Origin of the sequence: Streptomyces sp. NPDC094034, assembly GCF_040303865.1 — a bacterium.
Classification (GTDB): Bacteria; Actinomycetota; Actinomycetes; order Streptomycetales; family Streptomycetaceae; genus Streptomyces.
This window is the reverse complement of record NZ_JBEOUD010000024.1, coordinates 57672-115342: the sequence shown is the minus strand read 5'-3', so window position 1 is coordinate 115342 and position 57671 is coordinate 57672. Positions and strand designations below refer to the sequence as shown.

Genomic DNA, 57671 nt, shown 5'->3' with positions numbered 1-57671 from the left:
CGCGGGCGACGCCTTCGCCGACCGCCTGGCGTCCATGACCGTCCACCCGACCACCTTCGACGTCTGGGCCAACCGCACCGCCGCGTCGTATCCGGCGGAGCCCGCGGCGATCCGGGCCGGTCTCGCCGCGCAGATCGGCGCGCCCGTCCGGTTCACCGAACAGATCGAGGCCATGTACGCGGCGGGCGCCCGGGTCTTCGCCGAGGTGGGTCCCGGCCGCGTACTGAGCGGGCTGGTCTCGGCGGTCCTCGGCGATCGCCCGCACCGTACGGTCCCGCTCGACGGCGGCCGGGGCGCCGGACTGACCGGCTTGCTCACCGCCCTGGCCCAGCTCGCCGTCGCCGGAGCCGATGTCCGCACCGGCAGGCTCTTCCAGGGCCGCGACGCGGTCGACCCGGAGACCGCGGTGCCCGAGCGCACCGCCGGCTGGACGGTGGACGGCCAGCTCGTCCGTCTCGCCGACGGCAGCATTCCCCCCAACGCCCTGCACCCCGCCCGACCCGTTACGGAGCTGATCGTGCCGGAGAACCACGCCCCCCACGGCGCCGCGGCGTCCGGACCCGACGCACTCGTCGCCGAATTCCTGCGCACCAGCAGGGACTTGGTGGCGGCGCAACGGGACGTCATGCTGAGCTATCTCGGCGGCCCCGCGGCCGTCCCGGCGGAGCGGCCGGCCGGCTACGCCGCCGCACCCCAGCTGTCCGCCCCCGTCGCCCTGCCCGCCGCGCCCGTCCCGGCGACCGCTCCCCTCGCGCCGGCCGCCCTGGCTCCCGCGGCTTCGGCCGCTGGTCCGGTGCTGGATCGTGCGGCGGTGTTGGACGCGGTGTTGGCGGTGGTGGCGGAGCGTACGGGTTATCCGGTGGACATGATCGAGCCGGATCTTGATCTGGAAGCGGATCTGAGTGTGGACTCGATCAAGCGGACGGAGATCGCTGGTGAGTTGGCGGTCCGGCTGGGTCTGCCGGTGGATGGTGGTGCGGAGTTGGACGGCTTGAGCGCGGCCCGTACGGCGGCCGGTATCGCCGGACTCCTCGCCACGAAGGTCGCCGAACTGCCCACGCCGGCCTCCGCTGTCGACACTCCACCGGCTTCGGTCGCTGGTCCGGTGCTGGATCGTGCGGCGGTGTTGGACGCGGTGTTGGCGGTGGTGGCGGAGCGTACGGGTTATCCGGTGGACATGATCGAGCCGGATCTTGATCTGGAAGCGGATCTGAGTGTGGACTCGATCAAGCGGACGGAGATCGCTGGTGAGTTGGCGGTCCGGCTGGGTCTGCCGGTCGATGGCGGTGCGGAGTTGGACGGCTTGAGCGCGGCCCGCACGGCCGCCGGTATCGCCGGACTCCTCGCCACCCGGCTCGGTGGAGGGGAGAGCGCCGGGACGACCGCCGCCCAGGCGGGTCCCGCCGGGACCACGACACCCGCCTCGCCCGCCGGGCCCGCGGCCGAGATCGTGCCCCCGCAACGGCTGGAGTTCACCGAGGCCGAACTGCCCGCGGTGACGGGGAGCGTGGAGAGCGGAAGCACGGTGCTGATCCTGGGCGGCGGTGAGCTGGCCCCGGTCGTGGCGGACCGGCTGCGCGCGGCCGGCGCCGTGCCCCGGCTCATACCCGGCGGAGAACTGCCCGAGGGCGGCGCCGACGCCGTGCTCTATCTGGACGCCCTCGACGCGGCCGAGGCACCGCTGCCCGAGGCATTCCCGCTCTTCCAGAGTGTGCTGGCCGGCGCACCGCGCCGACTGCTCGCCGTCGAGCGCAGGACCGAGGGCGCGGCCAGCGGGCTGCGCGGCTTCTTCCGCAGCGTCGCCCGTGAGTACCCGGACCTCGCCGCGACCCTGGTGGAGGTGGCGCCCGGCGCGGCACCGGACGCGGTCGCCGACGCACTGGTCACCGAACTCGCCGCCACGGAACGCGAGCCGGTCGTGCTGGCCGACGGCGGTATCCGGCGCGCCCTGCGGCTGACCCTCACCGATCTGGGCGCGCTGGCCGCCACCGGCGCGGGCCCGGCCGGTGACGGGGTCGCGGAGGCCGAGGCGGCGGGGCTCGACCGGGACGCGGTCGTCCTGCTGGTCGGCGGAGCACGCGGGATCACCGCGCGGTTCGCCCGTACGATCGCCTCCGTCGGCCGGTGCCGTATCGAACTGATGGGCCGCACACCGGTCCCCGCCGACACCGAGGACCCGGCGACCGCCGGAGCCGGGGACCGCGCCGGACTGCGGGCCGCCTTCCTCGCCTCGGGGCCGACCTCGCCCGCCGAGGTCGAGCGCCGGGTGTCCGCCACCCTCGCCGCGCGCGAGGTGCGGGACACGATCGCCGGACTGCGGGCGCTCGGCAGCCAGGTCCGCTACCACTGCGTCGATGTGCTCGACGCGGAGGCGGTACGGGCCACGGTCAAGGACATCCACGCCGAGCACGGCAGGCTCGACGGTGTCGTCTACGCCGCCGGGGTCATCGAGGACAAGCTGATCGCCGAGAAGCCGGTCGAGTCGTTCCGCCGGGTGTTCTCCACCAAGGTGGGCGGGGCGCGCGCGGTGCTCGACGCGGTCGACTCACTGCCCACCGGGCCACGCTTCGCCGTACTGTTCGGCAGCATCGCCGCCGCGCTCGGCAACCGGGGCCAGTCCGACTACGCCGCGGCCAACGACGCGCTGGAGGAGCTGGGACGGCGCTGGTCCACCGCCGACCGGCGCGGGCTGACCGTCCACTGGGGACCCTGGGCCGCGGCCGAGACGAACGGCGGCATGGTCACCCCGGAGCTGATGCGCTCATACGCGGCGCGCGGGATCAAGCTCATCGACCCCGAAGAGGGTCCGCTGAGCCTGCTGCGTGAACTCGCCTGGGGCGCCCCCTCGGTGCACGCCGCGGTCTACACCGCCTCCGGCTGGTGACCGGGATGCAGCCACGGACGTCCGCGGGCTCCGGGACACCGGTGGCCATCGTCGGGATGGCCGCGTTCTTCCCCGGCGCGCGGGACCTGGACAGCTACTGGCACAACATCGTCAACGGGGTCGACGCGATCGGCGACGTACCGGCCGACCGCTGGGACAGGGAGTTCTACGCGCCCGACGGGCCCAGGCGAAGCGACCGGGTGTACTGTCGGCGCGGCGGATTCGTCGACCAGGAAGCCGAGTTCGATGTCACCCGGTTCGGCATCATGCCCACCTCCGTGGCGGGCACCGAACCCGACCAGCTGATCGCGCTCGATGTCGCCCACCGCTCCATCGAGGACGCCGGCGGGGACCCCGTACTCCCCGCCGACCGGCAGCGCGCCGGGATCGTCCTCGGCCGCGGCGGCTATCTGACGCCCGGTCTGGTCCGGCTCGACCAGCGGGTGCGTACGGCCGGCCAGCTCGTCCGTACGCTCCGTGAGCTGGCGCCCGAGCTCGGCGAGGACAGGATCGAGGAGGTACGGGCCGCCTTCTCCGCCCAACTCGGCCCCGAGCAGCCGGAGTCGGCCATCGGGCTGGTGCCCAATCTGGCCGCCTCGCGCGTCGCCAACCGGCTCGATCTGCGCGGCCCCGCCTACACCGTGGACGCCGCCTGCGCCTCCTCGCTGGTGGCGGTCGACCACGCGGTCCGTGAACTGGCGGCCGGGCGTTGTGATGTCATGCTGGCCGGCGGTGTGCACCACTGCCACGACATCACCCTCTGGAGTGTGTTCAGCCAACTCGGCGCGCTCTCGCCGAGCGAGCGGATCCGTCCGCTGCACGCCGGCGCCGACGGGGTGCTCATCGGTGAGGGCACCGGTGTCGTGGTGCTCAAGCGGCTCGCGGACGCCGAGCGGGACGGCGACCGTGTCTATGCCGTGGTGTCCGGGACGGGAGTGGCCGGCGACGGCCGCTCCGCCAGCCTCTTCAACCCCGACCCCGGCGGCCAGATCCGCGCGGTACGCCAGGCGTGGGACGCGGCGGGCCTCGACCCGCGCGCGGCCGACGCCCTCGGGCTGCTGGAGGCACACGGCACCGCCACCGTCGCCGGTGACCGCGCCGAACTGACCACGCTCGCCGAGGTGTTCGGCCCGGCCCTGGGCGAGCGGGCGGCCATCGGCTCGGTGAAGTCCATGATCGGGCACACCATGCCGGCGGCGGGGATCGCCGGGCTGATCAAGGCGGCGCTCGCGATCCACCACGGGGTGCTGCCCCCGACCCTGCACTGCGACGAGCCGAATCCGGCACTGGACGGCACCCGGTTCGCCCCGCTCGCGACAGCCAGGCCCTGGGCGGAGCCCGCGACCGGCGCCCCGCGCCGGGCGGGCGTCAACGCCTTCGGCTTCGGCGGTATCAACGCCCATGTGGTGCTTGAGCAGCCGGCCACCGCCCCGGCCGCGCGAAAGGCCCGTACGACGGTGACCGAGCCCGAGCGGGTGCTGCGGCTCGCCGCGGCGAGCACCGCGGAGCTGGCCGGAGTGCTGGCCGCCGACGACTCCACCGTCCTCGCGGCCGGGCTCGACGAGCGGGCTGCGGCGGCCGGGTCCGTACGGCTCGGTATCGTCGACCCGACCGCCCGTCGGCTGAAGCTGGCACGCAAGGCCGTCACCAAGGGCACCGCCTGGCGTGGCCGCAGCGATGTGTGGTTCAGTCCGCGCCCACTGCTCGGTCCGGCCGGCGGTGGACGGACCGCGTTCGTCTTCCCGGGCCTCGAAGCGGAGTTCGAGCCCCAAGTGGCCGAACTGGCCGAGCGGTTCGGTCTCTCATGGTCGGCCGGCGAGAACGCCAGGGTCGGTGATGTGGGACGCCACGGGGCCGCGGTGTTCCAGCTCGGGCGTGTCCTCGACACCGCGCTGCGCAGGCTCGCCGTCGTGCCCGACGCGGTCGCCGGGCACAGCGTGGGGGAGTGGACCGCCATGGCCTGCGGCGGCATCCACGCCGCCGACGAGGTGGACACCTTCCTCGCGGGCTTCGACCCGGACGCGCTGCGCGTCCCCGGCGCGGCCTTCGCCGTGCTCGGCATGCCCGCCGACAAGGTGCTCGCCGAGCTGGGCGGACGTAGCGACGTGGTGCTCTCGCACGACAACGCGCCGAACCAGTCGATGATCTGCGGCCCCGAGGAGGCCGTCGGCGAACTGGTGCTGCGCTTCCGGGGCCAGGGCGTCATCGGGCAGGTGCTGCCGTTCCGGTCCGGCTTCCACACCCCGATGCTCGCGCCGTACCTCGATCCGATCCGGCGCGCGGCGGAGACGTACACCCTCCACCCTCAGACCACCCCGGTCTGGTCCGCGACCACTGCCGCGCCCTACCCGGCCCAACCGGCCGCCGTACGGGAGCTGTTCGTCCGGCATCTGCTCGAACCGGTGCGGTTCCGGCTCATGATCGCCGCGATGCACGAGGCGGGGTACCGCGCGTTCATCCAGCTGGGCGCGGGGCAGCTCGGCTCGCTGATCGACGACACCCTGGCGGGCGAGGACCGGCTCGTCGTCTCCGCCCACTCCACGGCCAGGGACAGTCTGGCGCAGCTGCGCCGGGTGGTCACCGCTCTCTGGGTGGACGGCGCCGCTCCCGATGTCGCGCCCCTGCTGGGGCCCGTGACCGCGACGGCGGTCCGTACGGCGACCGCGACCACGCGGCCCGCCCGGCCAGGAGTACGTCTCGATCTCGGCGGGGCGCTCGTCTCGCTGCCCGAGGAGACCAGGAAGGCACTGACCGGGAGCCTTTCCAGGCCCGTCACGCCCGCGGCCTCGCCCGCGCTCGCCGTCGCCGACGGCGGGGCGCTGGAACTGCTCGGCCGGGCCGGCGCGCGGTTCCCCGTGGCCGCCGAACTCTCCGCGCTGCTGCACGACACCGCGGCCGTCGCGAACGAACTCATCGGCGCGGGCGGCACGCCACGGCGCCCCGCACCGGCCCGCCGGGGACCCTCGACGGGCACGCCCCCGCCGGGCCCGGCCCCCGCCCCGGCCCTGGCGCCGGTCCCCGAGGTACTGCGGGTGGACGTCGCCACGATGCCGTATCTGCTCGACCACTGCTTCTTCCGGCAGCGCCCGGGATGGCCCGACGAGGCCGACCGCTGGCCGATCGTGCCCGCCACCACCGTCATCGGCCATCTCATGGAGATCGCCGAACGCGCCGTGCCCGGCACGCGGGCCGTCGCCGTGCACGAGGTACGGCTGCTGAAATGGATCGAGGCCATGCCGTCCGTCGACGTACCCGTGGTGGTACGGCGGCAGGCGCCGGACCGGGTCGAGGTGAGCCTGACCGGCTACTCCCGGGCAGTGGTCGAAGTGGCCCCGCGCTATCCGGCGGCGCCCGCGCCGTGGCCGGTGGACCCGGCCGCCGAACGCGCCCCCGGCCTGCGGGCCGAACAGCTCTACAGCGAACGGTGGATGTTCCACGGGCCGCGCTTCCAGGGCGTCAGCGAACTGACCGCCCTCGGCGATCTGTCGGTACGGGGCGTCATCACCGCGCCGGACGCCCCCGGCGCCCTCCTCGACAACGTCGGACAGCTCCTCGGCTACTGGATCATGGCGACGCTCACCGAGCGCACCACGGTCTTCCCGATCGGGATGGACCGGATCCGGTTCCACGGGCCGGAACCCAAGCCGGGCGAGCGGCTGGACTGTCTGATCCGGATCACCGAGGTCACCGACCTCACCCTCACCGCGGACATGCAGCTGGTCCACGAGGGCCGGGTCTGGGCGGAGTTCACCGGGTGGCAGGACCGGAGGTTCGACACCGACCCCAACATCCGTGCGGTGGACCGCTTCCCCGGCGAGAACACGCTCTCCACGGCCGAGCCCGAGGGCTGGACGACGGTGCACGAGCGCTGGCCCGATCTGGCCACCCGCGAGCTGATCATGCGCAATATGCTCGGTGGCGCCGAACGCGCCGGCTATGACGCACTGCCCCCTGTCCGCCGTCGTCAGTGGCTGCTCGGCAGGGTCGCCGCCAAGGACGCGGTCCGCGGGCTCCTGTGGCGGGAGGGCGCGGACGAGATCTATCCGGCCGAGATCGCCGTACGCAACGACGACACGGGGCGGCCCCTCGCCCAGGGGGTGCACGGACGCGCGCTGGGCGAGCTGACCGTGTCGATCGCCCACTGCCGCGAGACCGGAGTGGCCATCGCCCGGCGCGGATCGTGCGGGATCGACATCGAGGAGATCACCGAACGGCCGGGATCCGCCGCCGAGATGGCCTGCGACAGCGGCGAACTGGCCCTGCTGGAGCAGCTGGTGGCAACGGACCCGGACAGCGGGCCCGGCTGGTTCACCCGGTTCTGGACGGCCAAGGAGGCCGTGGCCAAAGCACGCGGTACCGGTCTGCGCGGCAGACCCCGTGACTACCGCGTGGTGGCGGCGGACGCGGAGAGGCTGCGCGTGGTGACCGAGGGCCGCGCGTACGAGGTGAGTGTGCGGCAGGTGGCCAATCCACCGGGACTGCCCGAGCGGCGGTACATCGTCGCCTGGACGACCGATGACAACGAGACAGGAGAGTCTGATGAGCACTGAGGCGATCGAGATCATGACCACGGCGCCGCTGGAGACCGATGATGCCGCTGTGCTGGCGGACATCACCCGGATGCTGCGCGAACTGCTGGCGGAGGACGGTCTCGACGACGCCGAGATCAGCCGGGAGACCACCTTCCACGACGATCTCGAACTGGAGAGCATCGATCTGGTGACGCTCGCCGGCATCCTGCGCGAGCACTACGGGGACCGGGTCAACCTCGCCCTGTTCATCGCCGATCTCGAACTCGACGAGATCATCGCCCTCACCGTCGGTGAGCTGGCCGACTATGTCGCGGCGTCGCTGCGCTCCACCGCCACCGGACAGGGCTGAACCGATGACGAAGATCCGTACCGGCGAGATCACCACACATGTGCAGCGGCTCCCCGCCGCCACCCGGCCCGCGGACGGCGGTGAGACGCCCGTCGTCGTGTTCGTGCACGGTCTGCTCACCGACAGCCTGGCCAGCTACTACTTCACCCTGGGCCCGGCCTTCGCCGCCGCGGGCTTCGACGTGATCATGTACGACCTGCGTGGCCACGGCCGCAGCGACCGGCCGGCCACCGGCTACCGTCTGGAGTCCTTCGTCGCCGACCTCGCAGGACTGCTCGACGCGCTCGGCGAGACCCGCCGGGTACATGTCGTCGGCAACTCCTTCGGCGGTACGGTGGCCGCCGCGCTCGCCGCGTGGCACCCCGACCGGGTCGCCACGGTCACCATGATCGAGTCCGAGCCGCCGGTCGCGGAGTGGACCCGGCACATGGCCGACGGGCTCGCGGACGCCAAGAGCCAGCTCGCCCGCGAGGATGTCATCGGCTGGATCTCCGCCCATCACGGCGCGCACACCGCCCGGCTGTCCCGGGGCGCCGGCCGTATCCTGCGGGTCACCACCCTCGCCGAGGACATCCCCGCCGGACGCGTCATCGACGACGATCTCTCCGCGCTCGACTGCCCGGTCCTGGCCATCTTCGGCGACGAGTCCGGCCTCAGCGCCCAAGTGGACTCCCTGGAAGCCAAGTTGGCCAACTGCCGCACCGTGGTCCTGGCCGAGCAGGGCCACTCCGTACTCGTGGAGCGCACCGAGGAGACCCGGGACCTGATCCTGGAGTGGGTACGGGAACACACCCTCGCCGGGGCGGTGCGGTGACCCGCTTCCTGCTCGTCGTCCCACCCCTGGTCGGACATGTCAACCCGCTGGTCGGGGTGGCCGGTGAACTCGCCAGGCGGGGGCACCCGGTGGCGTGGGCGGGCCAGGCCGACCAGATCCGCCGGCTCGCCGGCCGGGACGCCACGGCGCTCGACTGCCCCATGCCCGAGAACGGACTGGTCAGGCCGCCGGAGCTGACCGGACCCGCCGCCTTCAGATTCCTGTGGGAGGAGTTCTTCGTCCCGCTGGCCGACCTGATGGCGCCCGGAATCGAGGACGCCATCGACGCGTTCCGGCCGGATGTCGTCCTCGGCGACCAGCACGCCGTGGCGGGCGCGCTGATCGCGGAGCGCAGGGGCATCCCCTACGTCACCTCCGCGACCACCTCGGCCGAACTCATCGACCCGCTGGCGGGGTTGCCCAAGGTGGCCGCCTGGCTCGATGAGCTGCTCGGCGCGCTGCGCGCGCGCATCGGCGACCCCGCGAGCACGGCCGACCCCCGGTTCTCCCCGTACGGTGTCATCGCCTTCACCGGGCGCGAACTGCTCGGTGACGCGCCGCTGCCCTGGGAGCGGACACATCTGGTCGGACCGGCCATCGCGCCGCGCGCCGACCGCTCGGACTTCCCGTGGGAGGAACTGGATCCGGGGCGCCCCACCGTGCTCGTCTCGCTCGGTACGGCCAACGCGGACGCCGGCGGCCGGTTCCTGGCGGAGGCCGTCACCGCCCTCGACGGGCTGGGGGACGCGGTACAGGGTGTCGTGGTCGACCCCGGCCGTACGCTCTCCACGGTGCCACCTGGCATCCTCGTACGCGCCCACGTACCCCAACTCGATCTGCTGGCACGGGCCGACGCCGTCGTCTGCCACGCCGGACACAACACCGTGTGCGAGTCGCTGTGGCACGGGCTGCCGCTCGTCCTCGCCCCCATCCGCGACGACCAGCCCATCGTCGCGCAACAGGTGGTCGACGCGGGCGCGGGGGTGCGGGTCCGCTTCAACCGGGTGAACGCCGCCCGGCTGGCGACGGCCGTCGAGACCGTACTGGACAGCGCCTCCGGCCATCGCGCGGCCGCCGAGGCGATCGGCCGGTCCTTCCGCGCGGCGGGCGGCCATGTCACCGCCGCCGACCACTTGGAGCGGATCGCGGCGCACCACGCACCCGTCCCCGCGACCCACTGAACACCCCACTCCCCACCCCCACTCCCCGCCCCATCTCCCCACCGGCGACCCCCCTCCCGACCAGCGAACCCGGACCCCCCATGACAACGGTTTCCGCTCCTCCCACGACTGCCGGGACCCCTCGGCCACCCGCGCAGGCCCAGCCCCCCGAGCCGCCCGCGACGCCTCCGCTGCGCGTACTGCTGCGCTACGCCCGCCCGCACCGGACGGTGCTGCTCGCCACATTGCTCCTCGTGCTGGCCGCCAGCGCCGCCGGACTCGTCCAGCCGCTGGTGGCCCAGCACGTGCTGGACGGACTGAGCGACGGGCGCGGGGTGCTCGGCCCCGTGCTGCTGCTGGCCGCGCTCGTCGTCCTGGGCGCCGGGCTCACCGGACTCCAGTCCTGGTGGCAGCAGCGAACCTCGGAGCGGGTGGTCCGGCAGATCCGCCGCGACCTGGTGTTCCGGCTGATACGGCTGCGCGTTCCCGAGCTGGACCGGCGTCCTCCGGGCGACCTCATCTCCCGCGTCACCTCCGACAGCGCCCTCGTCCAGAACGCCGCCACCGAGGGGCTGGTGATGGTCTCCAACGGAGTGCTCAGCATTCTCGGCGCGGTGGCACTGATGGGCGTGGTGCATCTGGGACTGCTCGGGGTCACCGCCGGCGTGCTGATCGCCGTCGCGCTGGTGATGGTGCTCGTCCTGCCCCGGATCCGTGAAGCGGTCGCCCGCGCGCAGGAGTCGGTCGGCGCGGTGGGCGCCGCACTGGACCGTACGCTCGGCGCCGCCAGGACCGTCAAGGCCAACGGCGCCGAGGGCAGGGAGACCGAACGCGCCGCGGCGGCCATCGAGGGCGCCTACCGCGCCGGACTGTCGGGCGCACGCCATGTCGCGCTGGTGAAGGTGCTCTCCGGGGTGTCCATCCAGGCGGCGTTCCTCGCGGTGCTCGGCGTGGGCGGCGCGCTGGTGGCCTCCGGCGACCTCGAAGCCTCCGCCCTGATCGCCTTCCTGCTGTACGTGTTCTATCTGGCGAGCCCTGTCGGCTCCCTGGTCGCCGGGCTGAGCATGCTGCAACAGGGGCTCGGCGCCGTCGGCCGTATCGAGCAGGTCAAGCACATGCCGGTCGAGGACGATGTGGACGACCCGCACACCGCCGCCGTGGCCGCGCCCGGCGCGCCGCCGGTCGAGTTCCGGGACGTACGGTTCGCCTACCCGGGCCGCGCGCCCGCCCTGCGCGGTATCTCGTACACCGTCGCCGGCGGCACCCAGACCGCGCTGGTCGGACTCTCCGGTGCGGGCAAGACCACGATGTTCGCCCTGCTCCAGCGCTTCCACGAACCGGCCGCGGGACAGATCCTGATCGACGGCGTCGACATCGCCACCCTGCCCCGGTCGGAGGTGCGCAGGCGCATCGCCTATGTGGAGCAGGAATCGCCGGTGATGGCCGGCACCATCGAGGACAATCTGCGCTATGCCGCGACCGGCGCGTCGGACGAGGACATCGCGGAGGTCCTGCGGCTCACCCGGCTCGACTCCCTGATCGACCGGCTGCCCGAGGGACTGCGCACCGAGGTCGGCAACCGCGGTGTGACACTGTCGGGCGGTGAGCGGCAGCGGCTGGCCATCGCGCGTGCGCTGCTGCGCCGGCCGGAGGTGCTGCTCCTGGACGAGGCCACCGCCCAGCTCGACGCGAGCAACGAACAGGCGCTGCGGGAGGCGGTGGACCAGGCGGCCAGACGCTGCACCGTGATCCTGATCGCACACCGGCTGTCCACCGTGACCGGGGCCGACCAGATCGTGGTCCTCGAACACGGTCTGGTGCGCGCCGCGGGAACCCACGCGGAGCTGGTCGAGGCCGATGTCCTCTACCGCGAACTCGCCTCCTCCCAGATGCTGGTGAGCGAAGGCGATGTGGGCGTCGACGCGTGGGCGGCCGACGCGCCGCGCTGACCAGAGGGAAACGGCGCGGGACAGGGCACAGGGGATACGGCAGTGGGGGCGTTCCGCGGAAGAAAGCGGAACGCCCCCACTTATGTGATCGACAGGCCGGTCGGCCGGTCGCTCCGTCAGCCGGTGAGGGCGTTCAGAGCGGCCAGATAACCGTCGCGGTGGCCCGCGGTGTTCGGGTGGTAGGACTCGTTAATCTTGTCCCATTCCAGGCTGGTGACCCAGGTGGAACTGGACGAGCAGATCGTGTGCGGGTCGAATACCGGTCGGGCGTCCAGGAATTCAAAACCGGCGGCCGCCGCACGGGCGGACATGACGGAGGCCAGGGTGTCGGCCGCTGAGTTCAGCGCGGTACGTTCGGTGTCACTCAGTCCGAAAATGCCGCAGGAACCCCCGATGGTGTAGAGCCGGGGATATCCGATGACGATGACTCTCGCGTTGGGCGCGGCGGCGCGCACCGCGCTGTAGGTCCTCGCGAGCGCCGGGGACAGAGCCGACTCCGCCGCCTGCTTCGCCAGCGCGACGCCGTTGAGGCAGTCCCGGTCGTCGATGGTGAGGATGCAGTTGGTCAGTACGTCGACAAAGCCGACATCGTTGCCGCCGACCTGCAACGTCACCAGTGTCGTGTCCGCGGTGAGCTGCGGGATCTGGGAGCTGATCACCTCGGCCGTGGTCGCACCAGAACACGACGCCTCGACGAACGCCACCGAGCTGTGCTGAGCCGCCCACAGCCGCGGGTAGGCCAGCGGGCCCCGGCGGCACGCGTGGTTGGGGTCGTCGTAGGTACGGGTGCCGGGAGCGACCGCGTACGAGTCACCCATCGCCACGTACTTACCGTTGGCCGCGTATGCGGACGGCGAGATCGTGACCGCGGCGACGATGGCCAGAAAGACGGCGAACAGTGCCTTTATTGAACGCACGGAGATGCTTCTCCAGGGGTGGGGGGACAAGGACCCCACTTGGATAGCAGTTCACGGCGGCGAGTGACGATGGATTCAATGAAAAACTGATGACGTTTCATGTGTCACATGGATCGCGGTGGCCACCAGGCCCCGTTCCGCGATCCAACGGCCCTGGAATTCACCGATATGACGGTCGTTCACGAAGGGGCCCGGTACCAGAAGCCTTGCCTGAAAGGTCCGTTCGACCGGATCGATGTCGATTTCCGCCTCGGAGAAGTCGAGTTCGCGTTCGGTGAGCGGATACCACACCTTGAAAACGCTTTCCTTGGCGCTGAAAATCAGCCGGTCATAGCTGACCCCGGGGTGACGTTCGGTGAGGGCCGCGATCAGGGTTCGCTCGGCCGGCAGCGTGATGACGTCCAGCACACCGTCGGGCAGCGGCGCGTCGGGCTCCGCGTCGATGCCGAGCGCCACCGTTTCCCCGGACCTGGCCACCACCGCGGCGCGGTAGCCGTCGCAGTGCGTCATGCTGCCGACGATGCCTTCCGGCCACTGGGGCGCCCCGCGCCGGTTGGGCAGCAGCGGTACGGGCCGCTGCCCGAGACGGCGCATCGCGCGCCGGGCCAGGAACCGTACGGTGGTGAACTCCCGCTGCCGTTTGGGAACCGCGTTCGCCACCAGCGCCTTCTCCTGCGGGAACAGTTCTTCGCCCGGCTCGTGCCCGTCGTCGTACGCGGCCTCGGCGGCGACCGCGGCGGGCAGCACCTCCCCGATCACCGGGCCACCTCTCCGGCCGGCTCGGGCAGGATCTGGCGCAGCGGCTCCCGGGGTGGGCGTTTGCGCCACTCGCGCGGATAGCCGATCGACACCTCCTCGAAGCGCACCCCGTCGTGCCAGGTGACCCGGGGGATGTGCAGATGTCCGTAGACCACGGCGGCGGAACGGAAGCGCACATGCCAGTCGGCGGTCAGTTCGGTACCGCACCACTGGGCGAACTCCGGGTAGTACAGGATGCGCGTGGGGTCGCGGACCAGCGGGAAGTGGTTGACCAGAACCGTACGCAGGGACGGATCGATCGCCGACAGCCGGCGCTCGGTCTCCTCGACGCGCGACCAGCACCAGGCGTCCCGGCCCGCGAACGGGTCGGGGTGCAGGAAGTACTCGTCGGAGCAGACCACGCCCGCCTCATGGGCCAGCCGCAGCGATTCCTCCGTGGTGGTCGCGCCGGGCGCCCTGAAGGAGTAGTCGTAGAGCACGAAGAGCGGGGCGATCGCCACCGGACCGCCGGCGCCCCGCCAGACGGGATAGGGGTCCTCCGGGGTGGCGATGCCCAGCCCCCGGCACAGCTCCACCAGATGGAGATAGCGCTTCTCGCCGCGCAGATCGCACGGATCCTGTGGATGGGTCCACAGCTCATGGTTTCCCGGCGCCCAGATCACCTTCGCGAATCGCTCGCCGAGCAGCCGCAGCGCCCACTCGACATCGGCGTACTTCTCGGCGACATCGCCCGCGACGATCAGCCAGTCGTCGTCCGATGCCGGGCGCAGTTCCTCGACCAGAGCGCGGTTCTCGTCGTACACGACATGCAGGTCGCTGACGGCGAAGAGTTTTCCGTCGGGCACAATACCGTCCTTATCGGTCGGGCTCGCACGCCGGTGATCGGACCGGCGCGCTGACCCTTCGAGATTACGCGGAAGCGCGCGACGACACGTCAGCCACCGGAAACCACACCGTCGGCGGCCGGCCGGGGGGAGCCATGGGCGCGGGCGGCGTGCAGACGCGCGTAGGCGCCCTGTTCCCGGATCAGTTCGTCATGGGTGCCGCGCTCCACGATCCGCCCCGACTCCATGACCACGATCACATCGGCGTCGCGGATGGTGGACAGCCGGTGCGCGATGACAAAGCTGGTCCTGCCCGCGCGCAGGGTGTTCATGGCGCGCTGGATCAGCACTTCGGTACGGGTGTCGACGGAGCTGGTGGCCTCGTCGAGGACCAGCACGGCGGGCTGGGCGAGAAACGCCCGGGCGACCGTGATCAGTTGCTTCTCGCCCGCGCTCACACCGGCCGACTCGTCGTCGAGCACGGTGTCGTAGCCGTCCGGCAGGGTGCGGATGAAGCGGTCGGCGCAGGTGGCGCGGGCCGCCGCGACGATCTCCGCACGGCTGGCCCCGGCGCGGCCGTACGCGATGTTGTCGGCGATCGTGCCGCCGAACAGCCAGGTGTCCTGGAGCACCAGACCGAACCGCGCGCGCAGATCGTCGCGGGTCATCGTCGCGATGTCCGTGCCGTCGAGCAGGATCCGGCCCTCGTCGACCTCGTAGAACCGCATGAGGAGATTGCCCAGCGTGGTCTTGCCGGCGCCGGTCGGGCCGACGATGGCCACCGTGCTGCCGGGCTCCACGGTCAGGGAGAGATCATCGATCAGCGGGGACTCGGGGGTGTAGCGGAAACCGACGCGGTCGAACTCCACCCGTCCGGTGATCCGTTCCGGCCGGACGGGATGGACCGGGTCGGGGCCCTGTTCCTCGGCGTCGAGCAGGGTGAAGACCCGTGCGGCGGAGGCGATCCCGGACTGTAGACGGCCCGCCACACTGGCGACCTGCACGATCGGCTGGCTGAACTGCCGGGAGTACAGGATGAACGCCTGTACGTCCCCGAGCGTCAGCGCGCCGCTCACCACCTTCCAGGCGCCCACCACCGCCACCACCACATAGCCGAGGTTGGCGATGAACATCATGGCGGGCTCGATGGTGCCCGAGGCGAACTGGGCCCTGGCGCCCGCCCGGTACAGCGCCTCGTTGTGCGCGTCGAACCGCCGCTCCGCCTGCTCGCGCCTGCCGAAGCCCTTGATCAGCGAGTGGCCCGTACAGACCTCCTCGACCTGGGCGTTCATCGAGCCGGTGGCCTCCCACTGCTCGGCGAACCGGGGCTGGGCGCGCTTGCTGATCCATGCCGCGAGCACCCCGGACACCGGCACGCTCGCCAGCATGATCAGCGCCAGGGACGGCGAGATCACCAGCATCAGGACGAGCATGGTGATGACGGAGAAGACCGAGGTGATCAGCTCGGCGAGGGTCTGCTGAAGAGTCCCCTGGAGATTGTCGACATCGTTGGTCGTACGGCTCAGCACCTCGCCCGCCGGATTGCGGTCGAAGTAGCGCAGCGGCAGCCGTCCCAGCTTCTCCTCCGCCTTCTCGCGCAGATCGAAGACCACGCGCTGCACGACGGCCGCGACCAGCCGGCCCTGCGCCAGCATGAACAGCGACGCCGCGACATACAGCACCAGCAGGAGCAGCAGCAGCCGCCCGACCGCGCCGAAGTCGACGCCCGCGGTGGTGACCGTGGGGGACGCGTCGCCGGATCCGGCCGGCAGACCGTCCACGATCAGGTCGGTGGCATTGCCGAGCAGGAGCGGACCGAACGCGTTGAGGACGATCCCGCCGATGCCCACCACAAGGGCGAAGGCGATCCGGGGCCGGTGCGGCCGGAGCAGGCCGAGGAGCCGGCGGCCGGGCCCTCGGGACTCAGTGGGACGGGGGCCGGCCGACGAGACCATGAACGGTCTCCTCCTCGGTGAGCTGGGAGAGGGCGATCTCACGGTAGGTGGCGCTGTCGCGCAGCAGTTCGTCATGGGTGCCGGTGCCGACCACGCGTCCGCCGTCCAGGACGACGACGCGGTCGGCGTACCGGACGGTGGCGACCCGCTGGGCGACGGTGATCACGGTCGACCGCGCGATCTCCGGCGCCAGCGCGGTGCGCAGCGCGGCGTCCGTGGCGTAGTCGAGCGCGGAGAAGCAGTCGTCGAAGAGATAGACGGCGGGCCTGCGCAGCAGGGTGCGCGCGATGGCGAGCCGCTGGCGCTGGCCGCCCGAGACATTCGTGCCGCCCTGGGAGATCCCGGCGTCGAGCCCGCCGGGCATGCCCGTGACGAACTCGGCGGCCTGGGCGATCCGCAGGGCGTGCCACAGCTCGTCGTCGGTGGCGTCCGGGTTCCCGAAGCGAAGGTTGGTCGCGACGGTCCCGGAGAACAGATACGGCTGCTGCGGTACGAAGCCGACGGTCCGGCTGAGGACATCGGGGTCCAGCCGCCGTACGTCGACGCCATTGACCCGTACCGCACCCTCCGTGACGTCGAACAGCCGCAGGACGAGGTTGAGCAGCGTCGTCTTGCCGCTGCCGGTGGAGCCGAGGATCGCCACGCTCTCCCCGGGGCCCGCGGTCAGATCGATCCCCTGGAGCACCGGCTTCTCCGCGCCCGGGTAGCGGAACTCCACCCCGCGCAGCTCCAGTTGGCCGATGTCCTCCGCCGCGGCCCGGGCCGGCTCGGACGGCGGGGAGAGACTCGTCGGCGTATCCAGGAGCTCCTGGATACGCGCCGCCGACACCTTCGCGCGCGGCACCGACAGGAACACGAACGCGACCATCACGACCGACATGAGGATCAGGGAGAGATAGCCGAGGAAGGCGCTGAGCGCGCCGATCCGTGTCGCCCCGCTGTCGATCCGGTGGGCGCCGACCCAGAGGACGGCGACCATGAACCCGTTCATGAGCAGCAGCACCACGGGCAGCATCGACGCGATGAGCCGGCCGACCCGCCGTGAGACCTCGTACAGCTCCGTGCTCGTACGGGTGAACCGCTCGCGTTCGTAGCCGTCCCGTACGAAGGAACGCACCACGCGTACGCCGGTGATCTGCTCGCGCAGCAGCCGACCGAGCCGGTCGAGATATGTCTGCATCCGCTCGTAGAGCACGCCCATCCGGGCCAGCAGCAGCCCGAACGCGACGGCGACAACCGCGACGAGGACCACCAGGATCAGCGCCAGCGGAACGTCCTGCCGAAGCGCGAGTACGACGCTCCCCAGACACATCAGGGGCGCGGCCACCACGATGCCGAAGCCCGACTGGGTCAGCGTCTGCACCTGCTGCACATCGTTGACCGTCCGGGTCAGCAGCGACGGCGTACCGAAGCGGCCCACCTCACGGGCGGAGAAGTCCAGCACCCGGCGGAAGACGACGCGGCGGAGGTCGCGCCCCATCGCCATCGCGGTACGGGAGGCCAGGGACACCGCGCCGATCGCCGCGGCGACCTGGACGAGCGCCAGGGCGACCATGACCGCGCCGAGCCGCGAGACATAGCCGCTGTCCCGCGCGACGACACCGTTGTCGATCAGGGCGGCGCCCAGCGTCGGCAGCAGCAGTGTGCCGAGGATCTGGATCAGTTGCAGGAGCACCAGCAGGGCCGCGGCTCGCCGGTACGGACGCACATGGGTACGCAGAAGTCCGAACAGCACGGAAAGACGCTCCGGTTGACAGTGCCGGCCCGAACGCCGACGCACACAGTGCACCGCATCACGGTCCCGAAAATTACTAGTGTTCCGTCTCTCCTGGCCTTCCTGACGGGGCTCCGACTCGGGAATTCCCTAGTAAGCACGGGATTTCTTGACACCGTGGTCGGCGGCTTGCGAGCGTGCCGATGTCTATCGTCCGGACAGAAGCGTATTCGATGCAAGGTCGTCGACCGAGCTCTGCGTTTGGGCGGTCTCTCCGTGGTCGAGAAGGGGTTGGTATGACCAAGCGTGCGCTGATCACCGGAATTACCGGGCAGGACGGTTCCTATCTGGCCGAGCATCTCCTGTCCCAGGGCTACCAGGTGTGGGGATTGATCCGAGGACAGGCAAACCCGCGAAAGTCCCGGGTCAGCCGTCTCGTCTCCGAACTCTCGTTCGTCGACGGTGATCTGATGGACCAGGGCAGTCTGGTCTCCGCCGTCGACACCGTGCAGCCGGACGAGGTCTACAACCTCGGCGCGATCTCGTTCGTGCCGATGTCCTGGCAGCAGGCGGAACTCGTCACCGAGGTCAACGGCATGGGCGTCCTGCGCGTCCTTGAGGCGATCCGGATGGTGAGCGGACTGAACGGCTCACGCACCGCGGGAGAGGGCCAGATCCGCTTCTACCAGGCGTCCTCCTCGGAGATGTTCGGCAAGGCCGCCGAGACTCCGCAGCGTGAGACGACCCTGTTCCATCCGCGCAGCCCGTACGGCGCCGCCAAGGCGTATGGCCACTTCATCACCCGCAACTACCGTGAGTCCTTCGGGATGTACGCCGTCTCCGGGATGCTCTTCAATCATGAATCGCCGCGCCGGGGCTCGGAGTTCGTGACCCGGAAGATCTCCCTCGCCGTCGCCCGGATCAAGCTCGGGCTCCAGGACAGGCTGCACCTCGGAAACCTCGACGCGGTCCGTGACTGGGGCTTCGCCGGCGACTATGTGCGCGCGATGCACCTCATGCTCCAGCCCGACGAGCCGGACGACTACGTGGTGGGCAGCGGCACCATGCACTCGGTACGCGACGCGGTGCGCATCGCCTTCGAACACGTCGGCCTGGACTGGCAGGACTATGTCGTCATCGACCCCGAGCTGGTCCGCCCCGCGGAGGTCGAGATCCTCTGCGCGGACAGCGAGCACGCCCGTACCAAGCTCGGCTGGAAGCCCAGCGTCGACTTCCCCGAACTGATGCACATGATGGTCGACGCCGATCTGAATCAGGTCTCCCGGGAACACGAATACGGGGACCTTCTGCTCGCCTCCAACTGGTAGCGGAACGAAGGCCGCGGAGGACTAGGGAATTCCCCTGGCGGTCCGTACGACACTCGCACATGGCTTCCCGCTAAAACGGCTGCGAAGCCATGTGGCTTTCTATTTTTCGCATTGCACGGCGAGCGCGAGATGCCCCGCGTGATTCATGTTCGGCCGCTGGCTGTCGAGATGGGTTGAGTTGAGATGGACAACGAACAGAAGCTCCGGGACTACCTCAAGCTGGCCACCGCCGATCTCCGACGGACGCGGCAGCGGGTCAATGAGCTGGAGAGCGCCGCCCAGGAGCCGATCGCCATCATCGGTATGACCTGCCGCTACCCCGGCGGTGTCCGCAGCCCGGAAGACCTCTGGCGGCTGGTCGAGGCCGGTGAGAACGGCATTACGGCGTTCCCCGCCGACCGCGGCTGGGACGTCGAGGCGCTCGCCTCGTCCACCACCTCGTCCGGCGGATTCCTGCATGACGCCCCCGACTTCGACGCGGACTTCTTCGGTATCTCGCCGCGCGAGGCCGTGGCGATGGACCCGCAGCAGCGTGTCGCGCTGGAGTCCGCCTGGGAGGCGCTCGAACGCGCGGGTATCGACCCGACCTCGGTCAAGGGCAGCCAGACCGGGGTGTTCATGGGCGCGATGGCCCAGGACTACCGGGTGGGCCCCGCCGACGGCGCCGAGGGGTTCCAGCTCACCGGCAACACCGGCAGCGTCCTGTCCGGACGTATCTCCTACACCCTCGGCACCGTCGGCCCCGCGGTCACCGTGGACACCGCCTGCTCCTCCTCGCTCGTGGCCGTCCATCTCGCCACCCAGGCGCTGCGCGCGGGGGAGTGCGCCCTCGCCCTGGCCGGTGGTGTCACCGTCATGTCGAGCCCCGGCACCTTCATCGAGATGGGCCGGCAGGGCGGCCTCTCCGCGGACGGCCGCTGCCGCTCCTTCGGGGACACCGCCGACGGCACCGGATGGGCCGAGGGCGTCGGTGTCCTCGTCCTGGAACGGCTCTCCGACGCCCGGCGCAACGGACACGGGATCCTTGCCGTGGTACGTGGCACGGCCGTCAACCAGGACGGCGCCTCGAACGGACTCACCGCCCCCAACGGCCCCTCCCAGCAGGAGGTCATCCAGCAGGCCCTGATCAACTCCCGGCTCTCCGCAGCCGAGGTCGACGCCGTCGAGGCGCACGGCACCGGCACCACGCTCGGCGACCCGGTCGAGGCAGGGGCCCTGCTCGCCACCTACGGGCAGGGCCGCGACGAGAACCGGCCCCTGCTGCTGGGCTCCGTGAAGTCGAACATCAGCCACACCCAGGCCGCCGCCGGAGTCGCCGGTGTGATCAAGATGGTCATGGCGATGCGCCATGGGGTGCTGCCGCGGACCCTGCTGGCCGACGAACCCTCCTCGCATGTCGACTGGTCGCGGGGCGCGGTCCGCGTCCTCACCGAGAACGCCCCCTGGCCCGAGACCGGCGCGCCCCGGCGCGCGGGCGTCTCCTCCTTCGGCATCAGCGGCACCAACGCGCACACCATCGTCGAACAGGCCCCGCCCGCCGACGGGACCGAGGAGGATTCCCCCGGGGACGGCGCGGGCATCGAGCCGGGCACCGTCCCCTTGCTGATCTCCGGACGGACCCGTCAGGCGCTGCGCGCCCAGGCCGCCGGGCTGCTGGCCGCGCTGGCGGCCGACCCCGCGGCGACCGTCCTCGACACCGCCTACTCACTGGCCACCACCCGGGCCGGCTTCGAGCACCGCGCCGTACTCATGGCCGCCGACCGCGACGGCGCGCTCGCCGCGCTGCGGGCGCTGGCCGAGGACGGGGAGACGGCGGGCCCGCCGCCGGGCGCGGTCCAGGGCGCCGCCCAGAGCGAGCGGAAGGTGGCGTTCCTCTTCACCGGCCAGGGCTCCCAGCGCCTCGGCGCCGGCCGTGAACTCCACGCCCGATTCCCGGTGTTCGCCCAGGCTCTGGACGCCGTCTGCGCCGCACTCGACCCGCTGCTGGACCGGCCGCTGCGCGAGGTGCTCTGGGGCGAGGACGCCGACGCGCTGAACCGTACCGAGTACGCGCAGCCCGCGCTGTTCGCCGTCGAGGTCGCGCTGTACCGGCTCGTCGAGTCCTGGGGCGTCAAGCCCGATTATCTGACCGGCCACTCGATCGGTGAGATCACCGCCGCCCATGTCGCCGGCGTGCTGTCGCTGACCGACGCGGCGACCCTCGTCGCCGCCCGCGGCCGGCTGATGCGGGCGCTGCCCGAGGGCGGCGCGATGATCGCCGTACAGGCCACCGAGGACGAGGTCACCCCGCTGCTGTCCGGCCACGAGGACACGGTGTCGATCGCCGCGGTCAACGGCCCCTCCGCCCTCGTCCTCGCGGGCGAGGAGAGCGCGGTCACCGAGATCGCCGGCCGCCTCGCGGACGGGGGTCGCAGGACCAAGCGGCTGACGGTCTCGCACGCCTTCCACTCGCCGCTCATGGAGCCGATGCTCGACGAGTTCCGCGCCGTGGTGGCCGGCCTGTCCCTCCAGGCCCCGCTGCTGCCGTTCGTCTCCAACCTCACCGGCGAGCCCGCCACCGTCGCGCAGGTGACCTCGGCCGACTACTGGGTGGACCATGTCCGGCGGGCCGTACGGTTCGCCGACGGCGTCGGCTGGCTCGCCGGCCACGGCGTCACCACCTTCCTCGAACTCGGCCCCGACAGCGTCCTGTCCGCGATGACCGAGGACTGCCTCGACGCGGCGGACACCGAGGACCACGCGGCCCTCCCCGCGCTGCGGGCAGGGCGCCCCGAGGCCGACACCCTCACCACCGCGCTGGCCGGACTGTACGTACGCGGCGTCACCGTCCGCTGGGCGGAGTACTTCGCGGGCACCGGCGCACACCGTCACGACCTGCCGACCTACGCCTTCCAGCGCCGCAGGTACTGGCCCAAGGGCGGCGCCCGCGACCAGTCGGCCGACCTGCGGGCCGCCGGGCTCGGCGCGGCGCATCACCCCTTGCTCTCCGCCGCCGTCTCCCTCGCCGACTCCGAGGGCGTCCTGCTCACCGGCCGTCTCTCGCTGCCGTCCCACCCGTGGCTCGCCGACCACGCGGTGCGCGGCACCACACTGCTGCCCGGCACCGCCTTCCTCGAACTCGCCCTGCGCGCGGGCGACGAGGTCGGCTGCGATCTGGTCGAGGAACTGACCCTGGCCGCGCCGCTGATCCTCCCGGAGCGGGGCGGCATCCAGGTCCAGCTGTGGATCGGCAACCCCGACGACTCCGGCCGCCGCACCGTCCATGTCCACTCCCGCCCCGAGGGAAGCGACGAGACGGCCTGGACGCGGCACGCCACCGGCGTACTGTCCGCCGACGGGCGGGCCGAGGAGCGGACCGCCGGGTTCGACGCGGCCGTCTGGCCCCCCGCCGGGGCCGAGCCCGTCGCCGTCGACGGTGTCTACGACCGGCTGGCCGACGACGGCTTCGTCTACGGTCCGGTCTTCCAGGGGCTGCGGGCGGCCTGGCGGCGCGACGGCGACGTGTACGCCGAGGTCGTCCTGCCCGAGGGCGCCGACGCCGACGCGGGCGCCTTCGGTCTGCACCCGGCGCTGCTCGACGCGGCGCTGCACGCGACGTCCTTCGTCGAACTCGGCGCACAGAGCCGCGGCGGACTGCCCTTCTCGTGGGAGGGCGTGTCGCTGCACGCGTCCGGCGCCACCGCGCTGCGGGTACGGCTCTCCCCGGTCGCCGAGGACGCGGTCTCCATCACCGTCGCGGACGGCTCGGGCGAGCCGGTCGTCTCCGTCGAGTCGCTGGTGCTGCGCGCGGTCGCGGCACAGCAGGCGGGCGCCGCCGCCACGGTCGCCCGCGACGCGCTGTTCGGCCTGGACTGGGTCCCCGTACGCGAGGGAACGCGGGCCCCCGAGTCCCTCGCCCTGGTCGGCCCCGACGCGTTCGGACTCGCCGGGCCCGAGGGGGCGGCGGGCACGCTCGCGGTCCATCCCGATCTGGCGGCGCTGGCAGCGGGCGAGGAACCGGTACCGGCCGTCGTACTCATGACGGTCGGTGGCACGTCAGGAGAGGACCAGGCCCGGTCGGCGTACACACGGACCGAAGAGGTCCTGGCGGCGGCGCGGGCCTGGCTCGCGGAGGCGAGGTTCACCGGATCCCGGCTGGTGTTCGTGACACGCGGCGCGGTGGGTGGCACCGATGTGGCATCGGCCGCGGTGTGGGGGCTGGTGCGCTCCGCCCAGTCGGAGCACCCCGGCAGCTTCGGCCTGGTCGACCTGGACCCGGCGGGGCCCGTCGCGCTCCCGCTCCTGGCGCTGGGTACGGACGAGCCGCAGCTGATCGTCCGGGACGGCGGGACCAGGGCCGGGCGGCTGGTGCGCAGGGCGCTCGGTGAGATCGGGGCGGGACCGGTCTGGGACGCCGACGGCAGCGTGCTGATCACCGGCGGCACGGGCGGGCTGGGCGCGGTGACGGCGCGGCATCTGGTGGCCGGGCATGGAGTGCGCCGGCTGCTGCTGGTGAGCCGCCGGGGCCCGGCCGCCGAGGGCGCCGAAGCGCTGACGGACGAGCTGACCCAGCTGGGCGCCGAGGTCGCGGTCGAGGCGTGCGACGTGGCCGACCGCGAGGCGCTGGAAGGGCTGCTGGCCCGCCACACCGTCTCCGCCGTGATCCACACGGCGGGTGTGCTGGACGACGGTCTCATCACCTCGCTCACGGCGGAGCGGCTGGACAAGGTCCTGCGGCCGAAGGCCGACGCGGCCTGGCACCTGCATGAGCTGACACGGGGTCAGCGGCTGGCCGCGTTCGTGGTCTTCTCGTCGGTCGCGGGAGTGATCGGCAGCGCCGGGCAGGGCAACTACGCGGCCGGGAACGCCTTCCTGGACGCGCTGATGGAGCACCGCCGGGCCGAGGGCCTGCCGGGTGTGTCCCTCGCCTGGGGCCCCTGGGACCGCACCGGCGGTATGACGGCCTCTCTCGCGGAGTCCGAGGCGGAGCGGCACGCACGTTCCGGGGTGCCCGCGCTCCCGGTCGAGCAGGGCGTGGCGCTCTTCGACGCGGCGCTGACCACGGGCGAGACCGCCCTCGTACCCGTACGGCTGGATCTGCCGGTGCTCCGCGCGCGGGGCGATGTCCCGCCGCTGCTGCGGTCGTTGATCCGTACCCGCGCCCGCCGGGCGTCGGTCGCCGGATCGAGCACGGCCGGCGGTCTCGTCCAGCGGTTGACCAGGCTGGCGGCGGCCGAGCGCGCCGAGCTGCTGCTCGATCTGGTACGCGGTCAGGTCGCCCTCGTCCTCGGCCACACCAGTGGCGCGGACATCGACGCCGGGCGTGCCTTCCGCGAGCTGGGCTTCGACTCGCTGACGGCGGTGGAACTGCGCAACCGGCTGGGCACCGCCACCGGGCTGCGGCTGCCCGCCACTCTGGTCTTCGACTACCCGACCGTGCGCGCCCTGGCCGCCTATCTCCTCGATGAACTGCTGGGCTCCGACGCGGCGGTGGCCGGGCCCGTCGCCAACCGGACCTCGGCGGTGGCCGACGATCCGATCGTGGTCGTCGGGATGAGCTGCCGTTACCCGGGCGGGGTGGCCTCGCCGGAGGATCTGTGGCGGCTGGTCACCGAGGGCGCCGACGCCATCTCCGGCTTCCCCGCCAACCGTGGCTGGGACATCGAATCGCTCTACCACCCGGACCCGGACCACGCCGGTACGGCGTACACCCGCTCGGGCGGATTCCTGCACGAGGCGGGCGAGTTCGACCCGGCGTTCTTCGGGATGTCGCCGCGTGAGGCGCTGGCGACCGACTCGCAGCAGCGGCTGCTGCTCGAAGCCTCCTGGGAGGCCGTGGAGCGGGCGGGCATGGACCCGACGACGCTGCGCGGCAGCGCGACCGGGGTGTTCGCCGGGGTGATGTACAGCGACTACGGAGCGGTGCTGGCCGGCCCGGAGTTCGAGGGCTTCCGGGGCAGCGGCAGTTCGGCGAGCCTGGCCTCGGGCCGGGTGTCGTACACGCTGGGTCTGGAGGGTCCGGCGGTGACGGTGGACACGGCGTGTTCGTCGTCGCTGGTGGCGATGCACTGGGCGATGCGGGCGCTGCGTGGCGGTGAGTGCTCGCTGGCGCTGGCCGGTGGTGTGACCGTGATGTCGACGCCGTCGGTGTTCGTGGACTTCGCGCGTCAGCGCGGACTGTCGCCCGACGGCCGGTGCAAGGCGTTCTCGGACGCCGCGGACGGTGTGGGCTGGTCCGAGGGTGTCGGCATGCTGGTGCTTGAGCGGCTGTCGGACGCGCGGCGCAATGGTCACGAGGTCCTGGCGGTGGTGCGTGGTTCGGCCGTCAACCAGGACGGGGCCTCGAACGGGTTGACCGCCCCGAACGGTCCCTCGCAGCAGCGGGTGATCCGTCAGGCACTGGCCGACGGGGGACTCGCTGCCGACGACATCGATGTGGTGGAAGCGCACGGTACGGGCACCACGCTCGGCGACCCGATCGAGGCAGGGGCCCTGCTCGCCGCGTACGGCAGGGACCGTGACCCGGAGCGTCCGCTGCTGCTCGGCTCGGTCAAGTCGAACATCGGGCACACCCAGGCCGCCGCCGGAGTCGCCGGTGTGATCAAGATGATCATGGCGATGCGCCATGGTGTGCTGCCGCGGACGTTGCACGTGGATGCTCCGTCGTCGCATGTGGACTGGTCCGAGGGCGCGGTGGAGCTGCTGACCGAGCAGAGGCCCTGGCCCGAGACCGGCCGCCCGCGCCGGGCCGGTGTCTCCTCGTTCGGCATCAGCGGTACCAACGTCCACACCCTCATCGAGCAGGCCCCGCGCACCCCGGCCCCGGCGCGCACCGCGCCGCGCCGCGAGCCCGCAGCCGTGCCCTGGCTGATCTCGGGCCGGACCAGGGACGCCCTGCGCGGCCAGGCCGCCCGGCTGCTCTCGTACGTTCAGGCGCGGCCCGAACTGGACCCGGTGGACGCGGCGTTCTCGCTCGCCACCACCCGCACCCGGTTCGACCAGCGCGCCGCCGTGGTGGCCGAGGACCGTACCGCGCTGCTGCGGTCCCTCACCGCGCTGGCCACCGACCGCCCCGACGCCGGACTGATCGAGGGCGAGGCGGCACGGCGGGGCAGGACCGCGATGCTCTTCACCGGCCAGGGCAGCCAGCGGCCCGCCATGGGACGCGAACTGTACGAGCGGTTCCCGGCGTTCGCCGACGCGCTCGACGCGGTGCTCGCCGAGCTGGATCCACTGCTCGACCGCCCGCTGCGCGAGCTGCTGTTCGCCGACGCGGGCACCGCCGAGGCCGCGCTGCTGGACGAGACCGGCTGGACCCAGCCCGCGCTGTTCGCGGTCGAGGTCGCGCTGTTCCGACTCGTACGGTCCTGGGGCGTCACGCCGGACTATGTGGCCGGCCACTCGATCGGCGAACTCGCGGCGGCCCATGTCGCGGGCGTGCTGACGCTCCCGGACGCCTGCGCCCTGGTCGCGGCCCGCGGCCGGCTGATGCAGGCGCTGGCCGAGGGCGGCGCGATGATCGCCGTACAGGCCACCGAGGACGAGGTCACCCCGCTGCTCGCAGGCCGCGAGGACTCCGTCTCGATCGCGGCGGTCAACGGCCCCGACTCGCTGGTCGTCTCCGGGGACGAGGACGCCGTCCTGGAGATCGCCGCCGCGTTCGACCAGCGCGGGCGCAGGACCAAGCGCCTGCGGGTGAGCCATGCCTTCCACTCGCCGCGCATGGCCCCGATGCTCGACGCGTTCCGCACCGTCGCGGAAGGACTCGCCTACAGCGCGCCGCGCATCCCGCTCGTCTCCAATCTGACCGGCGCCCTCGCCACCGCCGAGGAGGTGTGCTCGGCCCAGTACTGGGTCGCCCATGTCCGCGACGCGGTCCGCTTCGCCGACTGCGTACGCACACTGCGCGACGCCGGCACGACCACCTTCCTGGAACTGGGCCCCGACGCGCCGCTCTCCGCCATGGTCCAGGACACCCTGGGCGACACCGACGAAGCCGAACTCGTCCCGCTCTGCCGCGCCGACCGCGCCGAGGCGGCGGCCGTCACCACCGCGCTGGCCAGGCTCCAGGTCCAGGGCGTCACCGTCGACTGGCCGGCCTACTTCGCGGGCAGCGGCGCCCGCCGCGTCGATCTGCCGACCTACGCCTTCCAGCACACGTACTACTGGCCCGAGCTGCCACCGGCCTCGGGTCCGGCGACCGCCGACCCGGGGGACCAGCGGCTGTGGGCCGCCGTGGAGCGCGGCGACGCCGATGAGCTGGCCGCCCTCCTCGGCCTGGGCGAACAGGAACACGACTCCCTCGGCTCCCTGCTGCCCGCGCTGACCTCCTGGCGCCGCGGCAACCAGGAGAAGACCCTGCTGGACTCGCTGCGCTACCGCGTCGAGTGGACCCGTCTCGACAAGCCGGCCGCGCCGGTCCTGGACGGCAGCTGGCTGCTCGTCACCAGCGACGTCGAGGACACCGACGGGGACGGCGGCGATCTCGCCGAGCGACTGACGCGCGCGCTCAGCGCCCACGGCGCGCGGGTATGCCGCCTCGTCCTCGATCCCTCGTGCGCCGACCGGCGGACGCTGGCCGCGCGGCTCGAAGCCACCGAGGGCTTCGACAGCGCCGCCCAGGTGCTCTCCCTGCTCCCGCTGGACGAGCGCCCCAGCGACAGCCACGCCCCGCTCACCAACGGCCTCGCCCTGACGCTCGCGCTCGTCCAAACACTGGACGACACCGGATCCCGGGGACGGCTCTGGACGGTCACCCGTGGCGCCGTGTCCACCGGCCCCGCCGACCCGGTCACCCACCCCGCCCAGGCCGCCACCTGGGGACTGGGCAGGACCGTGGCCCTGGAGTACCCACGGCTCTGGGGCGGGCTGATCGATCTGCCCGGCACCCTCGACCAGCAAGCCGCCCAGCGGCTCGCGGGCGTGCTGGCCACGAAGGACGCCCGCGACGGCGAGGACCAGGTGGCGCTGCGCGCCGCCGGCGTCTGCGGCCGCCGACTCGTCCGGTACACCGTCGACGCGCTGCCCGCCGCCGGGGAGTTCACCGCCCGGGGCACCGTCCTGGTCACCGGTGGCACCGGTGGCCTCGGCGCCGAGGTCGGCCGCTGGCTGGCCCGCTCCGGCGCCGAGAACCTGGTCCTGACCTCCCGGCGTGGCCCCGACGCGCCCGGCGCGGCCGAACTCCGCGCCGAGCTGGAGGAGTTGGGCGCCCGCGTTGAGATCGTCCGCTGCGACGCCGCCGACCGCGAGGCGCTCGCCGCCGTACTCGCGGGCATTCCGGCCGAACTGCCGCTGACCGGTGTGGTGCACACCGCGGGCGTCGGCCAGTACGGCCCGCTGGCCGAGCTGACCCCCGCCGAGTTCGCCGAGCTGACCTCCGCGAAGCTGGCGGGCGCCGCCCATCTCGACGCCCTGCTCGGGGACCGCGAACTCGATCTGTTCGTCCTCTTCGGCTCCATCGCCGGTGTCTGGGGCAGCGGCGGCCAGAGCGCCTACGGCGCCGCCAACGCCTATCTCGACGCCCTCGCCGAGCACCGGCGCGCCCGGGGACTGACCGCCACCTCCATCGCCTGGGGTCCCTGGGCCGAAGCCGGTATGGCCGCCGACGAGACGGTCTCCGGCACCCTCAAGCGCCAGGGACTCGGCTTCCTGGAGCCCGGCCGGGCCATGACCGAACTGCGCCGCGCCGTCGTCCAGCGGGACACCACCGTCACGGTCGCCGATGTCGACTGGGAGCGCTACGCGCCGGTCTTCACCTCCGTACGTCCCAGCGCGCTGCTCGCCGCCCTGCCCGAGGTACAGGCGCTCGCGAGCGCGGCCGAACAGGACGGCGCGGGCAGCGCCCCCGAGTTCGTCTCGCGCGTACGCGCACTGGACGAGCCCGAGCGGGACCGGTTCCTCGCCGATCTCGTACGTAGCGAGGCCGCGGCGGTCCTCGGCCACGGCTCCGCCGACGGTGTACCGGAAGGACGCGCGTTCCGCGACATCGGCTTCGACTCGCTGACCGCCGTCGAACTGCGCAAGCGGCTCTCCGGCGTCACCGGCCTCACCCTGCCGAGCACCATGGTCTTCGACTATCCGACCCCGCTGGAGCTGGCGCGGTATCTGCGCGCCGAGATCCTCGGCTCCGTCCTGGAGACGGCGGGCCCGGTCGCCACCGGCGCGGCCGACGACGAGCCCATCGCCATCATCGCCATGAGCTGCCGCTTCCCCGGCGGCGCCGACTCCCCGGAACAGCTGTGGGACCTGGTCACCGACGGCACGGACGCGGTGACGGAATTCCCCGTCAACCGCGGCTGGGACGCCCAGGGGCTCTTCGACCCCGACCCCGACCGGCAGGGCAGGACCTACTCGACGCTCGGCGGATTCCTGCACGAGGCCGACGCGTTCGACCCCACGTTCTTCGGTATCTCCCCGCGCGAGGCGCTGGTGATGGACCCCCAGCAGCGGCTGCTGCTGGAGACCACCTGGGAGTCCTTCGAGCGCGCCGGGATCGACCCCGCCGAGGCCCGCTCCACTCTGACCGGCACCTTCATCGGCTCCAGCTACCAGGACTACGGACTCGGAGCGGGCGACGGCGCCGAGGGCCATATGGTCACCGGCAGCAGCCCCAGCGTCCTGTCCGGACGTATCGCGTATGTCTTCGGGCTCGAAGGCCCCGCCGTCACCGTCGACACCGCCTGCTCGTCCTCGCTGGTCGCACTGCATCTGGCCTGCCAGTCGCTGCGCAACGGCGAATCCACGCTGGCCGTCGCGGGCGGCGCCACCATCATGACCACGCCCGCGCCGTTCGTCGCGTTCAGCCGGCAGCGGGCCCTCGCGCGGGACGGCCGCTGCAAGGCGTTCTCCGACGAGGCGGACGGCATGACGCTCGCCGAGGGCGTCGGCATCCTGCTGGTCGAACGGCTCTCCGACGCCCAGCGCAACGGACACCCCGTCCTCGCGGTGATCCGTGGCTCGGCGATCAACCAGGACGGCGCGTCCAACGGACTCACCGCCCCCAACGGCCCCTCGCAGCAGCGTGTGATGCGGCAGGCGCTGGCCAACGCCCGACTCGCCCCCGCCGACATCGACGCCTTGGAGGCACACGGCACCGGCACGCCGCTCGGTGACCCGATCGAGGCGCAGGCGCTGCTGGCGACCTACGGCGCGGACCGCGACCCGGAGCGCGCCCTGCTGCTCGGTTCGGTCAAGTCCAACATCGGGCACACCCAGTCCGCCGCCGGTGTCGCGGGCGTCATCAAGATGGTGATGGCGCTGCGCCACGGCGTCCTCCCGAGGACGCTCCACGCCGAGAACCCGTCCTCGCACGTGGACTGGTCCTCCGGTACGGTGCGGCTGTTGCACGAGAGCGTCCAGTGGCCCGAGACCGGCCGCCCGCGCCGGGCCGCCGTCTCGTCGTTCGGTATCAGCGGCACCAACGCCCATACGCTGCTTGAGCAGGCGCCCCTGGCCGAGGAGCCCGAGGGTGCCGAAGAGGCCGCTCCCGCGCCTTCGCCGGTGTCCGTCGCGGGCGGCGTCGTCCCCTGGGCCGTCTCGGCCAGGACCGGCGCCGCGCTGCGCGAGCAGGCGGCCCGGCTCGTCTCGTACGTCGAGCACGCCGCCCCCGCGCCCCGCCCGATCGATCTGGGCTTCTCGCTCGTCGCGTCCCGCTCGGTCTTCGAGCACCGCGCCGTGGTGGTGCCCGGCGAGGACTGCGACCCGCTGGCGGCCCTGCGTGCCGTCGCGGCCGACGGACCGTCGGCCGTGGTGGCCCGGGGCGTGGCCGATGTCGAGGGCAAGACGGTCTTCGTCTTCCCCGGACAGGGCTCGCAGTGGGCCGGAATGGGCGCCCGACTGCTGGCGGAATCACCGGTCTTCGCCGAGCGGATCGGCGAATGCGCCGCCGCTCTCGGTGAGTTCGTGGACTGGTCCCTCGTCGATGTGCTGCGGGAGGCGGCGGGCGCCCCCACGCTGGAGCGCGTCGATGTCGTCCAGCCCGCCTCGTTCGCGGTCATGGTGTCGCTGGCGGCCCTCTGGCGCTCCCGGGGTGTGGAGCCCGCCGCGGTGGTGGGCCACTCGCAGGGCGAGATCGCGGCGGCCGTCGTCTCCGGCGCGCTGTCCCTGCGGGACGGCGCCCGGGTCGTCGCGCTGCGCAGCCAGGCCATCGGCCGGGCGCTGGCCGGACGCGGCGGAATGATGTCCGTGGCGCTCCCGGTGGATCAGCTGGAAAGCCGGCTGGAGTCCTGGTCGGGCCGGGTGTCGGTGGCCGCGGTCAACGGGCCGCGCTCGGTCGTGGTCTCCGGTGAACCCGAGGCGCTGGACGAACTGGCGGCCGAGCTGACGGCCGAGGACGTACGGGTCCGTCGGGTCGCCGTGGACTACGCCTCACACTCCGCACAGGTCGAGGACCTGCGCGACGAACTCCTCGCCGTCCTGGCGCCGGTCACCCCGCGCGCCTGCGACGTCCCGTTCTTCTCGACCATGACCGGTGACTGGCTGGACACCGAACAGATGGACGCGGGCTACTGGTTCCGCAATCTGCGCCGGCGGGTCCTCTTCGCCGACGCCGTACGCGATCTGCTGGACACCGGTCACCGCGCCTTCATCGAGGTCAGCTCGCATCCCGTACTGACCATGTCGGTCCAGGACATGATCGACGAGACGGCCGAACCGGCCGTCGCCACCGGCACGTTGCGCCGCGACCAGGGCGGTTTCTCGCGCTTCCTGCTCTCGGTCGCCGAGGCCCACGTACGCGGAGTCGAGGCCGACTGGGCCGGACTCTTCGCGGGCACGGACGCCCGCCGGGTCGATCTGCCGACCTATGCCTTCCAGCACGAAAGGCTCTGGGCCATAGCGCCCGCCCCCGGGCACGCGGTCGCCGCCGACCCCGTCGACGAGGAGTTCTGGACGGCGGTGGAGCGGGCGGACCTGTCCGCGCTGACCTCCACCCTGGGCACGGACGAGGACTCCGTGGCCGCCGTGCTGCCCGCGCTGTCGGCGTGGCGCAGGTCCCGCAGGGACCGCTCCACCGTCGAGTCCTGGCGCTACCGGGTGTCCTGGACGCCGCTGAGCACCGTTGCGCGGCGGTCGCCGAAGGGCTGCTGGCTCGTCGTGTCCGCCGAGGGCCATGACACGGGTGAGGTGGCCGACGCGCTCGCAGGCCAGGGCGCCCAGGTGATGCGGCTGGTGCTCGACGAGCCGTGCGTGGACCGCGCGGTCCTCGCCCAACGGCTGGCCGAGGCCGGTGAGTTCGCCGGGGTCGTCTCGACGCTCGCCGCCGCCGAGGAGCCCGGCGAGCGCCACCCAGGGCTGACGCTCGGACTGGCCCTGACCGTCTCGCTGGTCCAGGCCCTGGGCGACGCCGGAAGCGAGGCCCCCCTCTGGTTCCTCACCCGGGGCGCGGTCTCCACCGGCCGCTCCGACGAGGTCACCTCCCCCGTCCAGGCACTGGTGTCGGGCGTCGGCTGGACCACCGCGCTGGAGCACCCGCAGCGCTGGGGCGGCGTCATCGACCTGCCGGACACGCTCGACCGGCGCGCGGCCGAACGGCTCGCCGCCGCGCTCTCGGGCGCGCTGGGCGAGGAGGACCAGCTCGCCATCCGCTCCTCCGGTCTCTTCGCCCGCCGCATCGTCCGCGCCGGGGCCGGTGAGCAGGGGATCTCCCGCGACTGGACACCGCGCGGCACCACACTCGTCACCGGCGGCTCCGGCACTCTCGCCCCGCACCTCGCCCGCTGGCTGGCCGGACAGGGCGCCGAGCATCTGGTGCTGATGAGCCGCCGGGGCATGGACGCCCCGGGCGCCGCCGAACTCGTCGCCGAACTCACCGCGTCGGGTACGCAGGCCACCGCCGTCGCCTGCGACGTGACCGACCGCGAAGCCGTCGCCGCGCTCCTCGATGACCTCAAGGCCCAGGGCCGTACCGTACGCACGGTCGTCCACACCGCCGCGCTCATCGAGCTGTACTCGCTGGCCGAGACCACCATGGACGCCTTCTCCCGCGTCCTGCACGCGAAGGTGACCGGCGCCCAGGTCCTGGACGAACTCCTCGACAACGACGACCTGGACGACCTGATCCTCTACTCGTCCACCGCCGGTATGTGGGGCAGCGGGGCACACGCCGCCTATGTGGCGGGCAACGCCTATCTCGCCGCGCTCGCCGCCCACCGGCGCGCCCGCGGGCTGCGCGCCACCTCCCTGTCCTGGGGCATCTGGGCGGACGACATCAAGGCCGGCCGCGTCGACCCGAAGCTGATCCGCCGCAGCGGTCTGGAGTTCATGGACCCGCAACTGGCGCTGACCGGACTGAAGCGGGCCCTGGACGACGACGAGAGCGTCATCGCGGTCGCCGACGTCGACTGGGAGACGTACTACCCCGTCTACACCTCAAGCCGCCCCACGGCCCTGTTCACCGAGGTCCCCGAGGTCCGGGCGCTCACCGAGGCCGCAGGGCAGAGCACCGGCACCGTCGAGGAGGGCGAGTTCACGGCCAGGCTGCGCGCGCTGTCCGCCGCCGAGCAGGACCGGCTGGTGCTGGAGGTCGTGCGCGCCGAAGCCATGGCCGTCCTCGGCCTCTCGTCGCCCGACGCCCTGCCCGACCAACGGGCCTTCCGTGACGTCGGTTTCGACTCGCTCACCGCCGTCGCACTGCGCAACCGTCTCGCCTCCGTCACCGGGCTGACGCTGCCCACGACCATGGTCTTCGACCATCCGAGCCCCGCCGCGCTCGCCGGATTCCTCCGCGCCGAACTGGCCGGCGCGCGGAGCGCCACCGGGGCGCCCGCGCTCCCCGCGCCCGTCCCCGCGTCTCGATCCGGGGCCCTCTCCGGGGCCGACGACGATCCGATCGCCATCGTCGGCATGAGCTGCCGCTACCCCGGCGGGGTCACCTCACCGGAAGAGCTGTGGAAGCTCGTCCTGAACGGTACGGATGCCATCTCCGGCTTCCCCGCCGACCGCGGCTGGGACGCCGAGGCGCTCTACGACCCCGACCCGGACCGCTCCGGCAGGACCTACTCCGTCCAGGGCGGATTCCTGCGGGACGTCGCCGACTTCGACCCCGGCTTCTTCGGCATCTCGCCGCGCGAGGCCATGTCGATGGACCCGCAGCAGCGCCTGCTGCTGGAAACGGCCTGGGAAGCCTTCGAACACGCCGGGATCGACATCGTCGCCCAGCGCTCCAGCCGCACCGGCACCTTCATCGGCGCCAGCTACCAGGACTACGCGTCCAGCGTGGCCAACTCCGCGGAGGGCTCAGAGGGCCACATGATCACCGGCACGCTCTCCAGCGTGCTGTCCGGCCGGGTCTCCTATCTCTTCGGCTTCGAGGGACCGGCCGTCACCCTCGACACCGCCTGCTCCTCCTCGCTGGTCGCGCTGCATCTGGCCTGCCAGTCGCTGCGCGACGGCGAGAGCTCCCTCGCGCTCGCCGGCGGCGTCAGCATCATGTCCACCCCCAGCGCCTTCGTCGGCTTCAGCAGGCAGCGGGCGCTCGCGGCCGACGGCCGCTGCAAGGCGTACGCCGAGGCCGCCGACGGCATGACGCTCGCCGAGGGCGTCGGACTGGTCCTGCTGGAGCGCCTCTCCGACGCACGGCGCAACGGCCACACCGTACTCGCGGTCGTACGGGGCTCCGCCGTCAACCAGGACGGCGCCTCCAACGGACTGACCGCCCCCAACGGCCCCTCGCAGCAGCGGGTCATCCGCCAGGCCCTGGCCAACGCCGGACTTGAGTCACGCGAGATCGATGTCATCGAGGGCCACGGCACCGGCACCGCGCTGGGCGACCCCATCGAGGCGCAGGCGCTGCTCACCACCTACGGACAGGACCGGGACGCCGAACGGCCCCTGCTCCTCGGCTCGGTGAAGAGCAACATCGGCCACACCCAGATGGCCTCCGGCGTCGCCAGTGTGATCAAGATGGTGCACGCGCTCCAGCAGGGCATCGTGCCGAAGACCCTGCACGTCGACACCCCGTCCTCGCACGTGGACTGGTCCTCCGGCGCCATCGGGCTGCTGACCGAGCGGACCGACTGGCCCGAGACCGGCCGCCCGCGCCGCGGCGCCGTCTCATCCTTCGGACTCAGCGGCACCAATGCGCACACCATCCTCGAACAGGCCCCCGCCGACGAGCCCGCCGACGAGCCCGCCGACGAGCCCGCCGAGGTGCCCGCAGAAGGAGCGGCACCCGGCGGCGAGCCCCGCCCCGGCCTCCTCCCGCTGGTGGTCTCCGCCAGGAGCGAGAGCGCGCTGCGCGCCCAGGCGGGCCGGCTGCTCTCGCTGGTGCGGGAGCGCCCCGACGCGCGCCTCACCGACCTCGCCTACTCCCTGGCCACCTCCCGGGCCGGTCTGGAGCGCCGCGCCGCCGTGGTGGCGGGGGAGCGCGACGAACTGCTGCGGGGCCTGCTGGCCCTGCGCGACGGACTGCCAGGCCCCGGGGTCGTCGAGGGCGGTACGGGCCGCGGCCGTACGGCGTTCCTCTTCACCGGCCAGGGCAGCCAGCGCCCCGGCATGGGCCGGGAGCTGTACGAGCGGTTCCCCGTCTTCGCCGACGCGCTCGACGCCGTACTGGCGCGGGTCGACGGCGCGCTCGACCGGCCGCTGCGCGAGATCCTGTTCTCCGCCGAGGGCTCGGCGGAAGCGGCCCTGCTCGACCGCACCGAGTACGCGCAGCCCGCGCTCTTCGCCATCGAGGTGGCGCTGTTCCGGCTGGCCGTGTCCTGGGGCCTCACCCCGGACTATCTGGCCGGGCACTCCATCGGTGAACTCGCCGCCGCCCATGTCGCCGGGGTGTTCGACCTGGAGGACGCGTGCGCCCTGGTGGTGGCGCGCGGCCGGCTGATGCAGGCGCTGCCCGAGGGCGGCGCCATGATCTCCCTCCAGGCCGCCGAGGACGAGGTCCTGCCGCTGCTCGCCGGACGCGAGGACGAGGTGTCCATCGCCGCCGTCAACGGCCCGGCGTCGCTCGTTGTCGCGGGCGCCGAGGAGGCCGTCCTCGACATCGCCGCGACGATCGCGGCCGACGGCCGCAAGACCAAGCGGCTGCGGGTGAGCCATGCCTTCCACTCGCCGCTGATGGACGCCATGCTCGACGACTTCGCCCGGGTCGCGCGGGGCATCACCTACCACCCGCCGGTGATCCCCCTCGTCTCCAACGTCACCGGTTCGCTCGCCACCGACGACCAGGTTCGCACCCCGGAGTACTGGGTCACGCACGTACGTCAGGCCGTCCGCTTCGCCGACGGGATCAACTGGCTCTCGGCCCAGGGCGGCGTCGTTACGTTCCTGGAGACCGGCCCCGACGGTGTGCTCTGCGGCCTGGCCAGGGAGTGCCTCACCGACGCGCCGGACACCGGACTGCTGCCGCTGCTGCGGGCGGGCAGGACCGAGGAGCGGACGGTCGTCACCGCGCTGGCCGGGGCGCACGCCCACAGCGTGGACATCGACTGGGCCGCGTACTTCGCGGACACCGGCGCGCGCCGGATCGAACTGCCCACCTACGCCTTCCAGCGCGAGCGCTACTGGCCCGACACGCTCGCCGTCACGGATACGCCGGTGAGCGCGGGCAGCGCGGCGGACGCCGAGTTCTGGTCGGCCGTCGAACGGGACGACATCGGCGCGCTCACCGCCTCGCTGGGCCTCGACGACGCGACCGTCACCGCGATGGTCCCGGCGCTCACCGCCTGGCGCCGCCGCCGCGACGAACAGTCCGAGATGGACGCCTGGCGCTACCGGGTCACCTGGAAGCCGGGGACCGGATCCACCGCGCCGACCGCGCTCACCGGCCGCTGGCTCGTCCTCGCCGCGCCCCGCACGGAGGACGCCGAGTGGTCCGACGAGGTCGTGCGCGCCCTCGCCACCCGGACCGTCAGCTGCGAGGTCACCGGCGCCGACCGGACCGCGCTCGCCGCCCGGCTCGCCGAACTCCACGCCGAGCACGGGGAGTTCGCCGGGGTCCTGTCACTGCTCGGCCTCGCCGGCTGCGAGAGCGTGTCACGCACAGGCGTACCGGACTCCCTCGCGCTGACCACCGTCGCCGTACAGGCGCTCGGCGACGCCGGTATCGGCGCGCCGCTGTGGACGGTCACCCGCGGCGCGGTCTCCGTGGGCCGCTCCGAGACGGTGGTCGGACTCGACCAGGCCGCCGTATGGGGCCTCGGCCGCGTCATCGCGCTGGAACATCCCGACCGCTGGGGCGGCTGCGTCGATCTGCCCGAGCGGCTCGACACCCACACCGCGCGCAGGCTGCGCGGCGTCCTGGCCGGGACCGGCGGCGAGAGCGAGGCGGCCGTACGCGCCTCCGGCGTCTTCGTACGCCGGCTCGCCCACAGCCCCGCCGCGGGGAGCGGCACAGGGCCCTTCGACCCGTCCGGCACCATCCTGATCACCGGCGGTACCGGCGGCCTCGGCGGGCATGTCGCCCGGGGGCTCGCCCGCGCCGGCGCCGAACATCTGCTGCTCGTCAGCCGGCGCGGCGAGGACGCCCCGGGCGCCGACGCGCTGCGCGCCGAACTGACCGGACTCGGCGCCCGGGTCACCATCACGGCCTGCGATGTCGCCGACCGCGAGGAACTGGCCGCCCTGCTCGGTGCCCTCCCCGAGGACGCCCCGCTCGGCGCGGTCTTCCACACGGCCGGTGTGGTCGCGGACAGCGTGGTGGACGCGCTGACCCAGGACAGCTTCAGGACCGTCCTGGACGCGAAGGTCGCCTCCGCGCGCAATCTGCATGAACTGACCGCCCGGCTGCCGCTGTCCGCGTTCGTCCTCTTCTCCTCCACGGCGGGCGTCTTCGGCGCCGCGGGACAGGGCAACTACGCCGCGGCCAACGCCTATCTGGACGCCCTCGCCGAATACCGGCGCGCCCACGGACAGACCGCGCTCTCGGTGGCCTGGGGCCCCTGGGCCGGATCCGGCATGGTCGCCGACGCTGCCGAGATCGAGACCCGCGTACGGCGCGGCGGTTTCGAGCCGCTCGCCCCGGAACCCGCCGTCCGCGCCCTGCTCCGCGCCATCGAGCGGGACGACACCGCCCTCGCGCTCGCCGACATCGACTGGATCCGCTTCCTGCGCGCCTTCGCGCCGACCCGCCCCCTGCCGCTGGTCGGCGACCTGCCCGAGGTACGGCAGTCCGCCACCGCCCCGTCCGGCGCCGTCGACGGGGAGCCGGAGCTACGGCAGCGGCTCGCGGGACTCCCCGCGGCCGAGCGCGGCGGACACCTGCGGGACCTGCTGCGCGGTCAAGTGGCCGCCGTGCTCGGCCACTCCGACGCCGGTGCCATCGAGGACGACCGGCCCTTCCGTGACCTCGGCTTCGACTCGCTGACCACACTCGAACTGCGCAATGGGCTCGCGGCCGCCACCGGGCTCAGCCTCCCCGTCACGCTCGTCTACGACCAGCCGACCCCGCGCGAGTTGGCCGCCTTCCTGCTCGCCGAACTCCTCGGCTCGCTGCCGGAACCCGCCGCCGCGCCGGTGGCAGGGGGAAACCCGCTCGACGACGACCCGATCGCCGTCGTCGGCATCAGCTGCCGCTTCCCCGGCGGCGTCTCCTCGCCCGAGGAGCTGTGGCAGCTGCTGGACCGGGGCGGGGACGGCATCACCCGCTTCCCGGACGACCGGGGCTGGGACATCGACGCCCTCCGCGCGGGCGCCTCCGACACCCTCGAAGGCGGATTCCTCACCGGGGTCGCCGACTTCGACGCCCGCTTCTTCGGTATCTCGCCGCGCGAGGCGCTGGCGATGGACCCGCAGCAGCGCCTGCTGCTCGAAGCGGCCTGGGAAGCGCTGGAGCGCGCCGGAATCGACCCGTCCGCTCTGCGCGGCTCCACCACCGGCGTCTTCGTCGGCACCAACGGCCAGGACTACCCCACCCTGCTGCGCCAATCCGTCTCCGACGTCCAGGGGTATGTGGCCACGGGCAACACCGCCAGCGTCATGTCGGGCCGGCTCTCCTACGCCCTCGGGCTGGAGGGCCCGGCCGTCACCATCGACACCGCCTGCTCCTCCTCGCTGGTCGCGCTGCACTGGGCCGGGAAGGCACTGAGCGCCGGTGAATGCTCGCTGGTGATCGCGGGCGGTGTCTCCGTGATGTCGAGCCCCGACTCCTTCGTCGAGTTCTCCACCCAGGGCGGACTGGCCCCCGACGGCCGCTGCAAGGCGTTCTCCGACGCCGCCGACGGCACCGCCTGGTCCGAGGGCGTCGGCGTCCTCGTCCTGGAACGGCTCTCCGACGCCGTACGCGAGGGACACCAGGTGCACGGCATCATCCGCTCCACCGCCGTCAACCAGGACGGCGCGTCCAACGGACTGACCGCCCCCAACGGACCCTCGCAGCAGCGCGTCATCCGGCAGGCGCTCGCCGACGCCGGACTGACCGCCCGCGACATCGACGCCGTCGAGGCGCATGGCACCGGCACCACCCTGGGGGACCCGATCGAGGCCCAGGCCCTGCTCACCACATACGGCCGCGACCGGGAACGCCCGCTGCTGCTCGGCACCGTCAAGTCCAACATCGGCCACACCCAGGCCGCCGCCGGTGTCGCGGGTGTCATCAAGATGCTGCTGGCGATGCGGCACGGCACCCTGCCCAAGTCGCTGCACATCGACGCCCCCTCCACGCATGTCGACTGGACGGCGGGCGACGTGCGGCTGCTCACCGAACCGGAGGCATGGCCGGAGACCGGCCGCCCGCGCCGCGCCGGAGTCTCGGCGTTCGGTGTCAGCGGTACGAACGCGCATGTCATCGTCGAGCAGGCACCGGCTGTCGAAGCACCGACGCGGGAGACCGCCGAGCCCGTCGCCACCCCGGCCGTCGTGCCGTGGCTCGTCTCCGGCCGGACCCGCGAGGCGCTTCAGGCCCAGATCGACCGGGTCACCTCCTTCGCGGCGGCCCACAGCGGCCTGTCCCCACTGGACATCGGCCGCTCGCTCGCCACGGACCGTACGGTCTTCCCGCACCGCGCGGTGCTGCTGGCCGGCGCCGACGGCGTACGGGAGAGCGCGCGCGGTGTGGCGAGCCGCGCCCCCGGCAGGACCGCGTTCCTCTTCTCCGGCCAGGGCAGCCAGCGCGGCGCCATGGGCCGCGAGCTGTACGAGCGGTTCCCGGTGTTCGCCGAAGCCCTGGACGCGGTCCTCGCCCATCTGGACACCGAGCTCGAATTCCCGCTCAGGGAAGTGCTGTTCGCCGACCCGGGCACCTTCGAGGCGGAGCTGCTCGACGAGACGGGATGGACCCAGCCCGCGCTGTTCGCGATCGAGGTCGCGCTCTTCCGGCTCGCCGAATCCTGGGGCCTGACCCCGGACTTCGTGGCCGGTCACTCCATCGGTGAGATCGCCGCCGCGCATGTGGCGGGGGTGTTCTCGCTGGCGGACGCCTGCCGGCTGGTCGCGGCCCGCGCCACGCTCATGCAGGCGCTCCCGCAGGGCGGCGCGATGGTCGCCCTCCAGGCCACCGAGGACGAAGTCGCGCCGCTGACGGCCGACGATGTCTCGATCGCGGCGGTCAACGGCCCGCGCGCACTGGTCATCGCCGGTGCCGAGAACGCCGTCCTGGAGATCGCCGAGGCGTTCGCCGCCGACGGACGTCGCACCAGCCGACTGCGGGTCTCGCACGCCTTCCACTCGCCGCTGATGGACCCGATGCTGGCGGACTTCGCCCGGGTCACCGAGGGACTCGGCTACGAGGAGCCCCGTATCCCGGTGGTCTCCAACCTGACCGGCGCCCTGGCGACGGCGGACGAACTGCGCTCGCCCGCCTACTGGGTGCGGCACGCCCGCGAAGCCGTACGGTTCGCCGACGGCGTGCGCACCCTGCGGGACGCCGGGGTCGGGACATTCGTGGAACTGGGCCCCGACGGGGTGCTCGCCGCGATGGCCCAGCAGAGCCTGGACGGTGTCGAGCCCGCGCCCGTGGTGGTGCCGCTCCTGCGCAAGGAGCAGGGCGAGGAGGCGGCCGTGGTCGCCGCGCTGGCCGCGCTGCACACGCGGGGCACGGGACCGCGCTGGGCCGCCTTCTTCGAGGGGCTGGGCGCGCACCGGGTCGAACTGCCGACGTACGCCTTCCAGCGCGAGCGGTACTGGCCCGAACCCGCCGCGCTCGCCGCCGCCGGGGCGGCCGACCCGGTGGAGGCCGAGTTCTGGTCGGCGGTGGAACGCGAGGACCTGGAGTCGCTGGCCGCCTCGCTGGACCTGGACGGCGACACCGTCACCGCGATGGTGCCCGCGCTCACCGCCTGGCGCCGCCGCAGGGGCGAGCAGGCCGTCGGCGCCGACTGGCGCTACCACGAGACCTGGACACCGCTCGCCGCACCGGCCGTGACCGAGCCGTCCGGCGACTGGCTGGTGATCATGGAATCGGGCGCCGACTCGCCGTGGCACCGCGCCGTCGTCGAGGCGCTGCGTACGGGCACGGTCCGCCTGGACACGGTCTCGGCCGACCCCGCCGACCCCCTCGGACTGGCCGAACTACTGGCCACGGCACGCGCGAACCGGGACGGATCCCCCTACACCGGCGTTGTCTCCCTGCTCGCCACAGGGGCCCTGGATGCCACGGACGCCACGGGCGCCAGGGACCTGCCGTCCGATGCCACCTGGCCCGACGCGCTGGGGACGGCCCTGGACGAGGCGGGGATCGACGCGCCGCTGTGGTGCGTCACCCGGGGCGCCGTCTCCGTGACGCCCTCCGAGCCGCCGCTCAGCGCCGGACAGGCCGCCGTATGGGGCCGGGGCCGGGTCGCCGCGTTGGAGCGCCCCGACCGCTGGGGAGGTCTGATCGACCTCCCCAGCACGATCGACGACCGCACCGGCGCCACCTTCGCGGCGATCCTGACGGACCGTCACACTCAGGACAGCGAGGACCAGATCGCGGTCCGCGCGAGCGGAGCACTCGGACGCCGGCTGGTCCGCGCCACCACCACGGCGGCCAACCCGTCCGGCGCCTCCTGGCGCCCCACCGGCACCGTGCTCATCACCGGCGGTACGGGAGCGATGGGCGGCCGGGCCGCCCGCCGACTGGCCCGCGAGGGCGCCAGGCACCTCGTGCTGACCGGTCGTCACGCCTCCGATCTCGCCGGGGCCGACGCGCTCGAAGCCGAACTGAAGCGGCTCGGCGCCACCGTCACCTTCGCCGTCTGCGACCTCTCCGCCCCCTCCGACCTCTCCGACGCCGCCGCCCCCGAGGCGCTGACCGCGCTGCTCGACGCGCTCCCCGAGGACACGCCGCTGACCGCGGTGATCCACGCGGAAGAGATCACCGGTGCCGACGACCGCGGATCCGCCGACTCCCGATCCGGGAGCCTCGCCGCCGCGCTCGCCGCGGTGCGCCGGCTCGACACCGTCCTCGGCGACCGGCCGCTCGACGCGTTCGTCCTCTTCGGCACGATCGCCGGGGTCTGGGGCGTCCGGGGCCAGGCGGACGAGGCCGCGTTCGGCGCGTACCTCGACGCCTTCGCCCGGCAGCGCCGCGCCCGGGGCGCCACCGCCCTCTCCGTCTCCTGGAGCGCTTGGTCGGGCGTGGTCGACATGAGCATGGCCGCGCATCTGCGGATGAACGGACTGCCGGTGCTGGACACCGACGCGGCACTCGCCGCGCTCGGCCGCGCCGTCGCGGACGGCGAGCCCGCCGTGACCGTGGCCGATGTGCGCTGGGAGACCTTCGCACCTGCCTTCACCAGGGCCCGCCGCAGCGCCCTGCTCTCCGCCCTGCCCGAAGCACGCGAGGCCATCGCCGCGGTCGAACGCGACCGCGGCGACGAGCGGCCCGCGGCCGGTACCTACCGGCTGGGGCTGCTGGCACTGCCCGCGGCGGAGCGCGCCGACGCCCTGCTCACGCTGGTCACCGACAAGGTCGCCCTCGTCCTCGGACACCCGGACGCGACGGTCGTCGAACCCGATCTGCCCTTCAGCGACCTCGGGTTCGACTCGCTGACCGCTGTCGATCTGCGCAACCAGCTCACGGCCACGACCGGCGTCACCCTGCCCGCCACCCTGGTCTTCGACCACCCGACCCCGGCCGAACTCGCCGGTCATCTGCGCGGCCTGCTGCTCGGCGAACTGCCGGACCCCGCGGCCCCCGTGGTGGCCTCGGCCCGTACCGGCGACGACCCCGTCGCCATCGTCGGCATGGCCTGCCGCTACCCCGGTGGTATCGGCTCGCCCGAAGACCTGTGGCGGCTCGTCATGGACGAGACCGACGCCGTAGGCGAGTTCCCCACCGACCGAGGCTGGGACCTGGACACCCTGCTCGGCGGTCCGCCGGAGGGCGGACGCGGCCGCAGCACCACCGGAAACGGCGGTTTCCTCCACGACGCCGCCGACTTCGACCCCGCGGTCTTCGGCATCTCGCCGCGCGAGGCCATCGTGATGGACCCGCAGCAGCGCATCGTGCTCGAAACGGCCTGGGAGGCGCTGGAGCGCGCGGGCATCGACGCGGCGACCCTGCGGGGCAGCACCACCGGCGTCTACGTCGGCGGCGGCAGCGGCGACTACCGGCCGCCGGCCGAGGCGGGACAGTGGGAGACGGCCCAGTCGGCGAGCCTCCTGTCCGGCCGCCTCGCGTACTCCTTCGGTCTCCAGGGACCCACCGTCTCCGTCGACACCGCCTGCTCCTCGTCGCTGGTCGCGCTGCATCTGGCGGCCCAGGCGCTGCGTTCCGGCGAGTGCTCGATCGCGCTGGCCGGCGGTGTGACCGTGATGGCCACCCCCGCGGGCTTCGTCGAATTCAGCGCCCAGGGCGCGCTGTCGCCCGACGGCCGCTGCAAGGCGTTCTCCGAGGACGCCGACGGCACCGGCTGGTCCGAGGGCGTGGGCATCCTCGTCGTCGAGCGGCTCTCCGACGCCCGACGCAGCGGCCACCACGTCCTGGCGGTCCTGCGCGGCTCCGCCATCAACCAGGACGGCGCCTCCAACGGACTGACCGCGCCCAGCGGACCCGCCCAGCAGCGGGTGATCCGCCAAGCGCTCGCCAACTCCGCTCTGACGGCCGCCGAGGTGGACGCCATCGAGGCCCACGGCACCGGCACCAAGCTCGGTGACCCCATCGAGGCACAGGCGCTGCTGGCGACCTACGGCCAGGACCGTGACCCGGGACGCCCGGTGCTCCTCGGGTCGCTGAAGTCCAACATCGGTCACACCCAGGCCGCTTCCGGTGTCGCGGGCGTGATCAAGATGGTGATGGCGATGCGGCACGGCACCCTGCCGAGGTCGCTCCACACCGAGACCCCCACCTCGCATGTGGACTGGACGGCGGGCGCCGCCCGGCTGCTCACCGAGGCGGTCGCCTGGCCCGAGTCGGGCCGCCCGCGCCGCGCCGGAGTCTCCTCGTTCGGTGCCAGCGGTACGAACGCCCACGTCATCCTGGAGCAGGCGCCGGTCGAGCCCGCCCCGGCGCCCACCGCGCCCGAGGCGCCCGTTCGTGAGGCGGGGGCGCTGCCGGTCCTGCTCTCCGGCAAGTCCGGGAACGCACTGCGCGCCCAGGCCCGCAGGCTCCATGCCCGGGTGACGGAACACCCCGACGCGCCGCTGACCGATCTGGCGTTCTCGCTCGCGACGACCCGGGCGGTCTTCGAACACCGGGCCGCCCTCACGGTCACCGACCGGGACGGACTGCTCGCGGGACTCGCGGCCCTCGCCGCGGGCGCCACCGCCTCGGAACTGGTCGAGCACCATGTGGAGCGGGTCGGGAAGCGCGCGTTCCTCTTCTCCGGCCAGGGTTCGCAGCGGCTCGGCATGGGACGCGAACTGTACGAGGCCTTCCCGGTGTTCGCGCGGGCGCTGGACTCCGTACTGGCCGCGCTCGACGCCGAACTGGGCCGCTCGCTGCGCGAGGTGATGTGGGGCGAGGACGCCGAGCCGTTGAACGGGACGTGCTTCACCCAGCCCGCGCTGTTCGCGATCGAGGTGGCGCTCTTCCGTCTGGTGGAGTCCTGGGATCTGAGGCCGGACTTCGTGGCCGGCCACTCGATCGGTGAGATCGCCGCGGCCCATGTGGCGGGGGTGTTCTCGCTTCAGGACGCGGCCCGGCTGGTGGTGGCCCGTGCCCGGCTGATGGGGGCCCTGCCGTCCGGTGGCGCGATGGTCGCCGTACAGGCCACCGAGGAGGAGGTCCTGCCGCTGCTGTCGGAGCGGGTCTCCGTGGCGGCGGTCAACGGTCCGGTGTCGGTGGTGATCTCCGGCGCCGAGGACCCGGTCCTGGAGGTCGCGGCCCAACTGGCGGCCCAGGGCCGCAGGACGACCAGGCTGCGGGTCTCGGGCGCCTTCCACTCACCGCTGATGGAGCCGATGCTCGATGAGTTCCGCACCGTCGTCGCCGCGCTGTCACCCCGGGCGCCCCGTATCCCGATGGTGTCCAATCTGACCGGTGCTCAGGCCACGGCCGACGAATTGTGCTCGCCGGAGTACTGGGTACGGCACGTCCGCGAGGCCGTCCGCTTCGCCGACGGTGTACGGACGATGGCGCGGCGCGGCGTGACCACGTTCCTTGAACTGGGCCCGGACGGGGTCCTCTCCGCGCAGGCCCAGGAGACGGCGCCGGGCGGCGCCCTGGCCGTACCGGTCCTGCGCAAGGGCGGGGGCGAGGAGACCACGCTCGTCACCGCGATCGCCCGGCTGCACGTCCACGGGGTGAGCCCTCGGTGGTCCGCGTTCTTCGCGGGTACCGGAGCCACCTGGCTGGACCTGCCCACCTACGCCTTCCAGCACGGCCGGTTCTGGCCGGACGTCATGCCCGGCGCCACCGCCGCCGGCGCCGACGCGCGGCAGACCGGGGCCACGGACCGCGCGTTCTGGGACGCCGTGGAACAGGAGGACTTCGCCACGCTGGAATCCGCCCTGGACGTCGAGGGCGACGCCCTGTCGAAGGTGCTGCCCGCGCTGCTGGACTGGCGCAGGCAGCGGAACGACGAATCGGTCGTGGAAGGCTGGCGCCACCGGATCGTCTGGAAGGCCCTGGCCGGCGCGTCCCTCGCCCACCGGGGGCCGCTGACGGGCACCTGGCTCGCGGTGGTGCCCGCCGAACTGACCGAGGACTCCTGGGTGTCCGACGCGCTGGCCGCGCTCGGCACCAAGGTCGTACGGCTGGCCATGGGCAGCCCCGACCGGACGGAACTGGCCGCGGAACTGCGTGCCCTCGCCCCGGGCGGCCACGCCGAGGACGGCACCCGGCTCTCCGGTGTCCTCTCGCTCCTGGCGCTGCGCGAGACCCTCGCGGGCAGCGTGCCCGAGGGCGCCGCCCTCACCGCCGTACTGCTCCAGGCACTCGGAGACGCAGGGATCGACGCGCCGTTGTGGTGCGCCACCCGGGGCGCCGTGTCCGTGAACCGCGCGGACGGCGCGCACCGCTCGCTCCAGGCCGCCGTATGGGGTCTCGGCCGGGTCGCCGCGCTGGAGTACCCGGAGCGCTGGGGCGGTCTGATCGACCTCCCCGGGACGCTCGACGATCGCGCCGCGGCGGGCTTCGCCGGAGCGCTGGCGGGCCTCGACGGGGAGGACCAAGTGGCGGTGCGCGGCTCCGCGGTCCTCGCCCGACGGCTGGTACGGGCGCCCGGCGAGCGGTCCGCCCGCGCCTGGGACCCGGAAGGCACCGTCCTGATCACCGGCGGCACCGGCGCCCTCGGCGCCCATGTCGCCCGCAGGCTCGCCAAGGACGGCGTCCAGCACCTGGTGCTGCTCAGCCGGAGCGGCCCCGAGGCACCGGGCGCCGACGCCCTGCGGGCCGAACTCGACGCACTCGGCACGGCCGTCACGATCGCGGCCCGCGACGTCGCCGACCGCGCCCAACTGGCCGCCGTACTGGCCGACATCCCGGCGGAGCACCCGCTCACCGGCGTGGTCCACGCCGCCGGTGTGCTGGACGACGGGGTGCTCGACCGGCTCACCCCGGAGCGGTTCGAGGCGGTCTTCCGCTCGAAGGTCACCTCGGCCCTCCTGCTCGACGAACTGACCCGTGAGCTGGAACTCGCGGCGTTCGTGCTCTTCTCCTCCGCCTCCGCGGCCGTGGGCAACCCCGGCCAGGCCAACTACGCGGCGGCCAACGCGGTCCTGGACGCCCTGGCGGAACGCCGCCGCGCCCAGGACCTGCCGGCGACCTCCATCGCCTGGGGCGCCTGGGGCGGCGGCGGAATGGCCGGTGGCGCCGGTGCCGACGCGGCCGCGGAGCGCGCCGGAATCGGCGCCATGGACCCGGCGCTGGCCTGCGAGGCGCTGCTCAGGCTGGTCGCGGAGCCCGAGCCGACCGCGGTCGTCGCCGAGGTCGCCCTCGACCGCTTCGTCGGCGCCTTCGGCGCGGTCAGGCCGAGCGCCCTGCTCCGTGAACTCCCCGGCTACGGCGAGCTGGTGGCCACGACGACGGCGGCGCCCGGCAACAGCGCGGCCGAAGGCGGACTGCGGGACCGGCTCACGGGCCTGCCCGCGAACCGGCGACTGGAGACGGTCGTCGACCTCGTCCGTACCCGGGCCGCGCGGGTGCTCGGCTATCCGGACACGGACGCCGTCGGCGCCGAACGGTCCTTCCGCGACCTCGGAGTGGACTCGCTCGGCGCCGTCGAACTGCGCAACCAGCTCAACACGGCCACCGGCCTGAGCCTGTCCGCGACGCTCGTCTTCGACCACCCGACACCCACGGCCCTCGCCGAGCATGTGCTCGGCGAACTGATCCCCGACCAGGGGGACGGAGCCGGGGCCGACGGCGACGAGGCGGAGATCCGGGCCCTCCTGGCGTCCGTACCGCTCGCGCGGTTGCGGGACATCGGCGTGCTGGAACCACTGCTCCAACTGGCCGGACGGGGCGAGAGCGCCCCGGTGCGAGACGAAGGAACCGACACCACCGACGAGTCCATCGACTCGATGGCAGTGGCAGACCTGGTGCGGGCCGCGCTGGGCGGCCAGTCCGACCTGTAGCGCGAGAGTGATGGAGCAGAGAATGAACGCCCCCACCGAGAAGGCCCCCAACGCCGACGTCGTGGAAGCACTGCGCGCCGCGATGAAGGAGACGGAGCGGCTGCGGCGGCAGAACAGAATGTTCGTCGCCGCCGCCAAGGAACCCATCGCCATCGTGGGAATGAGCTGCCGGTTCCCCGGCGAGGCGCACTCCCCGGAAGGACTCTGGGATCTCGTCGCCGCGGGCACCGACGCCATCTCCGGATTCCCCGCCGACCGGGGCTGGGACCTGGACGCGCTGCGCGACAGCACCACCGACGAGCGCGACACCTCCGTCAGCCAGCAGGGCGGATTCCTCACCACCGTCGCCGACTTCGACCCGGGCTTCTTCGGAATCTCGCCCCGCGAGGCCGTCACCATGGACCCCCAGCAGCGGCTGCTGCTGGAGACCACCTGGGAGGCCATCGAGCGGTCGGGTATCGACGCCACCCGGCTGCGCGGTACCCGCACCGGCGCGTTCATCGGCACCAACGGCCAGGACTACGCCTATCTGCTGGTCAGGTCGCTGGACGACGCGACCGGCGATGTCGGCACCGGTATCGCCGCGAGCGCGGTCTCCGGCCGGCTCTCGTACACCCTCGGTCTGGAAGGTCCGGCCGTCACCGTCGACACCGCGTGCTCGTCGTCCCTGGTCGCGCTCCATCTGGCGGTGCAGTCGCTGCGCAACGGTGAATGCGGGCTGGCACTCGCGGGCGGCGTCAATGTGATGTCCACCCCCGGCTCGCTCATCGAGTTCAGTCGGCAGGGCGGACTCGCCAGGGACGGTCGCTGCAAGGCGTTCTCCGAGTCGGCCGACGGCACCGGCTGGTCCGAGGGCGCGGGCGTGCTGATGCTGGAGCGCCTGTCGGACGCACGGCGCGAGGGACATCCGGTCCTCGCCGTGATCCGGGGCTCCGCCGTCAACCAGGACGGCGCCTCCAACGGCTTCACCGCGCCCAACGGCCCCTCGCAGCAACGGGTGATCCGGCAGGCGCTCGCCAACGCCGGACTCACCCCGGCCGAGGTGGATGTCGTGGAGGCGCACGGTACGGGCACCCCGCTGGGCGACCCCATCGAGGCGCAGAGCCTCCTCGCGAGCTACGGCCAGGACCGCGAACACCCGCTGCTGCTCGGCTCGGTCAAGTCCAACATCGGTCACACCCAGGCCGCTTCGGGTGTCGCGGGCGTCATCAAGATGGTGCAGGCGATGCGGCACGGCGTGGCGCCGAAGACACTGCACGCGGACCAGCCGTCGTCGCATGTCGACTGGTCGGCGGGCAAGGTCGAACTGCTCACCGAGGCGCGCGCGTGGCCGGACGCGGGCCGTCCGCGCCGTACGGGTGTCTCCTCGTTCGGGGTCAGTGGCACCAACGCGCATGTGATCATCGAGCAGGCGCCGAACGCCGAGGAAACCGCCACCCGGAACGACGAGGCCACCCCCGCCCGTCGTGCGACCGCGCTGCCGTGGGTCGTCTCCGGGCGGACCGCCGAGGCGTTGCGCGACCAGGCGACCGCACTGCTGAACAGGCTTGAGGACGAGCCCGGTACGCGCGCGCTGGACACCGCGCTCTCCCTCGCGACATCCAGGGCGAGCCTGGAACACCGCCTCGCCGTCGTCGCGGACGAGGACGGCGGGGCGGGACGCGCGGCGCTGAAGGGGTGGATCGAGAACGGCGCGGCGGCCGGCGCGGTCCAGGGCACGGCCGCCGGACGTACGAAGAGCGCCGTGCTCTTCTCCGGCCAGGGCAGCCAGCGGCTCGGCATGGGCCGCGAACTGTACGCGCGCTTCCCGGTGTTCGCCGAGGCGCTGGACACCGTACTGCCGCTGCTGGACGCCGGGCTCGACCGGCCACTGCGCGAGGTCATCTGGGGTGAGGACACCGGGCCGCTGAACGACACGGGGTTCACCCAGCCCGCGTTGTTCGCCCTTGAGATGGCGCTCTTCCGGCTGGTGGAGTCGTGGGGGGTGGTCCCGGACTTCGTGGCCGGGCATTCGATCGGTGAGCTCGCGGCGGCCCATGTGGCGGGGGTGTTCTCGCTGGAGGACGCCTGCACGCTCGTGGCCGCGCGGGCGCGGCTGATGCGGGCGCTGCCCCAGGGCGGCGCGATGGTCGCCGTCCAGGCCACCGAGGACGAGGTGCTGCCGCTGCTGTCCGCCGACGTCTCCGTCGCCGCTGTCAACGGCCCCGCCTCCCTGGTGATCTCCGGCGACGAGGAAGCCGTCCTCAAGGCCGCGGCGCGGCTGGGGGAGCGAGGCCGCAGGACAAGCAGGCTCCGGGTCTCGCATGCCTTCCACTCGCCGCTGATGGACCCGATGCTGGAGGAGTTCCGGGCGGTGGCCGAGGGGCTGTCGTACGAGGCGCCGCGTATCCCGGTGGTGTCGAATCTGACCGGCACCCTGGCGTCGGTGGAGGAGCTGTGCTCGGCCGAGTACTGGGTGCGGCATGTGCGCGAGGCAGTTCGCTTCGCCGATGGCGTACGGACCCTCGGCGCGCAGGGTGTGACCAGCTTCCTGGAGTTGGGTCCCGACGGGGTGCTGTCGGCCATGGCGCAGGAGTCCGTACCGGACGGCGCCGCGACCGTACCCCTGCTCCGCAAGGACCGCCCCGAGGAGACCTCGGCCGTCACCGCGCTGGCCCAACTGCATGTCCACGGCGTGCGCGTGGAGTGGCCCGCGTTCTTCGCGGGCACCGGCGCCCGGCTGGTGGATCTGCCGACCTACGCGTTCCAGCACGAGCGGTTCTGGCCGAAGACGACCTTCCGGCCGGCCGACGCGACCGGTCTCGGACTGACCTGCGCCGACCACCCGCTGCTCGGCGCCGCCATGTCCGTGGCCGGCTCCGACGAACTCCTGCTGACCGGCACCCTCTCGCTGGCCACCCATCCATGGCTGGCCGACCATGTCGTCAGCGGGATGGTCTTCTTCCCCGGCACCGGATTCCTCGAACTGGCGATCAGGGCCGCCGACCAGGCAGGCTGCGACCGCGTCGAGGAACTGACGCTCGCCGCGCCGCTCATCCTGCCCCGTACCGGCGCCGTCCAGGTACAGATCTCCGTCGGCGGCGCGGATGACGAGGGCCGCCGCGAACTGCGCTTCTACACCCGCCCCGCCGACGCGCCCGACGACGAGTGGACCCTGCACGCCTCGGGCCGGATCGGCGGTGGCGAACGGATCCTCGGCTTCGACGGGGCCGTATGGCCGCCCAAGGGCGCGACCGTGGTGGACATCGAGGGGCTGTACGACCGCTACGCGAGCAACGGACTCGACTACGGCCCGGTCTTCCGCGGGCTGCGCGCGGTCTGGCGCCGGGGCGAGGAGATCTACGCCGAGGTCGCCCTCGACCGGGGAGTCGACGACGCGAAGGACTTCGGCGTGCACCCGGCGCTGCTCGACTCCGTGCTGCACAGCACCGTGTTCGCCAGCGCAGACGGCGACGACCGCAGCCTGCTGCCGTTCGCCTGGAACGGGGTCTCCCTGCACGCCTCCGGGGCGTCGACCCTGCGCGTCCGGGTCACGAGCAACGGCCCCGACTCCGTCCAACTGGCCGCCGTCGACGTCCACGGCGAACCGGTCATCTCGGTGGACTCGCTTCTCCTGCGGGCGGCGGGCCCCCAGGCGGCCGACAGCGGCCGACGGGACGAGCTGAACTCGCTCTTCCGCGTCGACTGGGTGCCCGGCACCCCGGAGAAGGTCTCCGCGGACACCGAGTGGGTGGTACTCGGCACGGACCGGCTGGGGCTGGGCGCCGCCCTCGCCTCGACCGGCGCCGCCAAACTCGGCGCCCCGGCGCGCACCCTGGCCGAACTGACCTCCCGCGGCGGCGCGGCGATGCCGGGGGTCGTGGCCGTACCGCTGCGCGGCGACAGCGCGCGCGGCGCCGCGTCGGCACATGAACTGGCCGACTACGCACTGACGTTGGTCCGGGAGTGGCTGGCCGATGAGCGCTTCGCCGACTCGCGGCTGGTGTTCGTCACCCGAGGAGCCGTCGCGGACGGTGCCACCGACGTCACCGATGTCGCCGCCGCCCCCGTATGGGGCCTGGTGCGCTCGGCGCAGGCCGAGAACCCCGGCCGGTTCCTGCTGGTGGACACCGACGACACCGCCGACTCGGCGGCCGTACTCCCCACGCTGCCGGGGCTGGTGGCCGCCGACGAGCCCCAGGCCGTGCTGCGCGCGGGCGCGCTGCGCGTGGGCAGGCTCGCCCGGCTGGAGTCGGGTACGGGCCTGGTGCCGCCGGCCGGAGTGCCGTGGCGGCTGGGCAGCCGGGCCAAGGGCAGCCTGGACGGGCTGACGCTGGCCCCGTTCCCCGAGGTCCTCGAACCGCTGACCGGCCGCGAGGTACGGATCGAGGTCCGCGCGGCCGGAGTGAACTTCCGCGATGTCCTCAACGCCCTGGGCATGTACCCGGGCGACGCCGGGCTGTTCGGCTCCGAGGCGGCCGGTGTCGTGGTCGCGACCGGACCCGACGTGACCGATCTGCGGGTCGGCGACCGGGTGATGGGCATGCTCTTCGGCGGCTTCGGCACCCATGTGGTGGGCCACGAGCGCATGATGACCCGCGTCCCCGACAGCTGGTCGTGGGAGACGGCGGCGTCGGTGCCGCTGGTCTTTCTGACCGCGTATTACGCGTTGGTGGAGTTGGGTGGTGTGCGGCGTGGTGAGCGGGTGCTGGTCCACGCGGGTGCGGGTGGTGTGGGTATGGCGGCGATTCAGGTGGCGAGGTATCTGGGTGCCGAGGTGTTCGCGACGGCGAGTGAGGGCAAGTGGGGTGTGCTGCGGTCGCTGGGGGTGGCGGAGGATCATATCGCGTCGTCTCGTACGACTGATTTCGAGGCGGCGTTCGCGGGGGTTGTGGGTGGTGGGGGTGTTGATGTCGTTCTGAACTCGTTGGCGGGTGAGTTCGTGGACGCGTCGTTGCGGTTGCTCGGTTCGGGGGGCCGGTTCCTGGAGATGGGCAAGACCGATGTCCGGGATGCCGCCGACTTGCCCGAGGGTCTGGACTACCAGGCTTTCGACCTCGGCTGGGTTGAGCCGGACGGTATCCAGCGGATGCTGGTCGAGTTGGGCGAGCTGTTCGAGCGCGGTGTACTGGAGCCGCTGCCGGTGCGGTCGTGGGACGTGCGGCGGGCGCGTGACGCGTTCCGTTTCATGAGCATGGCCAGGCATGTCGGCAAGATCGTGCTCACCATGCCGCCGGTATGGAATCCCGGGGGTACGGTTCTGATCACCGGTGGCACGGGCGGCCTGGGCGGTGTGCTGGCACGGCATCTGGTGGCCGAACGCGGCGTACGGCACCTCGTCCTCACCAGCAGGCGCGGACCGGCCGCGCCCGGAGCCGCCGAGCTGGCCGCGGAGCTGAGGACCCTGGGCGCGGAGGTGTCGGTCGCCGCCTGCGACGTGGCGGACCGCGAAGCACTCGCCGAACTGCTGGCGTCCGTACCGTCCGAGCACCCGCTGACGGCCGTGGTACACACGGCGGGCGTGCTCGACGACGGTGTCATCGGCTCCCTCACCCCCGAACGGCTGGCCGCTGTGCTGCGTCCCAAGGTCGACGCGGCGTGGCATCTGCATGAGCTGACCCAGGATCTCGATCTGGCCGCGTTCGTGGTGTATTCGTCCACGGCCGGAGTCATGGGCAGCCCCGGACAGGCCAACTACGCGGGAGGCAACACCTTCCTCGACGCCCTGGCCGCCTACCGCCGCGCCCAGGGGCTGCCCGCGCTCTCGCTGGCCTGGGGCGCCTGGGAACAGGGCGTGGGCATGACCAGCACGCTGGAGGACCATGACGTACGCCGGGTCAGCGACGCCTCCGGAATGCCGCTGCTCTCGGTGGCCCAGGGCCTGGCGCTGTTCGACGCCGCCACCGCGAGCGACGAGGCGCTGATCGTTCCGCTCTCCATCGGCGGCGGCGCCGTCCCGGCCGCGGCCGGTGTCCCGGCCCTCCTGCGCGGACTCGTACGGACCGGCCGCCGCGCCGCGCAGAGCGGCGCCGCGGGAGTGTCCCGCGCGGGACTCGTCGAACGGCTGGCCGCGCTGCGCGAGAACGAGCGGCCCCGGCTGCTGACCGACCTCGTACGCGCCGAGGCCGCGGTGGTGCTGGCGCACTCCTCGCCCGAAGCCATCGCCGTGGAACGGGAGTTCAGGCAGCTCGGCTTCGACTCACTGACCGCCGTCGAACTGCGCAACCGGCTCGGGTACGCCACCGGACTGACGCTGCCCGCCACCCTGATCTTCGACTACCCGACACCGGCCAGGCTCGCCGCGTATCTCCTCGACGAACTGGTCGGCGAGGACGATGTCGCGGCCATCACCGCGCGCGAATCGCAGGGCAGCGCCGACACCGTCGACGACCCGATCGCGATCGTCGGCATGAGCTGCCGTTTCCCCGGCGGCGTGGAGTCCCCCGAAGGACTCTGGGAGCTGGTCCTCTCCGGCGGCGACGCCATCTCCGGCTTCCCCGACGATCGCGGCTGGGAGGCCGACGCGTCCATCGGTGCCGTCGAGGGCCAGGGCGGATTCCTGCGGGACGTCGCCGACTTCGACGCCGGATTCTTCGGTATCTCGCCGCGTGAGGCCCTTGCCATGGACCCGCAGCAGCGCGTTCTGCTCGAAGTCTCCTGGGAGGCGGCGGAACGCGCGGGCATCGACCCGGCCACCCTGCGCGGCAGCCGCACCGGTGTCTTCGTCGGCGTCAGCGGCCAGGACTACGCCGGCCTCGTCATGCGCTCCAAGGACGACATGGCGGGCCACGCCACCACCGGCCTCGCGGTCAGTGTCGTCTCCGGCCGGCTGGCCTACGCGCTGGGCCTGGAGGGCCCGGCGATGTCGGTCGACACGGCCTGCTCGTCGTCCCTGGTCTCCCTGCACCTCGCCGCCCAGGCACTGCGCGGCGGTGAGTGCTCCCTCGCTCTCGCGGGCGGCGTGACGGTGATGACCACCTCCGCCAACTTCGCCGGCTTCTCCCGGATGGGCGGACTGGCCGGTGACGGCCGGTGCAAGGCGTTCTCCGACTCCGCCGACGGCACCGGCTGGTCCGAGGGCGCGGCCGTGCTGGTCCTGGAGCGGCTGTCGGACGCGCGGCGCAACGGCCACCAGGTCCTCGCCGTCGTCCGCGGCAGCGCCGTCAACCAGGACGGTGCCTCGAACGGACTGACGGCCCCCAACGGGCCCGCGCAGCAGCGCGTGATCCGGCAGGCGCTCGCCAACGCCGGGCTCTCCCCGGCCGAGGTGGACGCGGTGGAGGCGCACGGCACCGGCACCCCGCTCGGTGACCCGATCGAGGCCCAGGCGCTGCTGGCCACCTACGGCCAGGACCGCGACCAGGACCTGCCGCTGCTGCTGGGCTCCGTGAAGTCCAACATCGGTCACACCCAGGCCGCGGCGGGCGCCGCCGGCCTGGTGAAGATGGTGATGGCGCTGCGCCACGGCACGCTCCCGAGGACGCTGCACCTGACCGAACCGTCGAGCCATGTCGACTGGTCGGCGGGGGCCGTGGAACTGCTCGCCGACACCACCGCGTGGCCGGAGACCGGACACGCCCGCCGGGCGGGCGTCTCGTCCTTCGGGATCAGCGGCACGAACGCGCATGTGGTCCTGGAGCAGGCGGACGCGGCGCACGACACCGCCGACAGCGCGCCGCTCATGCCCGGGGCCGCCCCGCGCGCCGTGCCGTGGCTCGTCTCGGCCAAGAGCGAAGCGGCGCTGGACGGGCAGATCGACCGGCTCAGGGCCTTCACGCGGGAGCATCCGGAGCACTCCGCCGTGGATGTCGGCCACTCGCTGGCGACGGGCCGTGCGCTCTTCGAACACCGCGCGGTGCTGCTGGCGACCGACGAGGGTGTCTCGGACGTCGCCCGTGGCCCGGCCACCGAGCGGCCGTCGGCGGTGCTGTTCTCCGGTCAGGGTGCGCAGCGGCTGGGGACGGGGCGTGAGTTGTACGGCAGGTTCCCCGTCTTCGCCGAGGCGCTGGACTCCGTACTGGTCGCGCTGGACGCCGAGTTGGGGTGCTCGCTGCGTGAGGTGATGTGGGGCGAGGACGCCGGGGCGCTGAATGACACGGGCTTCACCCAGCCCGCGTTGTTCGCGGTCGAGGTGGCGCTGTTCCGGTTGGTGGAGTCGTGGGGCGTGCGGCCGGACTATGTCGCGGGCCACTCGATCGGTGAGCTCGCGGCGGCGCATGTGGCGGGGGTGTTCTCGCTTCAGGACGCGGCCCGGCTGGTGGTGGCCCGCGCGCGGCTGATGGCCGCGCTGCCCCCGGGCGGTGCGATGGTCGCCGTCCAGGCCACCGAGGACGAAGTCCTGCCCCTGCTGTCGGGCGAGGTGTCCGTCGCCGCCGTCAACGGCCCCTCGTCCGTGGTGCTCTCGGGCGCGGCGGACACCGTGCTGGAGATCGCGGCCCAACTGGCGGCCCAGGGCCGCAGGACGAGCAGGCTGCGCGTCTCGCACGCGTTCCACTCGCCGCTGATGGACCCGATGCTGGACGAGTTCCGTACCGTCGCGCAGAGCCTGGCCTACGCCGAGCCGACGCTTCCCGTCGTGTCCAACCTGACGGGCGCTCCGGCGTCGGCCGGCGAGCTGTGCTCGGCCGAGTACTGGGTACGCCATGTCCGCGAGGCCGTCCGCTTCGCCGACGGGGTGCGCGCGCTCGCCGACCGGGGCGTCGGTACGTTCCTGGAACTGGGCCCGGACGGGGTGCTCGCCGCCCTGGCACGCGAGTCCGTGCCCGCCACCGCCGTCGTCGTCCCGGCACTGCGCAAGGACCGCGGCGAGGAAGCCGCGCTCGTCACCGCGCTGGCCCGGCTGCATGTCGCGGGTGCCGCCGTCGACTGGACGGGCGTCTTCGCGGGCACCGGCGCCCGGCGGGTCGATCTGCCGACGTACGCCTTCCAGCGCGAACGGTTCTGGCCCGAGGTGGTCGCCGCCGCGCCCGCCGACGGCACGGACCCGGTCGACGCGGAGTTCTGGGCCGCCGTGGAGCGGGCCGACCTGGCATCCCTCGCGGCCGGACTGGACGTGGACGGCGACTCGCTCGGTGCCGTACTGCCCGCGCTGTCGTCGTGGCGTACCCGGCGCAAGACCCGATCCGCCGTGGACGCGTGGCGCTACCGGCAGAGCTGGAAGCCGCTGACCGTCGGCGCTACCGCGGCGACGCCGTCGGCGCTGTCCGGGACCTGGCTGGTACTGGCGCCCGCGCCCGGGATCGCCGACGCCTGGGTGACCTCGCTGATCGACGGGCTCGGCCCGGCCGCCGTACGGGTCGACACCGGCACGGCACAGGCCGACCCCGGCACGGTCGACGGAAGCGGCCTGGTCGCCCGGCTGACCCGGGCCGTCCCGGACGCCCCGGCGGAGATCACCGGTGTGGTGTCGCTGCTCGCCCTGGACGAGTCGGCCGGTCCCGCCGGTGTGCCCGCGGGGCTGATCGCCACCGCCGGACTCATCCGCGCGCTCGGCGACGCGGGCATCGCGGCCCCCCTCTGGGCCGTCACGCGCGGCGCCGTCTCACCCGTCCGCTCCGAGCCGCCCACCGGTCCCGCGCAGGCCGCCGTCTGGGGCCTCGGCAGGGTCGCGGCGCTCGAACACCCCCGGCAGTGGGGCGGGCTGGCCGATCTGCCCG

14 protein-coding genes (2 of these 14 cut by a window edge) are annotated in these 57671 nt (G+C 73.0%); 9 read left to right on the top strand and 5 right to left on the bottom strand.

The window, feature by feature from the left end:
- The 6 genes from ABTZ59_RS21720 to ABTZ59_RS21695 form a co-directional block, all read left to right on the top strand.
- Positions 1-2884, top strand: the final stretch of a protein-coding gene (locus tag ABTZ59_RS21720) for an SDR family NAD(P)-dependent oxidoreductase (RefSeq protein WP_351408820.1). The gene continues 4325 nt to the left of window position 1, outside the view; only the last 2884 of its 7209 coding nucleotides appear in the window; its start codon lies off the left edge, out of view; it ends in the stop codon at positions 2882-2884.
- A 5-nt stretch (positions 2885-2889) separates the two neighbouring features.
- Positions 2890-7434 carry a beta-ketoacyl synthase N-terminal-like domain-containing protein gene (locus ABTZ59_RS21715; protein ID WP_351408810.1) on the top strand — a complete coding sequence of 1515 codons (4545 nt, stop codon included), beginning with the start codon at positions 2890-2892 and terminating at the stop codon, positions 7432-7434.
- Complete coding sequence (locus ABTZ59_RS21710) at positions 7424-7765, top strand: acyl carrier protein (RefSeq protein WP_351408799.1); 342 nt, start codon at positions 7424-7426, stop codon at positions 7763-7765. The genes ABTZ59_RS21715 and ABTZ59_RS21710 overlap by 11 nt, the downstream gene beginning before the upstream one ends.
- Positions 7766-7769: 4 nt before the next feature.
- Positions 7770-8579, top strand: coding sequence for an alpha/beta fold hydrolase (locus ABTZ59_RS21705; protein ID WP_351408792.1), 810 nt, complete (start codon positions 7770-7772; stop codon positions 8577-8579).
- On the top strand, positions 8576-9760 hold the full coding sequence (locus tag ABTZ59_RS21700) for a glycosyltransferase (protein WP_351408782.1): 1185 nt from the start codon (positions 8576-8578) through the stop codon (positions 9758-9760). Before ABTZ59_RS21705 ends, ABTZ59_RS21700 begins: the two co-directional genes overlap by 4 nt.
- A gap of 80 nt (positions 9761-9840) precedes the next feature.
- On the top strand, positions 9841-11688 hold the full coding sequence (locus tag ABTZ59_RS21695) for an ABC transporter ATP-binding protein (RefSeq protein ID WP_351408773.1): 1848 nt from the start codon (positions 9841-9843) through the stop codon (positions 11686-11688).
- A 116-nt stretch (positions 11689-11804) separates the two neighbouring features.
- On the opposite strand, the gene ABTZ59_RS21690 is transcribed toward ABTZ59_RS21695, so the two are convergent.
- The 5 genes from ABTZ59_RS21690 to ABTZ59_RS21670 form a co-directional block, all read right to left on the bottom strand.
- The gene (locus tag ABTZ59_RS21690) at positions 11805-12605 is read right to left on the bottom strand and encodes an SGNH/GDSL hydrolase family protein (protein ID WP_351408763.1); all 801 of its coding nucleotides are present in this window, start codon (positions 12603-12605) and stop codon (positions 11805-11807) included.
- 75 nt (positions 12606-12680) lie between these two features.
- Positions 12681-13364, bottom strand: a complete 684-nt coding sequence (locus ABTZ59_RS21685; RefSeq protein WP_351408739.1) for a 4'-phosphopantetheinyl transferase family protein — start codon at positions 13362-13364, stop codon at positions 12681-12683.
- Positions 13361-14209, bottom strand: coding sequence for a metallophosphoesterase family protein (locus tag ABTZ59_RS21680; protein WP_351408727.1), 849 nt, complete (start codon positions 14207-14209; stop codon positions 13361-13363). Before ABTZ59_RS21680 ends, ABTZ59_RS21685 begins: the two co-directional genes overlap by 4 nt.
- An 89-nt stretch (positions 14210-14298) precedes the next feature.
- On the bottom strand, positions 14299-16143 hold the full coding sequence (locus ABTZ59_RS21675) for an ABC transporter ATP-binding protein (RefSeq protein WP_351408723.1): 1845 nt from the start codon (positions 16141-16143) through the stop codon (positions 14299-14301).
- Positions 16112-17878 carry an ABC transporter ATP-binding protein gene (locus ABTZ59_RS21670; protein WP_351408716.1) on the bottom strand — a complete coding sequence of 589 codons (1767 nt, stop codon included), beginning with the start codon at positions 17876-17878 and terminating at the stop codon, positions 16112-16114. Before ABTZ59_RS21670 ends, ABTZ59_RS21675 begins: the two co-directional genes overlap by 32 nt.
- A 275-nt stretch (positions 17879-18153) precedes the next feature.
- Here ABTZ59_RS21670 and ABTZ59_RS21665 point away from each other — a divergent pair, with 275 nt between their 5' ends.
- From ABTZ59_RS21665 to ABTZ59_RS21655, 3 genes are all read left to right on the top strand, one after another.
- On the top strand, positions 18154-19185 hold the full coding sequence (locus tag ABTZ59_RS21665) for a GDP-mannose 4,6-dehydratase (protein WP_351408705.1): 1032 nt from the start codon (positions 18154-18156) through the stop codon (positions 19183-19185).
- Between the two features lie 183 nt (positions 19186-19368).
- Positions 19369-48036 (top strand): type I polyketide synthase, encoded by a 28668-nt coding sequence (locus tag ABTZ59_RS21660; protein ID WP_351408697.1) that lies wholly within the window; start codon positions 19369-19371, stop codon positions 48034-48036.
- Between the two features lie 7 nt (positions 48037-48043).
- Positions 48044-57671 carry the 5' portion of a type I polyketide synthase gene (locus tag ABTZ59_RS21655; RefSeq protein ID WP_503003336.1) on the top strand. Its footprint extends 6812 nt past the window's final position, so the window shows 9628 of its 16440 coding nt (coding positions 1-9628); its start codon is at positions 48044-48046; the stop codon falls past the right edge of the window.

Bases quoted from the DNA above. Each gene is read 5' to 3' on its own strand.
- ABTZ59_RS21675 (WP_351408723.1), bottom strand. From the start codon at position 16,143: ATGGTCTCGTCGGCCGGCCCCCGTCCCACTGAGTCCCGAGGGCCCGGC.
- ABTZ59_RS21715 (WP_351408810.1), top strand. From the start codon at position 2,890: ATGCAGCCACGGACGTCCGCGGGCTCCGGGACACCGGTGGCCATCGTC.
- ABTZ59_RS21710 (WP_351408799.1), top strand. From the start codon at position 7,424: ATGAGCACTGAGGCGATCGAGATCATGACCACGGCGCCGCTGGAGACC.
- ABTZ59_RS21660 (WP_351408697.1), top strand. From the start codon at position 19,369: ATGGACAACGAACAGAAGCTCCGGGACTACCTCAAGCTGGCCACCGCC.
- ABTZ59_RS21705 (WP_351408792.1), top strand. From the start codon at position 7,770: ATGACGAAGATCCGTACCGGCGAGATCACCACACATGTGCAGCGGCTC.
- ABTZ59_RS21665 (WP_351408705.1), top strand. From the start codon at position 18,154: ATGACCAAGCGTGCGCTGATCACCGGAATTACCGGGCAGGACGGTTCC.
- ABTZ59_RS21695 (WP_351408773.1), top strand. From the start codon at position 9,841: ATGACAACGGTTTCCGCTCCTCCCACGACTGCCGGGACCCCTCGGCCA.